The sequence below is a fragment of the Actinoplanes nipponensis genome (genome assembly GCF_016862275.1).
Taxonomy (GTDB): Bacteria; Actinomycetota; Actinomycetes; order Mycobacteriales; family Micromonosporaceae; genus Actinoplanes; species Actinoplanes nipponensis.
Genome location: NZ_BOMQ01000004.1, coordinates 57672 through 113207, shown reverse-complemented (window position 1 = coordinate 113207; position 55536 = coordinate 57672). Strand labels below are relative to the sequence as shown.

The window sequence follows — 55536 nt, the reverse complement described above, 5'->3', positions numbered from 1 at the left end:
CTCCTCGGGCAGCTTCTTGTACGTGCAGCTGACCCGGTCGGGGGTGCCGAGGATGTCGTCGCTGGTGATGGTGACGACGTCGCCGGTGTTCCACAGGTGCGGCCCGTTGGCGAACCGGCCCAGGCGGATCTTGGGGCCCTGCAGGTCGGCCAGGACGGCGACGGCGCGGCCGGTCTCGCGGGCGGCGTTGCGGACCATGTCGTAGATCTTGCGGTGGTCCTCGTGGCTGCCGTGGCTGAAGTTCAGCCGGGCCACGTCCATGCCGGCCTCGACCAGTCCGAGCATGCGCTCGGGGGAGGCGGTGGCAGGACCCATGGTGCAGACGATCTTTGCGCGGCGTGTCACAGCCATCAGGCTAGTCTCTCTTTCGGATCGGCCCGCTGGCCGACCCCCGTCATGGGGATGAACTGCAAGTAGCGACGCACCGTGTGTGTTTCCGGTCGGCGTCGGCGGGCTTCAGCGACCGCGATCAGCCCCAGCTTATCGGTCGCCGCTGTGCGGTCGCGGGCAGACGGGGTACGGCGGGGCCCGGCCCCGAACCGGAAATCATGAACCGCCCCACGGGTTGTCACGTGTTGACAGCAGCGGGTTATACAGCCGCAGTGGTCATGGGGGTGTGACGATGGCGTTGAGGCGGCAGGCGGGACGTTTCAGCTGGTCGGCGGCGAGGCGGCGGCGGGTCCTGGAACGGGCGGAGCGGGAGCAGGCGCGCGAGCGCGACGCAGCGCGGGAGCGGCTGCTGCACGACGCGGCCCGGGCCGGCGACCACGAACGGCGCCCGGCTCGGCCGCGGACGGCCGCCCCGGCGGTCCGGGTCGTCTGCCCGGTCTGAGCCCGGGAGACCGAGCGGTGAGCGGTACGCGCGGCCGGCCCGGCACGGGGCGGGACCGGCGGCGCGGGACCGGCCCGACCGGAGTGCTGCCGACCCGGCACGGGGCGGGGCCGGCAGCGCTCAATCGGCCAGCAGGAAGCGGCTGACGACGCGGCGCAGTTCCTGCGCGGTGCCGTTGACGGTGGTGGCCAGCTGCTGGGTGCTCGAGGCGCCCGAGGAGGCCGCCTGCGCCGTGTCGGCGACCTCGGCGATGCCGGCGGCGATGTCGTTGCTGCTCTGCGCCGTGTCGGTGACGCTGCGCGCGATCTCGCCGGTCACGCTGGTCTGCTCCTCGACCGCCGCGGCGATCGTGTTCTGCAGGCCGCTCACCTCGGTGATGATCTCGCCGATCCGGCTGATCGCCAGCACGGCGTCCCGGCTCTCCCCCTGAATGGCGGCGATCCGGCGGGTGATGTCCTCGGTCGCCTCGGCGGTCTGCTGGGCCAGCTGCTTCACCTCGCCGGCGACGACGGCGAAGCCCTTGCCCGACTCGCCGGCCCGGGCCGCCTCGATGGTGGCGTTGAGGGCGAGCAGGTTCGTCTGCGCGGCGATGGCGGTGATCGTCCGGACCACGTCCTCGATCGCCGCGGTGCTGTCGCCGAGCCGGCTGACCGTGGCGTTGGTCTCCTGAGCCACGGTGACGCCGTCACCGGCGACCCGGGCGGCGGCGGTGGCGCTCTGCGCGATCGAGGCGATGCTGGCGGTGAGCTCGTCGACGCCGGCGGCCACGGTCCGGATGTTGGCGCTGACCTGCTGGGCCGCCGTCGACACGACGGCTGCCTGCGCGGAGGTGTGCCGGGCGCTGCCGTCCAGCCGGGAGCTGACGTCGCCCAGTTCGGAGCCGGACCGCGACAGCCCGGTGGCGCTGGTGTTCATCCCGCCGATCGCCTCGGTCAGCACGTCGACCATGTCGTTGAGGCCGGCGCCGATCCGGCCGACCTCGTCGCGGCCGTCGACCTCCATGCGGGTGCTCAGGTCACGCTCGAGCAGCCGCTGAAGGAACGCGAGCGTCTGGCGCAGCGGCCGGGTCACGCTGACCGAGACCCAGTACACGACCAGCGACACCACGAGGATGCAGACCAGGCCGGTGATGATCTGGCTGCGCAGGAAGGACGCGGCCTCGGCCGCGCTGAGCCGGTCCCGGCTGAAGTACCAGGCCGCCACGGTCGTCACGAGGACCACGAGCGCGCTGAGACTGATCGCCAGGGTCATGAGCAGGGCGCGGAGGGTGGGGAAGAGCCGCCACAGCCGGTTGAGGCCGCGGGCACCGGTGGTCGAGGAAGAGGTCACGTCCCTCTATCGGCCGTTTGCGGCGCCGGGTGAGAGCCGGCGGCAGGACGGTCGGAACCGTCCCGCCGCCGGCGGTGTCAGCGGGCCGCGGCCAGCGGCTGCGACGACGGGCGTACCGGCGCCGGCAGCTCGCCGAACCCACCCAGGTAGGTGTGGATCGCGGCGGCGGCCGCCCGGCCCTCGGCGATGGCCCAGACGATCAGCGAGGCGCCGCGGTGCATGTCCCCCGCGACGAACACGCCCTCCACGCCGGTCTGCCAGTCGTCGCCGGCGTCGACCGCGCCGCGGCTGTTGCGGGTCACGCCGAACTGCTCCAGCAGCGGCTGCTGCTCGGTGCCCTCGAAGCCGATCGCCAGCAGCACCAGCTGGGCGGGCAGGTCGCGCTCGGTGCCCTCCTGGACGGTGACGGTACGGCGCCCGTCGACCCGTTCGACGACGACGTCCGCGACCCGGACCGCGGTCACGCTGCCGGTGCCGTCGTCCACGAACTCCTGCACGGCCACGCCGAAGACGCGTTCGCCGCCCTCCTCGTGGGCCGGGTAGTTGCGCAGGATCACCGGCCACGTCGGCCACGGGTGCAGCTCGCCGACCCGGATCTCCGGCGGCAGCGGGTACTGGTCGAGCTGGATCACGCCCGCGGCGCCCTGCCGGTGCGCGACGCCGAGGCAGTCCGCGCCGGTGTCACCGCCGCCGATGATCACCACATGCTTGCCGGCGGCGTCGATCGGGGTGCCCCCCTGCTGGCCGGACACCACCCGGTTGGCCGGGACGAGGTGCTCCATGGCCAGGTGCACGCCGTTCAGGTGCCGGCCGGGGGTGTCGGTGGCGTCCCGGCCGGCCAGCGCGCCGCAGGTGAGCAGCACCGCGTCGAAGCGTTCCCGCAGGTCGTCGGCGGTGACGTCGACGCCCACGTCGACCCCGGTCTCGAAGACCACACCCTCGGCGGCCATCTGGGCCAGCCGCTCGTCGATGCGGTTCTTCTCCAGCTTGAAGTCCGGGATGCCGTAGCGCAGCAGCCCGCCGATCCGGTCGTCGCGCTCGTAGACCGTCACGGCGTGGCCGGCCCGGGCCAGCTGCTGCGCGGCGGCGAGCCCGGCCGGGCCGGAACCGACGACGGCGACGCTGCGCCCGGACTGGCTCGGGGCCGGCTGCGGGCGCAGACCGGTGGCGAACGCGTGGTTGGCGATCTCCACCTCGACCTGCTTGATGGTCACCGGGTCGTCGGCGATGCCCAGCACGCAGGCGGCCTCGCAGGGCGCCGGGCAGAGCCGGCCGGTGAGCTCCGGGAAGTTGTTCGTCGCGTGCAGGCTCTCCGCCGCCGCGTCCCAGGCGCCGGTGCGGACCAGGTCGTTCCAGTCCGGGATGCGGTTGCCCAGCGGGCAGCCCTCGTGACAGAACGGGATGCCGCAGTCCATGCACCGGGTCGCCTGGTCACGGATGAGCGTCTCGCCCGCCGGCGGGTACACCTCGTGCCAGTCGCGGATGCGTACCGGCACCGGACGGCGCTTCGGCAGCTGCCGCTCGTACCGCAGGAAACCGTTGGGATCAGGCACGGGTAACCCCCATAACCGCCTCGTCGATGTTCCGACCGGCAGCTTCGGCGGTCCTGATCAGTTCCATCACGCGCTTGTAGTCGCGCGGCACGACGGCGGTGAACTCGCCCACCGCGGCCGGCCAGTCGCCGAGCAGGCGCCCCGCCACGGCGGAGCCCGTCTCGGCGTGGTGCTTGCGGACGAGGCTGTGCAGGAGCTCCTGCTCCTCGGCGGTGAGCGGGGTCAGGTCGACCAGCTCCGGGTTGACCCGGCTCGCGTCGAGCCGGTGCACGAACGCCGTGCCGCCGCTCATGCCCGCGGCGAAGTTGCGCCCGACCGTGCCGAGCACCACCACGGTGCCGCCGGTCATGTACTCGCAGCCGTGGTCGCCGACGCCCTCGACGACCGCCGCCGCACCCGAGTTGCGGACCGCGAAGCGTTCACCCGCGCGTCCCCGCAGGAACACCTCGCCGCCGGTGGCGCCGTACAGGATGGTGTTGCCCGCGATGATGTTGTCCTCCGCGACGAACGGCGCGGCCTCGTCCGGGCGCACGATCACCCGGCCGCCGGAGAGTCCCTTGGCGACGTAGTCGTTCGTGTCGCCGATCAGCCGCAGGGTCACGCCGCGCGGCAGGAACGCGCCGAACGACTGGCCGCCGGTGCCGCGCAGGGTGAACGCGATGGTGTCGTCGGGCAGGCCGTTGCCGCCGTAGCGGCGGGCGACCTCGCCGCCGAGCATCGCGCCGACGCTGCGGTGGTCGTTGCGCACGGTCAGCTCGGCGCGGACCTCGGTGCCCTCGCTCAGGGCCGGGGCGGCCAGCGCGATCAGCTCGTTGTCGAGCGCCTTCTCCAGCCCGTGGTCCTGGGCGACGACGCCGCGGCGGGCCGCGCCGGCGGGCAGCTCCGGCACGAACAGCACCGGCGCCAGGTCCAGGCCCTTGGCCTTCCAGTGGGTCACCGCCGGCGCCACGTCGAGGATCTCGGCGTGCCCGATCGCCTCGTCGATGCTGCGGAAGCCCAGCTGGGCCAGGTAGCCCCGGACCTCCTCGGCCAGGAACAGGAAGAAGTTCTCCACGAACTCCGGCTTGCCGGTGAACCGCTCGCGCAGCACCGGGTTCTGCGTGGCGATGCCGACCGGGCAGGTGTCCAGGTGGCAGACCCGCATCATGATGCAGCCCGAGACGATCAGCGGCGCGGTCGCGAAGCCGAACTCCTCGGCGCCCAGCAGCGCCGCGATGATCACGTCGCGGCCGGTCTTGAGCTGGCCGTCGACCTGCACGGTGACCCGGTCGCGCAGCTTGTTGAGCAGCAGCGTCTGCTGGGCCTCGGCCAGGCCGAGCTCCCACGGCGAGCCGGCGTGCTTGAGGGAGTTCAGCGGGGACGCGCCGGTGCCGCCGTCGTGGCCGGAGATCAGGATCACGTCGGCCTTGAGCTTGGCCACGCCCGCCGCGACGGTGCCGACCCCGATCTCGGAGACCAGCTTCACGTGTACGCGCGAAGCCGGGTTGACGTTCTTCAGGTCGTGGACGAGCTGGGCCAGGTCCTCGATGGAGTAGATGTCGTGGTGCGGCGGCGGCGAGATCAGCCCGACGCCCGGGGTGGCGTGGCGGGTCTTGGCGATCCACGGCCACACCTTGTTGCCGGGCAGCTGGCCGCCCTCGCCCGGCTTCGCCCCCTGCGCCATCTTGATCTGCAGGTCGTCGGCGTTGACCAGGTACTCGGTGGTGACGCCGAAGCGGCCGGAGGCGATCTGCTTGACCGACGAGCGGCGCTCGGGGTCGTACAGGCGCTCGACGTCCTCGCCGCCCTCGCCGGTGTTGGACTTGCCGCCGAGGCGGTTCATGGCGATCGCCAGGGTCTCGTGGGACTCCGCCGAGATGGAGCCGTAGCTCATCGCGCCGGTGGCGAACCGCTTGACGATCTCGCTCGCCGGCTCGACCTCGTCCAGCGGGACGGGCACCCGGTCCTTGAAGCGGAACAGCCCGCGCAGCGAGCCGGCCGCCTCGGCCAGACCGTCCACCTTGGCCGTGTACTGCTGGAAGACGTCGTACTGCTTGCTGCGGGTGGCGTGCTGCAGCAGGAAGACGGTCTCCGGGTTGAACAGGTGGACCTCGCCCTCGCGGCGCCACTGGTACTCGCCGCCGACCTCGAGGCGGCGGTGGCTGCGCTCGGCCGGGTTCTTCGGGTACGCCTTCGCGTGGCGCGCCGCGACCTCCGCGTGGATCTCGGCCAGCCCGGCGCCGCCGATGCGCCCGGAGGTGCCGGCGAAGTAACGCTGCAACAGCTTGTTGTCCAGGCCGACCGCCTCGAACACCTGCGCGCCGCAGTACGACGACACCGTCGAGATGCCCATCTTGGACATGATCTTCAGGACGCCCTTGCCGAGCGCCTTGACGTAGTTGCCGACCGCCTTCTTCGACTCCATGCCGGCCAGCGGGCCGGTGGCGATCAGGTCGTCCACGCTCTCGAAGGCCAGGTACGGGTTGACCGCCGCGGCGCCGTACCCGATCAGCACGGCCGCGTGGTGCACCTCCCGGCAGTCGCCGCTCTCCACGACCAGCGCCACCTGGGTGCGGGTCTGCTCCCGGACCAGGTGCTGGTGCACCGCGGCGGTGAGCAGCAGCGACGGGATCGGCGCCAGGTCGGCGTTGGAGTCGCGGTCGGACAGCACCAGGATGCGCACGCCGTCCTCGATCGCCTCCGACACGTGCCGGCAGATCTGGGTGAGCCGCGCCTTCATGCCCTCGGCGCCGTCGCGCAGCGGGTACAGGCCCGAGACCCGGACCGCCTTGAAGCCCGGCAGGTCGCCGTCCTCGTCGATGGAGAGCAGCTTGGCCAGGTCGTCGTTGTCGATGACCGGGTACGGCAGCACGATCTGCCGGCAGCTGGCCGGGCCCGGGTCGAGCAGGTTGCCCTCCGGCCCGATGGTGGTGGACAGGCTGGTCACCAGCTCCTCGCGGATGGCGTCCAGCGGCGGGTTGGTGACCTGGGCGAACAGCTGGTGGAAGTAGTCGAACAGCAGCCGCGGGCGGGTCGACAGCGGCGAGATCGGCGTGTCGGTGCCCATCGACCCCAGCGGCTCGGCGCCGCTGCGGGCCATCGGCGCGACCAGGATCTTGAGCTCCTCCTCGGAGTAGCCGAAGACCTGCTGGCGGCGCATGACCGAGTCGTGGGTGTAGATGACGTGCTCGCGGGCGGGCAGGTCACGCAGGTCGATCAGCCCGGCGTGCAGCCACTCGTCGTACGGCTGCGCGGCGGCCAGCTCGGCCTTGATCTCGTCGTCGTGCACGATCCGGCCGGCCTCGGTGTCGACCAGGAACATCCGGCCCGGCTGGAGCCGGCCCTTGGCGACCACGGTGGCCGGGTCGAGGTCGAGCACGCCGGCCTCGCTGCCCAGCACGACCAGCCCGTCGCTGGTGTGCCACCAGCGGCCGGGACGCAGGCCGTTGCGGTCGAGCACGGCGCCGATGATGCTGCCGTCGGTGAACGCCACGCTGGCCGGACCGTCCCACGGCTCCATCAGGCTGGCGTGGAAGCGGTAGAAGGCGCGCCGGGCCGGGTCCATGCCCGGGTCGTTCTCCCAGGCCTCCGGGATCATCATCAGCACCGCGTGCGGCAGGCTGCGCCCGGACAGGTGCAGCAGCTCCAGCACGGCGTCGAAGTTCGCCGAGTCGGACGCCTCGGGCGTGCAGATCGGGAACAGCCGCTTGATGGTGCCGGGCACGGTCGGCGAGGCCAGCAGCGCCTCGCGGGCGGCCATCCAGTTCCGGTTGCCGCGGATGGTGTTGATCTCGCCGTTGTGCGCGATGAACCTGTACGGGTGGGCCAGCGGCCACGACGGGAACGTGTTGGTGGAGAACCGCGAGTGCACCAGCGCGATCGCGCTGTCCACCCGCTCGTCGGTCAGGTCCGGGAAGAACGCCGGCAGCTGGTCGGGCGTCAGCATGCCCTTGTACGTGATGGTGCGCGCCGACAGCGACGGGAAGTACGCCGCGACGCCGCGCTGCGAGCTCTCCCGCTCGGCCTGCTTGCGGATGCAGAACGCGACCCGGTCGAGCTCCAGGCCCGACAGCGGCGCGCCGGCCGGCCCGGTCCTCGAGCCGGTGAGGCGGTGCGCGGCCAGGAACACCTGGCGGATCCGCGGGCGGGCCGCCTCGGCGGTCTCCCCCAGCCCGGCCGGGTTCACCGGCACGTCCCGCCAGCCCAGGATGTCGCCGCCCTCCACCAGGGCGTACTTCTCGAAGACGGCGACCGAACGGGCGGCCTCGTCGGGGTCGTTGGGCAGGAACACCAGGCCGGTCGCGTACGAGCCGGCGGGCGGCAGGTCGAAGTCGACCACGGCCCGCAGGAAGGCGTCCGGCACCTGGATCATGATGCCGGCGCCGTCGCCGGTGTTGTGCTCGGCGCCGCGGGCGCCGCGGTGGTCGAGCCGGATCAGCGCCGAGAGGCCCTTGGCGACCACGTCGTGGCAGCGGCGGCCGTGCAGATCGGCCACGAAGGCCACGCCGCACGCATCGTGCTCCTGCGCCGGATCGTACAAACCACGAGAGTCATGGTTGTCGCTTCGGGGGTGCGGAAGAGCCACCGGGCCTCCGATCGTCACTGGTGTTTCCGTTCAAGGTCGGGACGACGTCGGCCCTGCAAAAGTCTCTAGAGTCTACGTTAGTCGTCACCGATCTCCGCCAGGTGCGGATGGATCACACTTTTGCCCCACCGATTTGTCACCGTGGGCGGCCCGGAGGGCGGTATGTCGCTGCCGGGCGAGAGACAGAGGGTGGCCAACGGGTAGTCTCGCGCGGTGGCGCTAGAGGATACCGACGTCTTCACCCGGCTGGAACGCTTCTACGATGCCGTGCCCCGCGACGCCGCCGTCGCGGAGGAGATCGGCGGGTTCGTGCTCTTCGTCAACAACGGCGAGGGCTGGCCTTTCTACGCCCGCCCGCGCCTCGGCGGTGCCGGCACACCGTCCGCCGCCGATGTTACCGCCGTGCGGCAGCGCCAACGAGACCTCGGCGTGCCCGAGGCCTTCGAATGGGTGCACGAGACCACGCCGGACCTGCTGGCCGTGGCCCGCTCGGCCGGGCTGGACGTGCTGCTCGCCCCGCTGATGGTGCTGGAGAACGCCGCCCTGGTCCCGGACCTGCCGCTGCCCGGCGCCGCCATCCGCTTCCTCGACCCGGCCCGGCCCGGCTTCGCCGCCGACATCAACGCCAGCCGCGCGGTCGCCCGGCTCGGCTTCGGCGCCCCGGCCAACACCACCACGGTCCAGTCCGGCTCGCTGGTGGTGGAGGTGGCCGGCCCGGCCCAACGCGACGCGGTGCCGCCGCTGAGCGACGCCGCCGTGGTCGACCTGACCCGCCGGCACGCCGCCGGCCGGATGCTCAGCGCGGTGGTCGAGTCGCCGACCGCGGGCATCCTGGCCTGCGGCACGGTCCAGCGGGTGGGCGCGGTCGGCGAGGTCGCCGGGGTGGCGACACTGCCGTCGGCGCGGCGCCGCGGGTACGCGTCCCAGCTGACCGCCAGCCTGGCCCGGCGCACCCTGACCGACGGCACCGACCTGGTGTTCCTGTCCGCCGGCGACGACGACGTGGCCCGGCTGTACTCCAAGGTCGGCTTCCGCCGGATCGGCACGGCCTGCATCGCCGAACCGGCGGCCCTGTCGGCGTAGGGCGGTTTCGCATGGCCACAGCTGTCTTCGCGGTTCTGTCCACCCCGCGCCGCGTCATCGTGGCCGAGCGCCCTCCGCGCCGGTAGGACCTCGCTGCGGCGACGTCAGGCGGTGCAGCTCCTCGGGTTCGACGGACGAACTGAACGCCGATACGCGCTCGTGGACGGGCACTCGGCCGGAGCCGCCCGGCGGGTCGCGGAAGCGGCCGTCGCCGCTCGCCGGGCGCGGCCGCTGACCGCGCCCCCCGTCAGTCCGGGGGTCGCCACTCCGCGGTCAGGTCGTGGGCGTGGCCCAGGATCCGCGGCCGCAACGACCCCAGCGCCGCGTTGCGCGCCCGCAGCGCCAGCCGGCCACGGGCCTGCACCACCGCCGACATCCGCCGGGACTGGCGGACCACGCTGGCCGTGCGGGGGCGGCGGGCCCGGTCGTACTCCTCCACCGCGTCGCCCAGGGTGGCTCCCGGGCGGACGCCGGCGACCAGCGCCCGCAGCGTGGCCGCGTCCTCGAACGCCAGGCAGGCGCCCTGGCCGAGGTGGTGCGGCATCGCGTGGGCGGCGTCGCCGAGCAGCACCACGCCGCCCGGGCCGGCCCGGAAGCCGTACGCGCGGGGCAGCGGCCGCAGTTCGCGGACCTCCTGCGGGACCAGGTCCTCGGGGCGGGTCGCCGCCAGCAGCGCGCCGACCGGCGCGTGCCAGCCGGCGAACCAGCGCCGCAGCAGTGCCAGCTGGGTGGCCGGCGGCTCGGGGCGCGGGGCGCCGGCGGCCGTGGCCACCCAGTAGACGCCGCCGCGGCCCGCCGCGCGGCCGCCGAGCGGCATGGAGACGAAGCGGTAGCCCGCGCCGAGGGTCTCCCCGCCGGCCGCCTGGTCCGCGGGCAGGTCGGGCACGCGGTAGCCGGGAATGACCGCCTGCCAGGCGGCGAAGCCCGAGCCGACGGCGGCGGACTCCGGGGCCAGCGCGCGGCGGACCCGGCTGTCGATGCCGTCGGCGGCGACCAGCAGGTCGGCCTCGCAGCGGGTGCGGCCGTCGGAGACCGACGGGCGCTGGGTGCGGCCGGTGCGCACCCCGGTGACGGTGAAGCCGGTACGGATGTGCACCCGGTCGCCGAGCCCGGCCACCAGCGCGTCGTACAGGTCCTCCAGGTGCACGACCGCCGGGGCGGGGCCGGCGCCCAGCCGCGCGCGGGGCGCGGCGAGCCACTGGCCGTCCGGGCGGCGTACCCCGCCGTCCGGCAGCGGCGACGCGATCGCCGACCAGCCGCCGTCCGGGTCGAGAGCCTCCAGGGCGCGCCGGCCGTTGGGCCAGAGCACCAGGGCCGTCGGGGACGCCGCGATCCGCTCGGCCGCCTCCAGCAGGGTCACCTGCCAGCCGTCGCGGGCCAGCGCGCCGGCGGCGGCCAGCCCCGCGATGCCCGCTCCCACCACTACGGCCGTGCGCACGCCGCCGCCTTCCGCCGGGGCCGGGCCGTCAGTGTTCGTCGGCGGAGGCGGACGCGGACGGCTTGCCGTCGGGCTCCGCGGGCCGGGTGGCCGAGACCGCGCCGGGCTCGTCGTCGCCCGGCGTGCCGGTCGCGTCGGATCCGGCCGCCGGCCCGGCGGGCGGCAGCACCCCGGTGCGCTGGTACGCCCGGAAGCGTTCCTCGCTGACCACCTGGTACGCCGCCGGAGGCTTGCCGGCGGCGGCCCGGTCCCCGACGTCCACCTGGGAGACGTCGCTCTCGGCGTCCGGCTCCGGGGCGGTGTCGGGCGCGTCGATCGGCACCACGTACTCGCGGGGGCCCTTGACGAGCAGGAAGTAGACCAGCGCGCCGAGGAAGACCACGACGGAGGTGAAGACGTTGAGGCGGACGCCGAAGATGTGGTTGGCCTCGTCGACGCGCAGCATCTCGATCCAGAACCGGCCCGCGCAGTACGCCATCACGTAGAGCGCGAACGCCCGGCCGCGTCCGAACTTGTACCGGCGGTCCAGCCAGAACACCAGGCCCGCGACGCCGAGGTCCCAGATCAGCTCGTACAGGAACGTCGGGTGGTAGAGGTCGGGCAGGGTCACGGCCTTGCCGTCGATGACGGTCGCGTGGCCCGGGTTGGCCCGGTCCATGTCGTGCACGCGCAGGCCCCACGGCAGCGTCGTGACGCCGCCGTACAGCTCGTTGTTGAACCAGTTGCCGAGCCGGCCCACCGCCTGGGCCAGCGGCAGCGCGGGGGCCAGCGCGTCGGCGAAGACGCTCAGCGGCAGGCCCAGCTGGCGGGCGGCGAGCCAGGCGCCCAGCGCGCCACCGGCCACGGCGCCCCAGATGCCCAGGCCGCCCTCCCAGATCTGGAAGACGCGGATCGGGTCGCCGCCGGCGCCGAAGTAGTCGCCCGGCGAGGTGATGACGTGGTAGATCCGCGCGCCGACGATGCCGAACGGCACCGCCCACACCGCCATGTCCAGCGAGGCCCACGGGGCGACACCGCGGCGGCGCAACCGGTGCTCCATGACCAGCACGGCCACGACGATGCCGGCGACGATGCAGAGTGCGTACGCCCGGATCGGCAGGCCCAGCAGGTGCCAGACCGACGTCGTGGGGCTCGGGATAGCGGCGAAGTTCACGCGCGCACCCTACCGCCGATCGCCTCCGGCGCCATCAAGAGGGCTTGTTGGCCCGTACGCCCTCGGCGAGCTCCGCGCTGAGCGCCCGCAGCCGGTCCAGGCCGGTTCCCCGGTCGGGGGCGTCGAGCACGCAGCGGATCAGCGCGCTGCCGACGATGACGCCGTCGGCGAACGCGGCCACCTCGGCCGCCTGCGCCCCGGTGCCGACGCCCAGGCCCACCCCGACGGGCAGGTCCGGGTCGGCCCGGCGGATCCGGGCCACCAGCTCGGGCGCCTGCGACGACACCGCGGTGCGGGCGCCGGTGACGCCCATCAGCGCGGTCGCGTAGACGAAGCCGCGGCACTGGGCCACGGTCATCGCGATGCGCTCGTCGGTCGACGACGGCGAGACCAGGAAGGTGCGGTCGATCGCGTACCGGTCGGCGGCGGCGATCCACTCGCCGGCCTCGTCCGGGATCAGGTCCGGGGTGATCATCCCGGTCGCGCCGGCCGCGGCGAGGTCGCGGGCGAACGCGTCCACGCCGTAGCGCTCGACCGGGTTCCAGTACGTCATCAGCACCACGGTGGCCCCGGCGTTCGCGACCGCCTCGATGATCCGCAGCGTGTCCCGGGTGCGCACCCCGCCGGCCAGGGCAATGTCGCTGGCCTTCTGGATGACCGGCCCGTCCATCACCGGGTCCGAGTACGGCAGCTCGACCTCGATGACGTCGCAGCCCGACTCGGCCATCGCCACCATCGAGGCGATGCTCTCGTCGACGGTCGGGAAGCCGGCCGGCATGCAGCCGACCAGCACGGCCCGCCCCTCGGCCTTCGCCTTGCCGAAGGTGTCGGCGATGCTCACGAGTTCTCCCCCGGGACGATCGTCTCGACCTCGTCGAGGATGCCGAAGTAGGCGCCCGCGGTGTGCACGTCCTTGTCGCCGCGCCCGGACAGGTTGATCACGATCGTGGGGGTGCGACCCAGCTCCGCGGTCAGCGCCGGCACGATCCGCTGCGCGCCGGCCAGCGCGTGCGCGCTCTCGATGGCCGGGATGATGCCCTCGGTGCGGCACAGCAGCTGGAACGCCGCCATCGCCTCGGCGTCGGTGACCGGCTCGTAGCGGGCCCGGCCGGTGTCGTGCAGCCAGGCGTGCTCCGGCCCGACGCCGGGGTAGTCCAGCCCGGCCGAGATGGAGTGCGACTCGACGGTCTGGCCGTCGGAGTCCTGGAGCACGTACGTCCGGGCGCCGTGCAGCACGCCCGCCGAGCCGCCGGTGATCGACGCGGCGTGCCGGCCGGTCGCCACCCCGTCGCCGCCGGCCTCGAAGCCGTACAGGCGCACCTGCTCGTCGGGCACGAAGGCGTGGAAGATGCCGATCGCGTTCGAGCCGCCACCCACGCAGGCCGCGACCGCGTCGGGCAGCCGGCCCAGCTGCGTCAGGCACTGGGCCCGGGCCTCGGTGCCGATGCCGCCGACGAAGTCGCGCACGATCTCCGGGAACGGCGCCGGGCCGGCCGCCGTGCCCAGCAGGTAGTGGGTCGTGTCGACGCTGGAGACCCAGTCGCGCAGGGCCTCGTTGAGGGCGTCCTTGAGCGTGCGCGAGCCGTTGGTCACCGGCACGACGGTGGCCCCGAGCATGCGCATCCGGGCCACGTTGAGCGCCTGGCGCTCGGTGTCCATCGCGCCCATGTAGACGACGCACTCCAGGTCGAGCAGCGCCGCCGCGGTGGCGCTGGCCACGCCGTGCTGGCCGGCGCCGGTCTCGGCGATGACCCGCGGCTTGCCCATCCGCTTGGCCAGCAGGGCCTGCCCCAGCACGTTGCGCACCTTGTGCGCGCCGGTGTGGTTGAGGTCCTCGCGCTTGAGCAGCACCTCGGCGCCGATCGCGGCGGAGAACCGCTCCGCCCGGTAGAGCAGCGACGGGGTGCCGGCGTAGTCGCGCAGCAGCCCGGTGAACCGCTCCTGGAACACCGGGTCGACCTTGGCCGAGCGGTACGCCGCGTCCAGCTCGTCGAGCGCCCGGACCAGCGCCTCCGGCACGAACCGGCCGCCGTAGCGACCGAAGTGCCCGGCCAGGTCGGGGAAGGTGGGCGCGCTCATCGCACGGGCCGGGGCGTGGCCGGGTGGTTGCCGGCGTTCACCAGTTCGGCGACGGCGTCGCGCGGGCTCTTCTTGGTGACCAGGCCCTCGCCGACCAGCACGGCGTCCGCGCCGGCCGAGGCGTACCGGATCAGGTCGTGCGGCCCGCGCACGCCCGACTCGGCGATCTTGACCACGTTGTTCGGCAGGCCGGGCGCGATCCGCTCGAAGACCGACCGGTCCACCTCGAGGGTGCGCAGGTCGCGGGCGTTGACGCCGATGACCTGGGCCCCGGCGTCCAGGGCCCGGTCGGCCTCCTCCTCGTTGTGCACCTCGACGAGCGCCGTCATGCCCAGCGACTCGATGCGCTCCAGCAGGCCGGTGAGCACGTTCTGCTCGAGCGCGGCCACGATGAGCAGGACGAGGTCGGCGCCGTGGGCCCGCGCCTCGTGCACCTGATAGCTGGAGACGACGAAGTCCTTGCGCAGCACCGGCACGCCGACCGCGGCCCGCACCGCGGCCAGGTCGGCCAGCGAGCCGCCGAACCAGCGGCCCTCGGTGAGCACGCTGATGCACCGTGCGCCGCCCGCCGCGTATTCGCCCGCCAGCTCGGCCGGGTCGGGGATGTCGGCCAGCGCGCCCTTGGACGGCGACGACCGCTTGACCTCCGCGATCACCGCCACCCCGGGCTTGCGCAGGGCCGCGTACGCGTCGATCGCCGGCGGTGCCGCCGCGGCGAGGTCGCGCACCTGCTCCAGCGAGAGTTGCTGCTGGCGGGCCGCGACGTCCTCGCGCACCCCGGCCAGGATCTCCTCGAGCACGTTCTGCGGTCCCGCACCACGCTCCGCGGGTCCGCCACTGCCCGCCGCCTGATCGGATGTCACCTAATGACTCCCCTCTCCGGGTGTCCTCGGCCCGATGCTAGGTGGCCGCCGACATGTCCGGGCCCCCGGGGTATGGCGCGCCTCACGAGATGGGCTGCGCCATAATGCGCACCCGGGCGGCACGCTGTCTCATCGGTCACATCCTCCTCGCCCGCACCACGGCGCTAGCTGGGACCCCCTGGATGATCGGCTGATCCCCCGCAGCGGTGACGGTGGTGTCACCGATCGGAAATACGACTACGGCATCATCGGTCTCGGGCAGACTGGTCGGCGGCGTCAGCAAAGCCGGCCCCCGGCACGAGTCTCGTGAGGTTGACCATGGCTACTGCAGAGGTTGGTTTCGTCGCCGTCTCCCGGGCCGTCGTCGCGGCGGCCGCGGATCTCGCCGCCGGGCTCGAGCGCCGCGTGGTGGGGGACGAGAACGTGCGCACCGCCCAGGGCAACGCCTGGGCGGCCATCTGCGCCGACCGGGCCCGGGCCCAGGCCCGCGCCGACATGGACGCGATGGTGGCGGCGCTGGCCGCCGCGAACTCGCGGCGGGCCGCGGCCCGCGGCAATCAGCGCGCGGTGGGGTCCTCGCCGCGGTCGAGCGCCTCCCACGCCGCCCTGGTGTCCACCCGCTGATCGGTGTCCACCCGCTGATCGGTGTCCACCCGCTGATCGGTGCCCGGCCGGCGCGCGGTGTCCGTCCGCTGATCGGTGCCCGGGCCGGCGGCGCCCCGCGCGGAGCCGGTGGCGGCGGTCACACCCGGGCGTTCGTAGCGGGCGCCCATGGCGGGCCATTGGTGGCCGGCGCGGGCCGCCGAGAGCCCCCCGAGCATGATCAGCAGGCCGCCCAGCACGCAGACCACCGGCCCGAAGGTGGCGCCGCTGCCGGCGGCGCCCACGTCCAGCCCGGCCCGGCCGGCGACCGCCCCGGCCGCCACGCCCAGACCGACCAGGGCCAGCAGCCCGCCCAGCAGCCGGCGGACCACACCCCCGGTCGCCAGCAGCGCCCCCGCCCCGGCCAGCGCCACCAGGGCCAGGCCGATCACCCACGGTTCCAGGTCCGCGCCGGTGCGGGCGTCCCGCAGCGACGACAGGCCCGGGCGGGCGGTGACGGTCTCCGACCAGGTGCGGGTGACGCCGTACACGGCGAGGCCGGCGCCGGCCGCGCAGAGCAGCACCGCGGTCGCCAACCGGCGGGCCGGCGTCATCAGCGGGCCGCGCGCAACGTCTCGGCGGCCGCGATGGCCGCCAGCACGGCCGCCGCCTTGTTGCGGGTCTCCTGCTCCTCGGCGGCCGGATCCGAGTCCGCCACGATGCCCGCGCCGGCGCCCACGTACGCCGTACCGCCGTGCATCAACGCCGTGCGGATCGCGATCGCCATGTCCATGTCGCCGGCGAAGCCGAAGTAGCCCACCGTGCCGCCGTACAGGCCGCGCCGGGTCGGCTCCAGGCTCTCGATGATCTCCATGGCCCGGACCTTCGGCGCGCCCGACAGGGTGCCGGCCGGGAACGTCGCGGCCAGCGCGTCGAAGGCGCTGCGGTCGGCCCGCAGCTCGCCGACGACCGTCGAGACGATGTGCATGACGTGGCTGTAGCGCTCGATGCGCGCGAAGTCCGGCACCTCGACCGTGCCCGCCCGGCACACCCGGCCCAGGTCGTTGCGGCCCAGGTCGACCAGCATGACGTGCTCGGCGCGCTCCTTGGGGTCGGCCAGCAGCTCCGCCGCGAGCGCGTTGTCCTGCTCGGGGGTGGCGCCGCGCCACCGGGTGCCGGCGATCGGGTGCAGCAGCGCCCGGCGCACCCCGCCCTGTTCGGCGCTGACCTTGAGGTGGGCCTCCGGCGACGAGCCGACGATGTCCACGTCGTCGAAGCGCAGGAGGTACATGTACGGGCTCGGGTTGGTCGCCCGCAGCACCCGGTAGACGTCGAGCGGGTCGGCGTCGGTGGCCCGCTCGAAGCGCTGGGCGACCACGATCTGGAAGCACTCGCCGGCCCGGATCGCCTCCTTGGCCGTCTCCACCGCCTTCTGGTAGTCGCCCGGCGCGGTGCGGCTGACCACGTCGCCCGCCGGCACCCGCTCGACCGTGGAGATCATCGGCGGGGTGGGGCGGGACAGCGCGGTGGTCATCGCGTCGAGCCGGCCGACCGCCTGGTGGTAGGCGGCGCGGGCCGCGGCGGCGCCGGCCCCGGGGTCGAGCACCGCGTTGGCGACCAGGATGGCCGAGCCGTCGTAGTGGTCGAGCACGACCAGGTCGGTGGCCAGCATCATGCCCAGCTCGGGCAGGGGCACGTCGTCGGTGGCGGTGGCCGGCAGCCGCTCGAAGCGCCGGACCAGGTCGTAGCTGAGATAGCCGACCATGCCCCCGGTCAGCGGCGGCAGGTCGTCGCCCGTACCGGGCTCCTCGGGGGCGGCCAGGGCCGCGACGGTCTCGCGCAGGGCGACCACCGGGTCGCCCGTCAGCGGTACGCCCGCCGGCGGGTGGCCGAGCCAGGCGGCCTCGCCGTCGCGTTCCACCAGGGTGGCGACGCTGCGTACGCCGATGAACGAGTAGCGCGACCAGGCGGCGGAGCCGGCGCCCTGCTCGGCCGACTCGAGCAGGAAGGTGCCGGGGCCGCCGGCCAGCTTGCGGTAGACGCCGATCGGGGTCTCGCCGTCGGCCAGCAGCCGCCGGACGACCGGCACCACCCGGCGCCGGGCCGCCTGGGCGACGAAGCCGTCCTCGTCGGGGGTGACCGAGCCGGTGGTCATGCGGTCTCCCCGGGCACGGCGGGCAGCTCGTCGGAGAAGCAGGTGTGCGTGCCGGTGTGACAGGCCGCGCCGACCTGCTCGACCGTGACCAGCAGCGCGTCGCCGTCGCAGTCCAGCGCCACCGAGCGCACGTACTGGTGGTGGCCGGAGGTGGCGCCCTTGACCCAGTACTCCCGGCGGCTGCGCGACCAGTAGGTGGCGCGGCCGGTGGTCAGCGTGCGGTGCAGGGCCTCGTCGTCCATCCAGGCCAGCATCAGCACGTCGCGCGTGCCGGCCTCCTGCACGATCGCGGCCACCAGGCCGTCGGGGCTACGGCGCAGGCGGGCGGCGATCGCCGGGTCCAGCGCGGAGACAGGTCCGTTCACAAGGTCAGTCGCGGGCACAGTGTCACATTCTCCCGCACGGGGTACCGGCGTCCACCGGCCGTACCGGTAGCCCACGATCCGGTCACGACCCGCACTGGGGGTGTGACCGGGAGGCCGGGGACGGTACCGTCGTCGTGCGCCGCACCCGAGAGGGGGCTGCGCCCGCCGTCCGACCGGCTCGCCGGAGCGGGCGGCGCCGCCACTGGAACGGGAGTCTTGACCGATGGAGCCGACGTCCGAGCCCGAGAACCGGCAATCGCGCGGGCTGGCCCGCTTCTGGCCGGCGCACGGGATGTCCACGCCGGCCGCCGGTAGGTCCCAAGAGGACCCGGACGCGCCACCGGCCGACGCCACGGCACACGCGTCCGACCAGCAAGCCGGCGCGGCCGGCCCGACCGGGGAGCACCCGCAGGTGAGCGATCAGCAGTCCCAGCCGCACGACGACCAGCCGGAGCCCGGCGAGCCGCAGCCGAACCCGTTCGCGCCGCGGCCCCACCCGGCGCTGACCGGCGACACCGAGATGGTGGCCCTGGGCTCCCGGCGCCCGGCGGACGCGCTGCTCGGCGGCACCAACGGCACCCGGTGGACCAGCCCGGGCGGCTTCCCGCCGGTGGAGACCAACGGGCACCGCAACGGCGACGCGGGCCCCCGGCACGGCGGCGGGCCGGTCCCCAACGGGCAGGCGCCGGTGGGCGGGTCGCCGCCCGGCTCGCGGTCGCCGTTCGCGCCGTCCGGCGACGGTCCGCCCCCCTCGCCCTTCCCGCCGGCCGGCGACTCGATCTTCGCCCCGCGCGGGGACTCGATCTTCGGCCCGGCCGGGGACTCCGGCTTCGCGCCCCCCGGCGAGCCCGCCTTCCCGCCGCCCGTCTTCCCGCCGCCCGGCGACCACGAGGCCGGCGACGAGCCGTCTGCGCTGCCGGTCTTCGGCGTGCCGGGCGACGACGCGCCGCCCGGGCCGAGGGGCCCGGTCGCGCCCCCCAACGGTGACGGTGGGCGCGGTTCGCGGTCGCCGTTCGCGCCGGCCGACAGCGAGGAGGGGCCCGGGACACGGTCGCCGTTCGGGCCCGACGACAACGACGGCGGGCACGAGCCGCGGTCGCCGTTCGCGCCCGGCCATGACGACGGTGAGCGCGGCTCGCGGTCGCCGTTCGCGCCCGACGACGACGGACCGGCCGGGCCGCCTTTCTCGCCCTCGCCGTTCGCCGCGCACGGCTCCGCCTCCGCACCCGGCGGCGGTGGCGGTCGGGCGACTGGACCCGCCGCCGACGAGCAGCACCCGGGTCCAGCCGGCGGGCAACACACCGGTCCCGCCGCGAAGCAGGCCGGGGGCGTTGCGCCGGTGCCGATGGGTGGCCGCCCGGCCGGCGCCCCACCGGCAGCGACCGGGTCGGCCCAGGTGCCGGTGCCGGTGCCGGGTCGCCCGGTGAGCCCGCCGTCGGCTTCCGCACGGCCGGCTTCCGCACCACCTACTTCCGCACCTACTTCCGCACGGCCCGCTTCCGCGCGGCCCACTTCCGCTCCACCGGCCTCCGCGCGGCCCGGCGGAGACCGCTCCGGCGCAGACTCGTCAGGTGGGGACCGGCCCCGCCGCGACCAGCCCGGCGAGAACTGGCCCAGCGGCAACCGGTCCGGCGGGGATCGTCCCGTCTCCGCGCTGCCCGCGGCCGCCGCGCCGACCATCCCCCAGGCCACGAAGGACGACCCCGGCATGCAGACCCGACTCGAACCGACCCGCCTCGAACCCACCGGCTGGGCCACCGCGAGCCCGCGGGCGGGAGCGTCCGGCAGCGCCACCGTCCCCGGCGGCGCCGCCGTCCCGGCCAGCGCCGCGGTGCCGGTCAGCGGGGCCGGCGGCCGGCTCACCCGCGACGACGAGGCCACCCACGAGCCGGTGGCGCCCGCCCCCCGGCGATCGACCACCCTGAACGACGCGCCCGGCCGCAACGACGCCCCCGGCAGCAACGACGCCGGCCGCCACGACGGCCCGGGCAGCCAGGACACCCCGGCGGGCCGGCGGGCGGCGCCGGCCGGGGCCGGCGAGGCGCCGCTGCGCCCCGGCGACGTGAACGACATCGCGATCACCTTCTGGGCCGAGTCCGCCAGCGAGCAGTTCCGCGCCGACTGGCACGAGGTCAAGGCCCAGTTCGTCGACGACCCGGTGGCCGCCCTGACCCGCGCCCACGACCTGCTCACCGAGGCCGTGCACGAGCTCACCGAGTCGATGCTGGCCGAGCGCGACGAGCTGGACCCGCTGCGCGGCACGGCGACGCCCGACACCGAGAGCATGCGCATGGCGATGCGCGGCTACCGGGAGTTCCTCGACCGCATCCTGGCCCTGTAGCGCCCGACAGCCGACAAGCCGCGATCCCCGCTGGGGATCGCGGCTTTTGTCATGGTCGTGTGCCACCTTGGCGGCGCGTGATTGCCCCGCCCACGGAATTCATCTAGCGTTGAACTCAACACATGATGAGTTCGAGGGGGATGCGATGAACGATGCCATCGAGGTCACGGACCTCGTGGTCGACCGCGGTGGCCGCCGCGTGTTGCACGGGATCACCTGCGGGGTCGCGGCCGGCAGCGTCACGGGCCTGCTCGGCCCCAGCGGCAGCGGCAAGACCACGCTCATCCGGGCGATCGTCGGGGTGCAGGTGGTGCGCTCCGGCTCGGTCACGGTGCTGGGCCGGCCGGCCGGGGCGGCCGAGCTGCGGCGTACGGTCGGCTACGTCACCCAGGCCCCCAGCATCTACGCCGACCTCTCCGTCCGGGAGAACGCCCGCTACTTCGCCTCGCTGTACGGCCTGGGAGCGGCCGAGGCCGACCGGGCGATCGCCGACGTCGGCCTGGCCGACGCGGCCGGTCAGCTGGTCGGCAACCTCTCCGGCGGCCAGCGCAGCCGGGCCTCGCTGGGCTGCGCGATGATCGGCACGCCGCGGCTGCTGGTGCTGGACGAGCCCACCGTCGGGCAGGACCCGGTGCTGCGCGCGGACCTGTGGGCCAAGTTCCACGCCCTGGCCGCCGCCGGCACCACGCTGCTGGTCTCGAGCCACGTGATGGACGAGGCCGGCCGCTGCGACCGGCTGCTGCTGATCCGCGAGGGACGCCTGATCGGCGACGACTCCCCCGCGGCCATCCGTACGGCCGCCGGCACCGAGGACCTGGAGGAGGCGTTCCTGCGCCTCATCCGCGACAGCGAGCGGGTGACGGCATGAGTCTGCGGATCACTCTGTCCACCGCGGCGCGCATCCTGCGGCAGTTGCGGCACGACCGGCGTACCGTCGCGCTGCTCGCCGTCGTCCCGGCGGTGCTGCTCACGTTGCTGTTCTTCATGTACGAGAACGCGGGCCCGACCTTCGACCGGATCGCCCTGATCATGCTCGGGATCTTCCCGTTCGTGATCATGTTCCTGGTGACCAGCATCGCGATGCTGCGGGAACGCACCACCGGCACCCTGGAACGGCTGCTCACCACCCCGCTCGGCAAGCTCGACCTGCTCTTCGGCTACGGCCTGGCGTTCGGGCTGGCCGCGACGATGCAGGCCGGCATCGCGGTCGCCGCGGCGTACCTGCTGCTGGATCTGGACACCGTCGGCGGCGCCGGGCTGGTCGTGGTGATCGCCGTGGTCAACGCGGTGCTCGGGGTGGCGCTGGGGCTGTTCTGCAGCGCCTTCGCGCGCACCGAGTTCCAGGCCGTACAGTTCCTACCGGTGGTGGTCATCCCCCAGCTGCTGCTGTGCGGGCTGTTCGTGCCCCGCGCGCAGATGGCCGGCTGGTTGCAGGCGGTCTCGGACGCGCTGCCGCTGTCGTACGCGGTGGAGGCGCTGATGCAGGTGGGCGCGCACGCCGACCCCACCACCACGATGTGGCGCGACCTCGTCGTGGTGGCCGGCGCGGCGCTGGTCGCCCTGGTCCTGGCCGCCGCGACGCTGCGTCGTCGCACACCCTGACGAGGAGTTGCTCTTGGTACGGCGGAGCGGGCGGCGCCCGGGCAACCAGGACACCAAGCAGTCCATCCTGGAGGCCGCCCGCACCATGTTCGCCGAGGCCGGCTACGACAAGGCCTCGATCCGCGCCATCGCCGCCGCGGCCCAGGTCGACCCGGCCCTGGTCCACCACTACTTCGGCACCAAGGAGAAGCTTTTCCTGGCGGCCATGAACGCCCCGATCGACCCGGCCGAGCTGATCCCGAAGGCGATGGCCGGCCCCCGGGAGCAGGCCGGCGAGCGGCTCGTGGCGACGGTGCTGGGCGTCTGGGACTCCCCGGCCGGGTCCGCGGCGGTGGCGCTGGCGCGCTCGGCGATGAGCAACGAGTGGACCGCGCGGCTGATGCGGGAGTTCGTGGTGACCCAGGTGCTGCGCCGGGCGATCGCGGCGCTGGACATCGACGAGAAGGAGGCGCCGGTCCGGGCGGCGCTGGTCGCCACCCAGATCGCCGGGCTGCTGGTCGTCCGCTACGTGCTCAAGGTCGAGCCGGTGGCCTCGGCCCCGGCCGAGCGGCTGGTGGCCGCGATCGGGCCGACCGTGCAGCGCTACCTGGTGGACGAGCTGCCGGGCTTTCTCGACGGCTAGCTAGGCCGCCGCCTCGCGCTCGCTCGTGCAGCGGTGGCAGAGCACCGGGTGCAGCAGGTGGGCCAGGTCGTGGCGGTCGGTGACCGGGCGCGGGAAGGCCAGCCGGGCGAAGCGGTCACCCAGGCGGACCACGAAGCCGTACCGGTCCAGGCGGACCACCTCGGGCCGGTCGCCGGGGCGGGCGGCCGGGCCCAGCTGGCGGCGCACGTAGCCGGCCATCTCGTCGAGGTGGTGGTCGGCCAGGTCGGCGATCAGGTCGAACTCGATGGTCCGCAGCGGATCCGGGGCGGCCAGCGCGTAGTCGTCGGGGTCGACGTCGACCAGCACGCCGTTGCGCTCGTAGCGCACCTCGGCGACCTCCATCCGGTGCAGCACCTGGCTGTCGCCGACGTCGAGCAGGTCCGGCGCCGGGTCGGTGTCGGCGTAGTCCAGGGCGGCCTCGCGGGCCTGCTCGCCGGTGAGCGCGACGGCCCAGCCCGCCACCCACACCCGGCCCAGCGACGGCGCGCCGGCCACCGGCGGCACGTCGCTGATGTCGAGCACCAGCGCGGTGTCGTCGTTGCCGGGACCCGGGCGCAGCGCGGTGGTGAGCGCGCCGTTGCGCGGGGCCAGCAGGAGCACGCGGCCCTGGCTGTCGGTCACGTGCCGCACCGGGTACGGACCCTGGCGGCACGCGATGTGCGCGTCGGCGGGCAGGTGACCGGCGGCCAGGGTACGGGCGACCTCGGCGGGCGTGGGCTGCATGTCAGGTACCTCCGGTGCACCGGTTAGGATTGCCTTAGTAAGGTTAGCCTAACCGTACAACACCCTTCAGTCGAAGTGAGATCGCCCGTGAACAACTCCCGTCCCAAGGCCCGGCTCTCGCGGGCCCTCGGCATTCCGCTCACCCGCAAGTGCGTCAAGTACTTCGAGCGGCGGCCGTTCCCGCCCGGCATGCACGGCCGGGGGCGGCGCAAGGCGTCGGACTACCAGGTCCGGCTGCTGGAGAAGCAGCGCCTGCGGCACCAGTACAACATCAGCGAGGCCCAGATGCGCCGGGCGTACGACGACGCGCACCGCAGCCAGGGCAAGACCGGCGAGACCATGGTCGCCCTGCTGGAGAGCCGCCTCGACGCCACCGTGCAGCGCGCCGGTCTGGCCCGCACCATCTATCAGGCCCGCCAGCTCGTCGCGCACGGCCACTTCCTGGTCGACGGCAAGAAGGTCGACCGGCCGTCGTACCGGCTCAGGCCGGGGCAGGTCGTCGAGGTCCGCGAGAGCAGCCGGCAGAAGCCGCCGTTCCAGATCGCGGCCACCGGCGCGCACCTCGACGGCCCGGCCGCGCCGTATCTGTCCACGGTGGTCGAGGAGCTGCGCACCATCGTGATCCGCAAGCCGCTGCGCGCCGAGGTGCCGGTGGTCTGCGACGAGCAGCTGGTCGTCGAGTTCTACGCGCGGTAGCCGTCAGCGGGTCTGTTCCAGCCAGGACGCGTAGAGCTTGGCGTAGATCGACTCGGGGTCCCGCAGCAGGGTGGCGTGCGGGCCGCGTTGCACCACGCGGCCCGCGTCCACCACGATCACCTCGTCGGCGGACTGCGCGGTGGACAGCCGGTGGGCGATCGCCACGGTGGTGCGGCCACGGGTGACGGTGTCGAGGGCGCGCTGCAGGCGTACCTCGGTGGCCGGGTCGACCGCGCTGGTCGCCTCGTCCAGCACCAGCAGGTCGGGGTCCGCCACGTACGCCCGGACCAGCGCGACCAGCTGCCGCTCGCCCACGCTGAGCGCCTCGCCGCGCTCGCCCACCGGCGTCTGCAGCCCGAGCGGGAGCCCGGCCAGCCAGTCGCCCAGGCCCAGCTCGAGGAACGCCAGCTCGAGGTCCTCGTCGGTCATCTCGGGCACCGCGAAGCGGATGTTCTCCGCCACCGTGGCGTCGAACAGGAAGCCGTCCTGCGGCACCATCACCACCCGCGAGCGCAGCGAGGTGAAACGCACCGAGGTCAGCGGCGTGCCGGAGAGCAGCACCTGGCCGCCGGCCGGGTCCATCAGCCGGGTGAGCAGCTTGGCGAAGGTGGTCTTGCCGCTGCCGGTCTCGCCCACGACGGCCACCCGGGTCTTCGGGGCGATCTTTAGATCCACGTCCGCCAGGACGACCGGTCCGCCGGGGTAGCGGTAGGACACGTCGGCGAAGCGGATCGACAACGGGCCGGGCGGCAGCTCGACGCCCTCGGCCTCCGGGTCCGCCACGTCCGGCTCGATGTCGAGCACGTCGAGCACCCGCCGCCAGCCGGCGACGGCGTTCTGCGCCTCGTTGAGCACCTCGGTGGCGATCTGCACCGGCTGGATGAACAGGGTGACCAGGAACAGGAACGCGGTCAGCTTGCCGACGCTCAGCCCGCCCCCGGCGCCGAGCAGCACGCCGACCACGACCACCGCGGCCAGCGCCACCCCGGCCGCGATCTCCCCGGTGGAGAAGCTGATCACGCTGGTCCGCAGGGCCTTCTGCTGCGCCACCCGCAGGCTGTCGATCGAGGTGTCCAGCCGCTTGCCGGTGCGACCGGCCACGCCGTACGCGCGGATGACGGTCGCGCCGACGACGCTCTCGGCGACCGCGCCGAGCATCGTGCCGGTGCGCTCGCGCACGATCCGGTAGACGCCGGCCAGCCGCTTCTGGAACAGCCGAATGATCACCACGGCCGGCAGGAACGCGGCGAACACCACCAGGGTCAGCTGCCAGGAGTAGATCAGCATGACGATCGTGGTGACCACCAGCTGGCCGGAGGTGAGCAGCAGCATCACGCCACCGGTCTGCAGGAACTGGGTGATCTGGTCGACGTCGCCGGTGACCCGGGAGACCAGCGAGCCGCGCCGCTCCGACTGCTGGTGCAGCATCGACAGGTCGTGGATGTGCCGGAAGGTGCGCGAGCGCAGGGCGCCCAGCGCGGTCTCGCTCACCGTGAACAGCCGGCGGGTCATCAGGTAACCGCAGGCGGTGGAGATGATCAGCGCGGACAGGGTCAGGCCGACGATCAGCGCGACCACGCTCAGGCGCGGCCCGCCCGGCGCCCGGATGCCCTTGTCGATGCCCTGCTGGATGGCGATCGGCACGGCGACCCGGCCGGACATCGAGACCAGCGCGAGCCCCAGCGTGCCGAGCAGGCCGGGGCGCAGTTCCGGCGACAGCGCGATGCCGCGCCGGACGGTGGCGAGGGTGCCCTCCTCGGGCTTGTCCAGGACGGCGGTGCTCACGCGATGATCCTGCTGTCCTCTTCGCGAGCGGCCTCGGCCTGCTCGTAGGCGGTGACCAGGTCGACGTAGCCCGGCTCGGTGGCGAGCAGCTCGGCGTGGGTGCCGGTGGCCACCACCCGGCCGTCGGCCAGGAACACGACCTGGTCGGCGAGCGCGATGGTGGCCCGCCGGTACGCCACCACCAGGATCGACGCCCCGGAGTCGTGCCCGCGCAGCGAGGCCAGGATGGCCGCCTCCACCCGCGGGTCGACGGCGCTGGTGGCGTCGTCCAGCACCAGCAGCCGCGGCCGCCCGGCCAGGGCGCGGGCCAGGGTGAGCCGCTGGCGCTGGCCGCCGGACAGCGACGTGCCGCGTTCGCCGACGGCGGTGTCGAGCCCGGCGGGGAGCGCGGCGATGAAGCCCTCGGCCTGGGCCTGGCGCAGCGCGGACCAGGCGTCGGCGTCGCTGAGCCCGTCGCGCTCCAGCGTCACGTTGCCGCGCACGGTGTCGTCGAAGACGAACGGCACCTGCGGCACGAGCGCCGCCGCCGAGGCCAGGGCGGGCACGCTCAGCTCGGGCAGCGGGACCCCGTCGACGCTGACGGCGCCCCGGTCGGGATCCACCAGCCGCACGGCCAGCGAGGCGATGGTCGACTTGCCCGAGCCGGTGGCGCCGACCAGCGCGACGGTCCGGCCGGCCGGGACGGTGAACGAGACGTCGTGCAGCACCTCGGCGCCGTCGCCGTACGAGAAGTGCACGTGATCGAAGGTCAGCTCCGCGGGGCCGGTACGCGCCGGCGCGGTGGCGCCGTACGTGAGGTCGCCGTCGGCGCCGAGCACCGCCTGGACCCGCTCCCAGCCGGCCACGCTGCGCGGCAGCTCGGCGACCACCCAGCCGATCGCGCGCACCGGGAACGCCAGCACGGTGAACAGGAAGGAGACGCTGACCAGCTCGGCGACGGTGATCGCGCCGGATTCCAGCCGCCACGCGCCGAGCAGCAGCACGGCCAGCGTGCCGACGCTGGGCAGGCTGTCCATCACCGGGTCGAACAGCCCGCGCAGCCGGCCCACCGAGATGAGCGCGTCGCGCAGCTCGCTGACGTGCACGGCGAAGCGCTGCGACTCGTCCGCCTCGCGGCCCATGGTCTTGACCACCAGCGCGCCGTCGAAGCTCTCGTGGGCGACCGCGCTGACCTTGCCGCGCAGCTGCTGGGCGCGGATCTGCCGCGGCGACATCCGGCGCGAGTAGACCAGGTTGAGCCCGAACAGGGCCGGGAAGAGGCAGACACCGACCATGGCGAGCACCCAGTCGGTGAGGAAGAGCGAGACCAGGGCGGCGGCGATCATCACGATCGTGCCGACCGCGAACGGCAGCGGCGCGATCGGCACGAAGGCGGCCTCGACGTCGGAGTTGGCGTTCGACAGCAGCGTGCCGGTGGCGTGCCGCTGGTGCCAGGCCGGCGGCAGGGCCAGGTAGCGGCGGGTCACCGCGCGCCTGTACCGGGCCTGGAGCCGGAACTGCATGAAGCCGGCGCCCAGGCGGCGGCCGAAGATGCTGGCCACCCGCAGCAGGGCGATGCCGATGAACACGGCGGCGATGAGGGCGAGCTCGCCGGCGCCGGCGCGGCGCTCGGCGAAGGCGGGCACCACGACGTTGCCGATCACCCAGCCCACCACGTACGAGTTCGCGATGACGAGCAGGCCGAACAGGCTGCTGCCGATCGTGCCGATGATGAAGAGCCGGGGTTCGGTCCGGATCGCCTGGCCGAGCACGCGCAGGCCCCGGCCGAGCACGTCGCGGCTGGCCTTCCTGGTCAAAGATCCCCGCCCAGACGTAAGTCCTCGCCGGCTGATCCGGCCTTACCGATCCATCCTGCCGAACCACCGGTGAAACGCCACCGGTTTACATTGTGTCAACGAGCACACCTGTTCGCAGCCCCGCCGCCGCCGGGCGGAACGACCAGCGCGCGCCTACCATCGGCGCATGACCGACTACGCGCGCGTGGAGCGCCGGCAGCTCGCGGACCTGCTGCTGCAGGTCGGCCCGGACCGGCCCACGGTGAACGAGGGCTGGACCACCCGCGACCTCGCGGCCCACCTGGTGGTCCGGGACCGGCGGCCGGACGCCATGATCGGCGTGCTGATCCCGCCGCTGGCCGGCCACGGCGAGCACGTGCGCCGGGCCAAGGCGGCGCAGCCGTACCCGCAGGTCGTCCAGGAGGTGCGCACGCCGCCCTGGTGGAGCCCGGTCAGCAACCCGCTGGTCGACGCGCTGAGCAACACCGTGGAGTTCTTCATCCACCACGAGGACGTCCGCCGGGCCACCCCCGGCTTCACCCGGCGGGAGCTCGAGCCGGGCGAGCAGCGGGCGCTGTGGAGCGCCACCAAGCTCACCGCCCGGCTGGCCCTGCGCCGGGCCGGCCTGCCGGTCCGCATCGAGGCGCCCGGCTTCGGCACGCTGCGGGTCGGCGCCGGCGAGCCCGTGGTCACGCTCACCGGCGAGCCGGGCGAGCTGGCCCTGTTCGTCTCGGGCCGGCAACGCGTGGCCCAGGTCGAGGTGACCGGCGCGCCGGCCGCGGTCGAGCGGCTGAACACGGCCCGGATCGGCCTCTGATTGGCTCCTCCGGATAGCCCCGAATTGGCCCGGGCGTGAGGCCAATCGCCTGCCTACGGTGATCTCATGAGCACCTCCGGCGGGCTGTCCCGCGCACAAGGCACCGCACTCTGCGTCGGCGCGGTCCTGGGCACCGGCGTCATCTCGATGCCGGCGCTGGCCGCCGGGCTGGCCGGGCCCGCCTCGCTGCTGGCCTGGCTCGCCCTCATCCTGCTGTCCGCGCCGCTGGCCTGGACCTTCGCCGCGCTCGGCGGGCGCTACCCGGACGGCGGCGGCGTGTCCACGTACGTCCGGCTGGCCTTCGGCGCCCGCGCCGCCGCGGCCGTGGGCTGGTGCTTCTACTTCGCCGTGCCGCTGGGCGCCCCGCCGGCGGCCGCGTTCGCCGGCGGCTACGTCGCCGACGTGCTGGGCGGCGGGCGGGTCACGGTCGTCGCCACCTTCGTCTTCGTCATGGCGGTCGTCTTCACCATGAACTGGTTCGGCCTGCGGATCTCCGGCCGGGTGCAGCTCTACCTGGCCGCGACGCTCGCCGCCCTGCTGGTGATCACGGTGGCGGCCGCGCTGCCGCACGCCCGGCTGGCCAACCTGACGCCGTTCGCGCCGCACGGCTGGGCCGGCGTCGGCGCCGCCGCGGCCATCCTGGTCTGGGGCTTCGCCGGCTGGGAGGCGGTGTCCTCGCTGTCCGGCGCCTACCGGCACCCGAGCCGGGACGTGCCCCGGGCCACCGCCGCCGCCGTCGTCATCGTCGGTGTCCTCTACCTCGGCGTGGCGGCGGCGAGCGTGCTGGTGCTGGGACCGGCCGCGGGCGACAGCCCGGCGCCGCTGGCCGACCTGCTGGCCGTCGGGATCGGCGGCCCGGTGCGCCCACTCACCGCCGTGGTCGCCGTGCTGCTCACCATCGGGGCGGTCAACGCCTACCTGGCCGGGGCGTCCGCCCTCGGCGTGGCCCTGGCCCGCGACGGCGCGCTGCCGGCCCGGGCCGTCGGCACCCCGCGCAAGTCGCTGGCGTTCGTCACCGTCGGCGGCCTGTGCGCGGTGGCCCTGCCGCTCAGCCTGCACACGGCGATGCTGCTGGTCACCGGCTGCTTCACGCTGGTCTACGTGCTCGGCACGGCGGCGGCGCTCAAGCTGCTGCCGGCGGGCTGGTCCCGGCGCGGGGCCGGCGTCGCCTTCGTCGCGGTGCTCGGCCTGCTCGTGCTCAACGGCCCGCCCGCGCTGCTCAGCCTGGTGGTGGCGGCCGGCGCCGTGCTCTACGTCTCGCTCAGGACCGCGCCGAAGATCGCCAGCCCCTCGTCCAGCAGCGCCGGGTCGATCGCGCCGAAGCCGAACACGAACCCCGTCGAATCCCTGCCGTAGCTGCCGAGGTCGTCCAGCGCCACGCCCCGGCGGGCGGCCGCGGCCACCACCGGCGCGGACCGGGCGGCCAGCGCGGTGACGTGCAGCCCGGCCGCCGACGGGACGACCTCCAGCTGCTCGTACGACCCCAGGGCGGCGACGATGCGCGCGTGCCGCTCCGCGTACACCCGGCCGGCCCGGCGCACGTGCCGGGCGAGCTGCCCCTCGTCGATGAACCGGGCCAGCGCCGCCTGCACGGCGACCTGCCCGTAACCGTCACCGAGCTGCCGCGCCGCGGTCAGCGCCGGGTACAGCGCGGCCGGGGCCAGCACGAACCCGATCCGCACGCTGGGCAGCATGCTCTTGGAGAAGGTGCCCACGTAGAGCACCCGCCCGGCGGAGTCCAGGCTGTGCAGCGGCTCCAGCGGGCGGGCGGAGTAGCGGAACTCGCTGTCGTAGTCGTCCTCCACGATCGCCACCGGCCGCCGCCGCGCCCACTCCAGCAGGGCGTGCCGCCGGGCCAGGCTCATCGGCCGGCCGAGCGGGAACTGGTGCGACGGCGTCGCATAGACCACCCGCGCGGCGCCGGGCAGGGCGTCGACCACCAGGCCGTGCTCGTCCACGGGTACGCCGACCACGCGCGCGCCAAGCGACTCCAGCAACCGCCGCGCGGGCGGGTAGCCCGGCTCCTCGACGACCGCCACGTCCCCGGGCCGCAGCAGCACGCGGCCGATCAGGTCCAGGGCGTGCTGGGTGCCGTTGGTGACGAGCACGTCGTCCGCGCCGGCCCGCACCGACCGGGAGTAGCCGAGGTAGCGGGCGATCGCCGCCCGCAGCGCGGGGTGACCGGCCGGGTCGGCGTACCCGCCGGGCTGGTTGGCCCCCAGCCGCAGCTCGGCGGCGACCAGCCGGCGCCACGTGTCGAAGGGGAACAGCCGGGCGTCGGGCACCCCGGGGCGGAAGTCGTAGCGCGGGGCGGGCCCGGCGGCGCCGGTCGGCAGCGGCGCGAAGGTCCAGCCGGCGCGCGGGCGCAGCGGGTCCGCCGGGGCCTGGCGCGGCGCGGGCGTCTCGGCCACGGGCGCCACGTACGTGCCCGATCCGACCCGCGACACCAGATAGCCCTCGGCCACCAGCCGCTCGTACGCGGTGGCGACGCTGTTGCGCGCCACCCCCAGATCGGCCGCCAGCACCCGGGTGGCGGGCAGCCGGTGCCCCGCGGGCAGCCGGCCGTCCACGATGGCTTCCCGCAGCGCCCGGTACACCCCGGCCGTCTTCGCGCCGGCGCCGTCGAGGCCGATGAGCAGGTCCACGTCAGTCGTCCGCGACCAGCACGGGCCGGCCGGCGCGGCAGACGATCTCGAACTTGACCCGGTCCCGGCCGTCGCTCTGGCTGCGGAACTCGCCCTCGGCGTCGTCGTCCTGCCACCCCCGGTCCTGCTCGTGCAGCTCGTAGCCCTGCCGCGGCGACATGCTGACCACCTCCGGACGCGAGCCGGCGCAGCGGCCCACCACCGTGCCCGCCCGGGTGGGGAAGGTGACGGTGGGCGCGGCGGGCGAGGAGGTCGGCGCCGGCCGGCTCCCGGCGCCCACCGCGGCCGACGGCGACACCGTGACCTGCCGGGCCAGCTCGTCGGCCACCTCGGCGGCGCTCAGCGGGCGGGTCTCCGGCTGGGTGAGGCCGTTGCCGATGACGCTGATCGCGGCCAGGCCGACCAGCACGGCGAGCCCGGCCGCGCCGAGCCAGCCGACGGCCACCAGCAGATTGCGACGATTCACCCGACCGACTATGCCCCGCGGGAGGCTAAGGCGGGACCCGGAGCACGCTAAGGGACGGTTAAGAGCGCCGTCGCGGGGCCGCCGCCGGGCTACCGTGCAGCAGTGGCCCACCTGCTGTTGATCGAGGACGACGCGGCGATCCGTACCACCCTGCTGCGCGCCCTGCGCGAGCGTGGCCATGCCGTGGCGGCCGCGCACACCGCGATGGCCGGCCTGCAGACCGCCCTGGCCGAGCGGCCCGACCTGGTGGTGCTCGACCTCGGCCTGCCCGACCTGGACGGCCGGGAGCTGCTGCGGATGCTGCGCGCGGTGAGCACGACGCCGGTCATCGTGGCGACCGCGCGCGACGACGAGCCGGAGATCGTCCGGGTGCTGGACGCGGGCGCCGACGACTACATCGTCAAGCCGTTCACCGCCGCGCAGCTCGACGCCCGGATCCGGGCGGTGCTGCGCCGCGGCCCGGGCGCGGGGGCCGAGCCGGCGGCGCTGACCGTCGGCGGGCTGCGCATCGACGCGGGCGCGCGCACGGCCACCCTGGACGGCGCCGGCCTCGACCTGACGCCGCGCGAGTTCGACCTGCTGCACCACCTGGCCACCCGGGCCGGGCAGGTGGTGAGCAAGCGCGAGCTGCTCACCGAGGTGTGGCAGGTCCCGTACGGCGGCGCCGACAAGACCGTGGACGTGCACCTGTCCTGGTTGCGCCGCAAGCTCGGGGAGACCGCCCAGCAGCCGCGCTACCTGCACACGGTCCGCGGGGTGGGAGTCCGGCTGAGCGGACCGGCATGAGACGGCGGCTGAGTCTGCTGGTCGCCTCGACCACCTGCCTGGTGCTGATCGCCTTCCTGGTGCCGCTGGCCCTGCTGATCCGCCAGGTCACCGAGGACCGGGCGATCGGCCGGGCCAACGACGTGCTGCAGACGATCGTGCCGCAGATCGGCACCAGCGACCCCGCGTCGCTCGCCCTGACCGTGCAGGGGCTGCCGCTGCCGGTCAGCGTGTTCCCGCCGGACGGGCCGGCGCTGGGCGCGGCCGCCGAACGCACGCCGGCGGTCCGGCTGGCCCAGGCCAACGGCCGCTCCTTCACCGTGGACACCGTGGCCGGCCGGGAGATCGTGGTGCCGGTGCTCAGCGGCGGCGGGACGTACGTGCTGCGCACCGTGGTGCCGGCCGGGCAGCTCACCGCCGGGGTCACCCGGTCCTGGCTGGTGCTGGCCGGGCTGGGGCTGGCCCTGGTCGTGCTCGGGCTGGCGGTGGCCGACCGGCTGGCCCGCGCGATCGTGGCGCCCATCGCCGACCTGTCCGCGGTCTCGCACCGGCTGGCCCGCGCCGAGCTGACCGCCCGGGCCGGCCCGTCCGGCCCGCCGGAGGTCCGCGAGGTGGCGCTCGCCCTGAACCACCTCGCCGGCCGCATCCAGGAACTGCTGCGCGAGGAACGCGAACAGGTCGCCGACCTGTCGCACCGGCTGCGCACGCCGCTGACCGCGCTGCGGCTGGAGGCCGAGGCGCTGCGCGACGAGGACGAGGCGGCCCGGGTCTCCGCCGCCGCGGACAGCATCGAGCGGGCCGTCACGGCCGTGATCCGGCAGGCCCGCCGGCGCGGCGGCGACCGCGCGGCCGGGGCCGACGCGACGGCGGTGGTCGCGGACCGGGTGGCCTTCTGGGCCGTGCTGGCCGAGGACACCGACCGGGAGGTACGCCGGGAGCTCCCGGCGGCGCCGCTGCCCGTGGCCCTGCCCGCCGACGACCTGGCCGCGGCCCTGGACGCGCTGCTGGGCAACGTCTTCGCGCACACCCCGGACGGCACGGCGCTGGCCGTCTCGCTGGTGCCGCGGCCGGGCGGCGGCGCGGTGCTGACCGTCTCGGACTCCGGGCCCGGCTTCCCGGCGGAGGCGCTGCGCCGGGGCGCGTCGGGCACCGGCTCCACCGGGCTGGGGTTGGACATCGCCCGCCGGGCGGCCGAGTCCGGGGGCGGCTCGCTGCGGGTACGGGCCGCCGCGGGCGGTGGCGCCGAGGTGCGGCTGGAACTCGCCGGGGCGCGGCCGGTGTCCCCCGGCTGAACCGTCAGTCGACGACGGTGTCGTGCCCGCCGCCGGCGGTGAGTGTGTCGGGGCCGGCCAGGCCGTAGAGCTTGTCGTCGCCGGCGAGGCTGTTTAACCCGGCCTTAGCGGTCACACAGCGCGGCCATAGCCCGCCGGGCGCGAACCTGACGGTGTTCCGTTCCCGACACCGGAGGTTTCCATGATCAGGCTCCGCACCGCTTCCGCCCTCGCCGCCGGCGCCGTCGCCGCGCTCGCCGTCGGTGGCACCGCACTGGCGGCCGGCAGCGACGACCCCGCGCGGCCGGCGGTGGCTTCGCCCTCGTCCTCCGCTTCCCCCTCCTCCTCGGCTTCCTCCTCCTCGGCGTCGTCGGCGTCGTCGGCGTCGTCGGCGTCGTCGGCTTCGTCGGCGTCGTCGGCTTCGTCGGCTTCGTCGGCGTCGTCGGCGGATGCCATCGGGCTGGAGGATGCGAAGGCCATCGCGATCCGGGCCGCCGGGGGTGGCCGGGTGACCGACGTCGAGCGGGAGGCCGAGCACGGCCGCGCGGTCTGGGACGTCGAGGTCCGCTCCGGCGCAACCGAGCATGAGATCGACGTGGACCGGGCCACCGGCGCGGTGCTGCGGCACGAGAGCGGGGCCGACGACGACGCCACCGACGGCCACGACGACCACGACGACCACGGCTCGGACGACTGAGGTCCGGACGAGGCGGTGCCCCGGACCTGGTGGTCCGGGGCACCGTCGCGGGTGGCCGGGCTCAGCCGACGAAGAGCAGGCGGTTCGGCGAACCGGTGCCCGGGTTGGTCACCTTGTTGGCGGTGGCCCGGCCGACGAGGTTGTCGCGCACCTGGGCCGGGGTGAAGGACGGGTTGGCCGACAGCACCAGCGCGGCGGCGCCCGCCACGTGCGGGGACGCCATCGACGTGCCGCTGATCGTGTTGGTGGCGGTGTTGCTGGAGTACCAGTCCGACTTGATGGACGAGCCGGGCGCGAAGATGTCCAGGCAGGTGCCGTAGTTGGAGTACGACGCCCGGGCGTCGGTGCTCGTGGTGGCGCCCACCGTGATGGCCGAGGCGACCCGCGACGGCGAGGAGTTGCAGGCGTTCGCGGACGAGTTGCCGGCGGCCAGCGCGTACGTGACCCCCGAGCTGATCGAGCCGGCCACGGCGTTGTCCAGCGCGGTGCTGACGCCGCCGCCGAGGCTCATGTTGGCCACGGCCGGCTTGCGGGCGTTCTGGGTGACCCAGTTGACGCCGGCGATGACCCCGGCGTTGGTGCCGCTGCCGGAGCAGTTGAGCACCCGGACGCCGACGAGCCTGACCGCCTTGGCCACGCCGTACGTGGTGCCGCCGACCGTGCCCGCGACGTGCGTGCCGTGGCCGTTGCAGTCCACGCCGCCCGAGCCGACCGCGTCGTAGCCGTACGTGGCCCGGCCCCCGAAGTCGCTGTGGGTGTACTTGATGCCGGTGTCGATGATGTACGCCGTCACGTTGCTCGCCGTGGTGTTGTACGTGTACGTCGTGCTCAGCGGCAGGCTCGTCTGGTCGATGCGGTCGAGGCCCCAGGTGGCGCCGGTCTGCGTGGCGAGCAGCGAGACCCGCTGGTTCTGCTCGACGTAGGCCACGCTCGGGTCGGCCGCGAGCCGCTTCGCCGCGGCCTCGCTCATCCCGGCCTCGAAGCCGTTGAGGGCGGCGCCGAACGTCCGGCGGACCTGCGCGCCGTAGCCGCGGGCCAGGCTGGACGACTTGTCGCCGACGGCCGCGACGCGGTTGCCCTTGGCGGCGACCGCACTGTCCTTCAGGACGACGATGTAGCTGCCGTCCACCGCGTCGGCGGTGCCGGCGAGCCGGATCTGTCCGGTGGCGGGAGCGGCCGTCGCCGGGTTCACCGTCGCGACCGTCGTCGTGGCCACGACGAGCACACTCACGGCCAGCAACCGGCCGTTGCGGGGGCGTCGAATCGTCATGCTGTTCCTCTCTCGCGCCTGCGAACCCGGGTCCCGGGCTGGTGGCCCGGCTCGGTCCGTGAGCTGAGATTAGAGCCAGGGCGTCGACGAACCTCTATATCGATTGGGCCATATCGCCGGGAGCGCCGGTCCGTGACCTGGGCGTCCGGCCCGCCGGCGGGCCGCCGCGGCGGCGCGCGGCGCGGGCCCGGGAGGCCGCCTTGGATAGGATCGGAGCGCAGGTCAACCCGGCGATGATCAAAGATCGGCGCGGACCGCTCTGGCCCTCGCGCGCGCCGGGCAATACTCTGCGGTAACACAGCTGTCACGTAATCCCCCCATAGACGCAAAGAGGCGGCGCCCGATGGCTCTCGAGGTTCCCTACCGGTCGATCCCGGACATGTTCCTGCAGCGTGTGCGGGCGACCCCGAACGGTCAGGCATTCGCCGCACCGACCGCGGACGACACCGGGATGACGTGGCTGACCTGGTCCCAGGTCGGCGAGCGGGCCACCGCGATCGCCGCCGGCCTGGCGGGACTGGGTGTGGGCCTGGAGGACCGGGTGTCGATCCTGTCCGGCACCCGTCTCGAGTGGGTGCTCGTCGACCTCGGCATCAACTGCGCCGGCGCGGCGACCACCACGGTCTATCCCACCACCGAGCCCGAGGACGCGGCCTACATCGTGGCCGACTCCGGCTCAAAGGTGCTGGTGGCCGAGAACCCGCAGCAGGCCCTCAAGCTGGCCGGCGCGGACACCTCGATCACCCACGTGGTGCTCATCGACGGCCTGGCCGACGCGTCCGCCTCGCCGCCGCAGCTCACCCTGGCCGAGCTCGAGGAGCGCGGCCGCGCCGCCCTGGCCGGGCAGCCCGACCTGGTCGAGAAGATCGTCGAGACCGTCGGCCCCGACCACGTGGCCACGCTGATCTACACCTCCGGCACGACCGGCCGGCCCAAGGGCGTGCAGCTGCTGCACCGCGGCTGGACCTGGGAGGGCGTGGCGCAGGCCGACCTGGGCCTGTTCGAGTCCACCGACCTGCAGTACCTCTGGCTGCCGCTGTCGCACTCGTTCGGCAAGACCCTGCTCTGCGGCATCCTGCACGTGGGGGTGCCGACCTACGTCGACGGCCGGGTCGACAAGCTCGTCGACATGCTCTCGGTGGTGCGGCCCACGCTGATGTGCGCGGCGCCGCGCATCTTCGAGAAGGTCTACAACAAGACGGTCACCACCGCGCTCGGCGCCGGCGGCGCGAAGGCGAAGATCTTCGCCTGGGCGGTCGGGGTGGGCAAGCAGAAGGTCGCGCTGGAGCAGGCCGGCAAGCCGGTCGGCGGCGTGCTGAAGGCCAAGTACGCGGTGGCCGAGAAGCTGGTCTTCAGCAAGCTGCAGCAGCGCCTCGGCGGCCGGCTGCGCGTGCTGGTCTCCGGCTCCGCGCCGCTGAGCCGCGACATCGCCGAGTTCTTCGCCGCGGCCAACCTGCCGATCATGGAGGGCTACGGCCTGACCGAGTCGAGCGCGGCCAACTTCGTCAACCGGATGGGCAAGCTCAAGATCGGTACGGTCGGCCAGCCGCTGGGCGACCTGGAGTGCCGCATCGACACCGACGGCGAGATCCTGCTGCGCGGCGCCCCGGTCATGCGCGGCTACCACAACCTGCCCAAGGAGACCGAGGAGTCGTTCACCGAGGACGGCTTCTTCCGTACCGGTGACATCGGCGAGCTCGACGCCGACGGCTACCTGCGGATCACCGACCGCAAGAAGGACCTGGTCAAGACCTCCGGCGGCAAGTACATCGCGCCCTCGGCGATCGAGGGCATGTTCAAGGCGGTCTGCCCGTACACCTCGCAGGCGGTGGTCGTGGGCCAGGCCCGCAACTACGTGACCATGCTGATCTCGCTGGACGAGGACGCGATCGCCGGCTGGGCCGTGGGCGGTCCGCTGGAGGGCAAGAGCTACCCGGAGATCGTGGCCGCGGAGGAGACCCAGAAGCTGGTCGCCGGCTACATCGAGGAGCTCAACGGCAAGCTGAACCGGTGGGAGACGATCAAGAAGTTCGCCATCCTGCCTCGCGACCTGAGCATCGAGCAGGGCGAGATCACGCCGTCGATGAAGATCAAGCGGCGCAGCGTGGAGACCAACTTCGCCGCCCAGATCGACGAGATGTACGCGGGTTCGCTCGTCCAGATGTAGCGCGCCGGGCGCCGCGATCGGCCGATCGCGGCGCCCGCCGGGTGGTCACACGAGCCAGGCGCCGTCCCGCATCATCGTGCGGCCCTTGAGCTCGTTCTCCTCGCGCCAGGCCTGCACCCGCTGCGGGCGCAGCACCAGGTAGACGAGGGTGCCGCCGGAGGCGCGGGGATCCCAGTCCGCGGTGGCCGCGTAGCCCTCCCCGACCCAGGGCGGCGCCGCCGCCACCGGATGGGTCGCCTCCAGCACCGCATCGATCATCACCACGTCGCGGGTCCCGCCCAGGGCCAGCCGGGCCGTGCCGGTCGCCGCGAGGTTCGCCGCCGTACGGGACCGGCCGTCGGTGGCCAGCAGGATCCGTTCCCGCACCCAGGCCAGCGTCAACGGCACCAGGTACGGCACGCCGCCGGCCGCGGTCGCCACCCAGACGTCGGCGACGGGCGCGGTCAGTGCGGCCAGGACACCGGCCTTGCGGACGGCCGCGGGGCGCGGAGCCGGGGCCGTCATGCCGGCTGGAGGAGGCCCAGGGTGGCGCCGTCCTTGTCGCGTACCGTCGCGATCAGTTTGCCGCCACCCACGTCCTTGACCCCCTGCACTTCCTCGGCCCCCGCCACCAGCAGGGCGGCCAGGGCCGGCTTGATGTCGTCCACGTGCCAGTACATCACCGGGCCGGTCAGGCCCTGCGCGCGGCCGTTCGGGTCGAGGCCGACGTGCTGGCCGCCGACGGTGTAACCGACGTAGTACGGCTGATCCACGTCCGGCGCCACGCCGAGCAGGGCGCCGTAGAGCGCCTTGGCCGCGGTGAGGTCGCTGACCGGGATGACGATGGTGCCGATGCCGGATGTCGTCATGAGCGTGTCCCCTGCCTGTCACACCGGGCCGCCGTGGCCCGTCAAGGTGGTGACGGATGCCGACCCGGAGGTGTGACAGGTGAGCGAGACGGATCAGCTGGCCCGGCGCTTCGAGGCCGACCGGCCGCACCTGCGGGCGGTGGCCCACCGGATGCTCGGCTCCGCCGCGGAGGCCGAGGACGCGGTGCAGGAGGCCTGGTTGCGGCTCAGCCGCAGCGACACGTCGGCGGTGGCCAACCTGACCGGCTGGCTCACCACCGTGGTGTCGCGGGTGTGCCTCGACATGCTGCGCGCGCGGGCCGCCCGCCGCGAGGACGGCGCGGGCCTGCCCGAGACGCCGGCCGGCGAGCAGACCCATCCGGAGAGCGAGGCGCTGCTGGCCGACGCGATCGGCCCGGCCCTGCTGGTCGTGCTGGACACCCTGACGCCGGGGGAACGGCTGGCCTTCGTCCTGCACGACCTGTTCGCCGTGCCGTTCCCGGAGATCGCCGAGATCGCCGGGTGCTCACCGGCCGCGGCCCGGCAACTGGCCAGCCGGGCGCGGCGCAAGGTGCAGGGACGCGAGGCGGAGGAGGACCGCGTGCGCAGCCGTACGGTGGTCGAGGCTTTTCTGGCCGCCTCCCGCGGAGGCGACTTCGCCGCGCTGCTCGCCCTGCTCGACCCGGAAGTCGTGCTGCGCGCGGACGCGGCGGCGGTCCGCTTCGGGGCGAGCGAGCTGCTGCGCGGGGCGGACGCGGTGGCCGGGACGTTCTCGGGACGAGCCCGGCACGCGCGGCCGGCCCTGCTGGACGGCGAGCCCGGGCTGGTGTGGGCGCCGGGCGGCACGCCGCGGGTGGCGTTCGCGTTCACCGTCGCCGGGGGGCGGATCACCGGCATCGAGCAGATCGCGGAGCCGGCGGAGCTGGGCGCTATGGCGGTGATCCTGCTCGGGGACTGAGGCGATCTCTTCGCGGCCGCGCGGTCTCTTCACGGCCATGCGGTCTTCGCGGCCATGCGGTCTTCGCGGCCATGCGGTCTTCGCGGCCATGCGGTCTTCGCGGCCATGCGGTCTTCGCGGCCATGCGGTCTTCGCGGCCGTGCGGCGGCACGGACCGGGATCCGGCGCCGGCCGGGCGGCGCAGCACCGGGCGGCGCGGGACCGGGCTCTCGCGCGGCCCGACAAGCGGCGCAGGACCGGGCGGCGCCGGACCGGGCGGTGCGGACCGGGCTCGCGCGGCCCGGCAGGCAGCGCGGGACCGGGCGGCGCAGCACCGGACGGCCACGCCTCGGTTCAGGCGATGACGGCGGGGGTGCGCCAGGCCGGGCGGGCGGCGCGGTCGAGGTCGTGGCGGACCGAGGCGATCCGGCGGATGGCCTCGGTGAGCTCGTCGGCCGGCAGCGCGAACGGCAGCCGGATGAACCGTTCCAGGGTGCCGTCCAGGCCGAAGCGCGGGCCGGGCGCCAGCCGCACCCCGACGTCCTCCGCGGCCCGGGCCAGGGCGCTGGAGATCGGGCCGTCCAGCTCGGCCCAGAGCATGACCCCGCCGGCCGGCACGGTGAAGCGCCACTCCGGCAGGTGCTCCCCCAGCGCCGCGACCAGCGCGTCGCGCCGGCCGGACAGTTCCGCGCGGCGCAGGGCGACGATGGACTCGGCGTCACGCAGCAGGTGGCAGGCGACCAGCTGCTCGAGGACGGGGCTGGCCATGTCGACGCCGACCCGCAGGGCGGCCAGGCGCTGCACCAGCGGGGCCGAGGCGCGGACCCAGCCGATCCGCAGGCCGCCCCAGTAGGCCTTGCTCATGCCGCCGATCGACACGACCCGCGAGTGCCGGTCGAAGACCGCGACCGGCGGCGGCACCTCGGTGCCGTCCAGCGGGAGATCCACGAAGGACTCGTCGACCACCAGCTCGGTGCCGGCGGCGTGGGCCGCGGCGACGAGGCGCTCGCGCAGCTCGGCCGGCATCAGGTGCCCGGTGGGATTCTGGAACTCGGGGATCACGTACGCCAGCCGCGGCCGGGTCTGCCGCAGCGCGCTGAGCAGCATCTCGCCGTCCCAGCCGGCGGCCGCGTCCAGGCCGTGGGTGTTGATCCGGGCCCGGCGCGCGGCGAGCGCGGCGAGCGCGTTCGGATAGGTCGGCGATTCCACCAGCACGGCGGCGCCGGCCGGGACCGACAGCCGCAGCACCAGGTCGAGGGCGTGCTGGGTGCCGCTGGTGATGAGGATCTGCTCGGCGCTGGTCGGCACGCCCCGGGCGGTGTAGCCGGCCGCGACCGCCTCGCGCAGCTCCATCAGCCCGGTCGGGTGGTAGCCGGCGCTGCCCAGGAAGCGGGGCAGGTCCTCGGCGGCGGCCCGGGCGGCCGGCACCAGCTCGACGGGCGCGGCCGACGCGGCCACACCCAGGTCGATCATGTCCATGTCGTCGTCCGGGGTCCACAGCCCGGAGGTGGCCACCCGGTGGCCGTTCGGCAGGGTGGTCCAGCTGCCGGCGCCGCGCCGGCTGGTCAGGTGGCCGGTCTCGCGCAGCGAGCGGTACGCGGCGGTGACGGTGGTCCGGCTGATGCCCAGCGCCTCGGCCAGTTCCCGCTCGGCGGGCAGGCGCACGCCCAGCGGCAGCCGGCTGTCGGTCAGCAGACCCCGGATCGCCCCGGCCAGCGCCGCATAATCCGGACTGCGGTGACGCCCCGGCAACGAGTGCCACTGACCGAGCAAACGCGCCAATTGGCCCCCGCGAACCGACGTCGTCATGGCCACCTCCGCCGAATTGGCTCTTTGATCGCGAGTAATTGGCCTTCAGAGTGGCATTTATGAGTCGCCTGAGCAACCTCGTTCCCCCCGGCGCCCGGCTCCCCCGGCGCACCAGCCAGCTCTTCACCGGCCTGGTGCTGTACGGCGTGAGCATGGCCTTCATGGTGGAGAGCGACCTGGGCCTCAACCCGTGGGACGTGTTCCACCAGGGTGTGTCGAAGGCCACCGGGGTCAGCTTCGGCTGGGTGGTGCTGCTGACCGGCGTACCGGTGCTGCTGCTGTGGATCCCGTTGCGGCAACGGCCCGGCTTCGGCACGATCGCCAACCTGCTGGTGATCGGCTTCGTGGCGGACGGGGCGCTGGCGGTGCTGACCCCGGGCGAGTCGATGGCCATGCGGATCACGTACCTGGTGGTGGGCATCGCGCTCAACGGCGTGGCCACCGCGATGTACATCGGCGCCCGGTTCGGCCCGGGCCCGCGGGACGGGCTGATGACCGGGATCGTGCGCCGCTGGCCGCGGCTGTCGATCCGGCTGGTGCGGACCAGCATCGAGGTGCTGGTGCTGGGGATCGGCGTCCTGCTGGGCGGGACGATCGGCCTGGGGACGATCGCGTACGCGCTGGGCATCGGGCCGCTGGTGCAGTTGTTCATGCCGGCCTTCGCGGTGCCGGAGGGGGTGGCGGCGGCGGAAGCGGAGCCAGTGGTGAGCGGGCACCCCGGGGCGGCGCAGCTCGAGCCGGCCCCGGCCTGCTGACGACGGCGAGTCGCGCGGGCCGGGTCGGGGCGGGCCGGCGCCCCGCCACCCGGCGTTCAGCACCGCGGCGAGCCCCTGGCCCAGCCCCGGGCCGGGCCGAAGGGCGGCCGGCAGGCGGCGGATGAACGGTCGGGTCGAAGGGCGGCCGGCCGTTGGCGGGCGACCGGCAGGCGGCGGGTGCCTGGCGGAGGGCGGCCGACGACTGGGCCGAAGGGCGGCCGGCGCGGGGCAGCCGGCAGCGGCAGCGGCAGCGCGAGGCAGCCGGCAGCGGCGGCGCGCTGCCCGGGGACGCCGAGGATCGTGCTGTTGATCACAGTGGTCGGGGCGGCCGCTCTGCCGCCGCGCAGCACAACGGCAGGGCGGCCGGTGCGCGCGGCCCGGCCGGGGGCGATATGTCCGGGCGGCCGGACACAGCTTGGTGATCATCCCGACACAATCGCTTTCCGGTTCGGCGGGCGCACGGCATCATGGCGACATGGGGGCTGGCGATTGGCATTGGAACGACGCTTGGATCTTCGTGTCCGCGGTCATCGCCGAGCGCCTGGAGCGCGACCGGGCCCTGCACGCGGCCCTGCCGGTGACCGGCGCCAGCCTGGCTGACGTGCTGGCCGCCGCCGACTTCCTGCACCACAGCGTGCCCAGCCGGACCGAGCTGGAGGAGTCCGTGCGCCGCCTGGCCGGGGCCGGCCTGATCACGGTGGACGACGACCTGGTCGAGGTCGCGCCGGCGGGCGAGCAGCTGTGGCGCACCCGGCCGTTCAGTGGCCTGTCGTCGGCGGTGGTGACGCTGCAGACGCAGCTGAACCGGGCGGCCACGCCGGGCGAGTCGGACTGGAAGCTCGACGAGCGCACCTACAACGCGGCCGTCCGCGAGTACTCCCTGCGCCTGGCCGACGGACGCTGACCCCGGACCGGCCGGGCGGTCCCCCGCGGCCGCGACCGCGACCACGGCCCGGCGGCCGGCCGTGCCCCGGCGCTCAGCGGACCGGGTTGCCCGCCTCGCGGAGGCTTTCCTTCACCTGACCGATCGTCAGCTCTCCGAAGTGGAACACGCTCGCCGCCAGCACCGCGTCGGCGCCGGCCGCGACCGCCGGCGGGAAGTGCGCCACCGCGCCCGCCCCGCCGCTGGCGATCACCGGGATGTCGACGACCGCGCGGACCGCCGCGATCAGGTCCAGGTCGAAGCCGGCCTTGGTGCCGTCGGCGTCCATCGAGTTGAGCAGGATCTCGCCCGCGCCCAGCTCGGCCACCCGGCGGGCCCACTCGACCGCGTCCAGGCCGGCGCTGCGGCGGCCGCCGTGGGTGGTGACCTCCCAGCCGCTCGGGTGCTCCGGGGTGGGGCCGGACGGCAGCCTGCGCACGTCGAGGGAGAGCACGAGCACCTGGTTGCCGAAGCGGTCGGCGATCTCCGCGATCAGCTCCGGGCGGTGGATCGCGGCGGTGTTGACGCCGACCTTGTCCGCGCCGGCCCGCAGCAGGGTGTCGACGTTGTCGACCGACCGGACGCCGCCGCCCACGGTCAGCGGGATGAACACCGACTCCGCCGTGCGCCGGACCACGTCCAGCATCGTGCCGCGGTCGTCGGAGGAGGCCGTCACGTCGAGGAACGTCAGCTCGTCGGCCCCGGCGGCGTCGTACGCCGCGGCCAGCTCGACCGGATCGCCGGCGTCGCGCAGGTCGACGAAGTTGACCCCCTTGACCACCCGCCCCGCGTCCACGTCGAGACAGGGAATCACGCGCACCGCCACCGTCATGCCTCAACCCTATCGAGCGCCCGGCCGGCCGGTGCCGGCGTATCCACAGGCCGCGCGGTATCCACAGGCCGCGCACCGCCGAGCACCCCGGCCAGGACGCCGCCGGCCACGAGCACTCCCCCGGCGATGTCCGTGGCGTGGACCGCCTCGCCCAGCAGCAGCGCGGCCGACGCGATGCCGAACACCGGCACCAGCATCGAGAACGAGGCGACCGCCGAGGCGCCGTACCGCCGGATCAGCGCGCCCCACGCGCCGAAGCCGGCCAGCGTCGAGATCAGCGCGACGTACAGCAGCGCGCCGATCGCCGGCAGGTCGATCGCGCGCAGCGCGGCCAGGTCCGTGGCCGGGCCCTCGACCAGCAGCGAGAGGGCGGCCAGGGGCAGCGTGGCCACCGCGCTGACCCAGATCATGAAGCGCAGCGTGTCGGTCGGCGCCGCCCGCCGGGTCGCCACGTTGGATACGCCCCAGGCCACCGCCGCCCCCAGGACCAGGCCGAACGCGCCGGCGGGGAGGCCGTCCGCGCCGACCCGGGACGCGACCACGCCGATGCCGAGGACCGCCACCGCGAGGCCGGCGATCCGGCGCCGGCCGGGGCGTTCGCCCAGCAGCAGCACCGCGAACAGCGTCGTGAAGACCGCCTGGCTCTGCAGCACCAGCGAGCTCAGGCCGGCCGGCATCCCGGCGGCCATCCCGGCGAAGAGCAGGGAGAACTTCACCACGCCGAGGGCCAGCGCGACCGCGATCACCCACCGCCAGCGGGCCGGCGGGCGGCCGGCGATCAGGACCGCGGGGAACGCGGCCAGCAGGAACCGCAACGCCGAGAACAACAGCGGCGGGAAGTGGCCGAGGCCGATGTCGATCACGACGAAGTTGACGCCCCACACGGCGGCCACGGCCACGGCGAGCGCGATGTCCCGAGGTTTCACCCGTTCAGCCTGGCTGCCACCGACGGTGAAGCACCAGCGAATAGTGCTACCGCGACGTTGTAGCGTGACTACATGATTGATCTGGGCCGGCTCCGCGCGCTGCACGCCGTGGCCAGCTACGGGACGGTGCTGGCGGCCGGCGAGGCGCTGCACTGCACCCCGTCGGCCGTGTCGCAGCAACTGGCCAAGCTGGAACGCGAGACGGGCGCCACGCTGATCGAGAAGGACGGCCGCCGGCTGCGGCTGACCGAGGCGGGCCGGGTGCTGGCCGGGCACGCCGAACGGGTGCTGGCCAGCGTGGACGAGGCCGAGGCGGCGCTGGCGGCGCACCGCGACACGGTGGTGGGCCGGCTGACCGTGGCCGCCTTCGCGACGGCGTGCCGGGCGCTGCTGCCGTACGCGCTGCACCGGCTGGCCACCGAACACCCGCAGCTGTCGACGGGCCTGGTGGAGGTCAATCCGCACGAGGGTGTCGAGATGCTGCGGCGCGGCCACGTGGATCTGGCGGTGCTCGACGACTGGCCGGAGGTCGCGCTGCGCTACCCGCCGGGGATCACGCACCGGGAGATCGGCCGCGACGTGGCCGACCTGGTGGTCCCGGACGGGCACCGCTTCGCCGCCGGCCGGGAGGTACGGCTGGCACAGGCGCGCGACGAGCGGTGGATCTCGGCGAAGTCCGGGGACGTCTGTCACGAGTGGCTGTTGCGGGTGCTGCCGGGGGTGCGGCCGGATTTTCACGTGGGCGAGTTCGAGACGCAGCTGACGTTGATCGCGGCGGGGCTGGGCATCGCGATGATCCCGCGGCTGGCCCGGCCGCCGCTGCCCGCCGGGGTGCGCGTGGTGCCGGTGCGGCCGGTGCCGGTCCGGCGGGTGGTGCTGGCCTGGCGGGAGGCGTCGGGGGCCCGGCCGGCGGTGTCGGCGGCGGCCGCGGCGCTGCGGGAGGCGTGGCGCCGGCACGAGACGCCGGGCGGGTGAGGCGCCGGCCCGACGCCTTGCAGACGCAAGAACGGACCAGGGAAGGGCGAAGCCCCGCCAAGGCCCGCCAAGGCCGCAGCGCGGAGGCCCGGGAGGGCGGGAGATCCGCGGAAGCCGGGGAGGACCGGAGATCCGCGGAAGCCCGGGAAGGGCCGGAGATCCGCGGAGGCCGCAGGCTAGGTCAAAGGCAGGGCACGGATCCGGTCGGCCTCGGCGAGTTGCAGCTCGACGCCCCGGCGCAGAAAGCCCGCGATCAACCTGAGCTCCGCCTCCGAGTAGCCCGCCAGCACGCGGCGCCCGGCCGCCGCGACCGGCCCGTAGACCCGGTCCAGCAGTTCCCCGGCCGCCGGGGTCAGCGCCACCACCGCACGCCGCCGGTCGTTCTCGTCCACTGTGCGGGTCAGGTAGCCCGCCGCGCCCAGCCGGTGGATCGCCGTGGTCGTCGCGGCCGGGCTGAGCTTCGCCGCCCCGGCCAGCGCCGTGGCGGACAGCGTCCCGGCCGCGTGGACCAGGCCGAGGATGCGCAGGTCGGTGCGGTTGATGCCGAGGGTGGCGGCGGCGGCCTCGTCCACCGCGTCGGCGGCCGCGCCGAAGTCGGCCGCGGCTCCGGCCGCCTCGTCGTGCAGGGGTTCGGGACCGCCGGCGGGTGGCCGGATGTCCGCGCGCTGTTGCTTCGACACTCGAAGGAGTCTACCGTCGAACCCGAAGCTTCGATGATCGAAGGGATTGTCATGGCCGCGCCCACCGGCAGCCTGCCTGCCTGGCTCCCGTTCGCCAACCGGGTCGTCCGGCTGCTCGCCCGGCTGGGCCTGCCGCTGGGCACCGTCCGGGTGCTCGTCGTGCCCGGGCGGCGTACCGGCGAGCCGCGCCCCACCCCGGTCTCGCCGCTGACCGTCGACGGCCGCCGCTACGTGATCTCGGCCCTGCCGCAGAGCGACTGGGCCCGCAACATCCGGGCCGCCGGCCGGGGTGAGGTGGTCGAGGGACGCCGCCGCGTGCCGGTGACGCTCACCGAGGTCACCGACCCGGCCGAGGCCCGGGCGGCGCTGCGCGCCTTCCCCCGGGAGGTGCCGGCCGGGGTGACCTTCTACCAGCGGCTCGGGCTGGTCGACCGGGCCGACCCGGACCAGTTCGAGGCGCTGGCCGGCCGGGTCGCCGTCTTCCGGATGGAGTGACCGGGCTCAGCCGTACGCCTCGACCTCGACCTCGACCAGGTGCCGCGGGTCCAGCAGCCCCGCCACCACGACCAGCGTCGCCACCGGCCGCACCGCCGCGAACAGCTCGCCGTGCACGCCGGCCACCGCGTCCGCGTACGCCGCGTCGGTAACGTACATCCGGGTGCGGATCACGTCCCCGATCGTCGCGCCCGCCCCGGCCAGCGCGGCCAGCGCGATCCCGAACGCCGTCCGTGCCTGCGCCGCCGGATCGCCGAGCCCGGTCACCTCGCCGTCCACCGTCGCCGTGCAGCCCGCGGTGAGCAGCAGGTGACCGGCGCGCACCACGCGGGAGTAGCCGTAGCGCTGCTCCCACGGGCCGCCCGAGCCGAAGCGTTCGATCACGCCGCGGCCAGGGCCTCGAGCGCCTCGGCGACCGTGAACGCGCCCGCGTAGAGCGCCTTGCCCGCGATCACGCCCTCGACCCCGGCCGGCTCCAGCGTGGCCAGGGCGCGCAGGTCGTCCAGCGTGGACACCCCGCCGCTGGCGATCACCGGCTTGTCCGTCACGGCGCACACCTCGCGCAGCAGGTCCAGGTTCGGGCCGCGCATCGTGCCGTCCTTGGTGATGTCGGTGACCACGTACCGGGCCGCGCCGGCCTTGTCGAGCCGCTCCAGGATCTCGAAGAGGTCGCCGCCCTCGCGGGTCCAGCCGCGCGCCGCCAGCGTCCGGCCGCGCACGTCCAGGCCGATCGCCACGCGGTCGCCGTACTCGCCGCAGATCCGGTCGCACCACTGCGGGTCCTCCAGCGCGGCCGTGCCGATGTTGACCCGGGCCGCGCCGGTCGCCAGGGCCGCCCGCAGCGACGCGTCGTCGCGGATGCCGCCGGAGAGCTCGACCTTGACGTCGAGGCGCGCGACCACCGCGGCCAGCTGGGCGGCGTTCGAGCCCCGGCCGAAGGCGGCGTCCAGGTCGACCAGGTGCACCCACTCCGCGCCGTCGTTCTGCCAGGCCAGCGCCGCCTCCAGCGGGTCGCCGTAGCTCGTCTCCGAGCCCGCGGCGCCCTGGACGAGGCGCACCGCCTGGCCGTCGGCGACGTCGACGGCGGGCAGCAGGGTGAGGGTCACAGCGGATCTCCGATCGGGAAACGGGTCAGGAACGGCGGCCGAGCACGACGACCACCAGGGCCGGCAGCACCAGGACGATCATGGCGATGAGCACGAGGCGCAGGGCCAGCTCGGGCACGAGGAACCACACCGCCAGCGCGGCGATCAGCGGGACGACCGCGATGCCGGTGCGCTGGGCGCGGCTGCGCTTGTACAGCGTGCCCGAGCTCGGCCGCCGCTTGGGCTTCAGCGCGTTCAGCAGCGCACGGCGGCGCTGGCGCAGCGCCGAGCGACGGGCCCGGGCGGCCTTCTCCTTCGCCAGGACGGCGAGCCGTTCGGCCCGCCGCCGGGCCCGCTCCTTGCTCACCGGCCGGCGGTGGTGGGCAGGCCCGACACCCAGTTGCTCAGCAGCGCGTAGCCGGCGTCGGCGGACTTCTCCGGGTGGAACTGCGCGGCCGACAGCGCGCCGTGCTCCACGACCGCGGCGAACGGCTGGTCGTGCGCGGCGGTCGTGACCGTGGCGCCGACCTCGGCGAGCGCCGCGAGGTCGGAGGCGGCGTACGAGTGGACGAAGTAGAACCGCGTCTCCGGCGCCAACCCGTCGAGCAGCACCGAGCCGTCCGGCACGGACACCGTATTCCAGCCCATGTGCGGGATCCGCCGGGCGGCCAGCCGGGTCACCGCGCCCGGCAGCAGCCCCAGCCCCCGGGTCTCGACGCCGTGCTCGACGCCGGAGGAGAACAGGATCTGCATCCCCACGCAGATGCCCAGCACCGGGCGGCCGGCCGCGACCCGCTCGGCGATGACCGGGCCGGCGCCGAGCTTCTCGATGCCCGCCATGCAGGCCGCGTACGCGCCGACCCCGGGCACCACCAGGCCGTCGGCGGCGGCCGCGGCGGCCAGGTCGTCGGTCACGGTCACGTCCGCGCCGGTGCGCGCGACCGCCCGCTCGGCCGAGCGCAGGTTGCCGGAGCCGTAGTCCAGGATCACGACGGTGCTCATCAGGAATCCCCCGGGATCAGCCAGGCCACCCCGGCGGCCAGCGAGAGCAGGGCCAGGGCGGCGACCAGGCCGATGCTGAACCGGGTGGCGCCCTGCCGGACCAGCGAGATCACCCCGCCGACGAGCATGCCGCCCAGCCCGAGCAGCAGGATCGGGACCAGGCTCACAGCACGCCCTTCGTCGACGGCAGCGCGCCGGCGTTGCGCGGGTCGATCTCGACGGCCTCGCGCAGCGCCCGCGAGAACGCCTTGAACTGCGTCTCGACCACGTGGTGGGCGTCGGCCTTGCCGCCGTCGCGGGCGGCGCGCAGCACGCTGACGTGCAGGGTCACCTTGGCGGCGTGGCCGAAAGACTCGAAGATGTGCCGGGTCATGCTGGTCGGGTAGACCGGCCCGATGTACGGCGCCAGCTCCGGCTCCTCGTGCACCACGTACGGCCGGCCGGACAGGTCGACCGCCGCGCGGACCAGCACCTCGTCCATCGGGATGGTCGCCGAGCCGTACCGGCGGATCCCGGCCTTGTCGCCCAGCGCCCGGGCGAACGCCTCGCCCAGCGCGATGGCCGTGTCCTCCATGGTGTGGTGCGCGTCGATCTCGAGGTCGCCCTCGGTGCGCACGGTCAGGTCGAAGCCGCCGTGCTTGGCGAGCTGGTTGAGCATGTGGTCGTAGAAACCCACGCCGGTGGCCAGGTCGCCCCGGCCCGTGCCGTCGAGGTCGATCTCGACGAGCACCTTGGTCTCTTTGGTGACGCGCTCGATGCGCGCGGTGCGAGTCACTGAAGGGCTCCCAGGAAGGCGTCGGTCTCGGATTCGGTGCCCGCGGTCACGCGCAGCCAGCCGGCCAGGCCGACGTCGCGCACCAGCACGCCGCGGTCGAGCAGGCGCTGCCAGGCCGCGTGCTGGTCGCCGCCGACCTCGAACAGCACGAAGTTGGCGTCGCTGTCGGCGACCCGGACGCCGCGCGAGCGCAGCGTGGTGACGATCCGGTCGCGCTGCTCCTTGATCGCGTCGACCGTGACCAGCAGGGCGGCGCGGTGCGCGAGCGCGGCCCGCGCGGCGGCCTGGGTCAGCGCGGACAGGTGGTACGGCAGGCGGACGAGCTGGACGGCGTCGACCACGGCCGGGTCGGCGGCGAGGTAGCCGAGCCGCCCGCCGGCGAAGCCGAACGCCTTGCTCATCGTGCGGGTGACGACCAGTCGCGGGTGCCCGGGCAGCGCGGCCAGCGCGCTGGGTGTGCCGGGCCGGGCGAACTCCGCGTACGCCTCGTCGACGACGACCATGCCCGGGGCCGACGCCAGCACCGCCTCGACCACCGACGGGTCCAGGGCCGTGCCCGTCGGGTTGTTGGGCGAGCACAGGAACACCAGGTCGGGCGCGTGCCGGTCGATCTGCTCGACCGCCGACTCCGGGGTGAGGCCGAAGTCCGGGTCGCGCAGCGCGCCGATCCAGCGGGTGCCGGTGCCGGCGGCCAGCAGCGGGTGCATGGAATACGACGGGCCGAAGCCGAGCGCCGAGCGGCCGGGCCCGGCGAACGCCTGCAACAGCTGCTGCTGGACCTCGTTGGAGCCGTTGGCCGCCCACACGTGCGCCGCGGTCAGCCCGTGGCCGAGGTAGCCGGCGAGGTCGGTGCGCAGCGCGACCGCGTCCCGGTCCGGGTAGCGGTTGAGGTCGCGCAGCTCGGCCTGCACGGCCTTGGCGATGGCCTCAACCACGGCGTCGGGCACCGGGTACGAGTTCTCGTTGGTGTTCAACCGCACGGCCACGTCGAGCTGCGGCGCGCCGTACGGCGTGCGGCCCCGCAGGTCGTCGCGGATCGGCAGCTGGTCGAGCGTGGTCATGCGCCGAACCTCGCCGTGACCGCCTGACCGTGCGCGGGCAGGTCCTCGGCGTTGGCCAGCGCGACCACGTGCGGCGCGACGTCGCGCAGCGCGGCCTCGTCGTACTCGACCACGTGGATGCCGCGCAGGAACGACTGCACGGACAGGCCCGAGGAGTGCCGGGCGCAGCCCGCGGTGGGCAGCACGTGGTTGGAGCCCGCGGCATAGTCGCCGAGCGAGACCGGCGAGTAGGCGCCGACGAAGATGGCGCCGGCGTTGCGCACCCGCATCGCCCAGGCGCGCGCGTCGCGGGTCTGGATCTCGAGGTGCTCGGCCGCGTACGCGTCCACCACCCGCAGGCCCTGCTCGAGGTCGTCGACCAGCACGATGCCGGACTGCCGGCCGCCGAGCGCCTCGCGCACCCGGGCCTCGTGCTTGGTGGCCGGCACCTGCACGGCCAGTTGCGCCTCGACCGCCTCGGCCAGCTCCGGCGAGTCGGTGACCAGCACGCTGGCCGCGACCGGGTCGTGCTCGGCCTGGCTGATCAGGTCGGCCGCGACGTGCGCGGGCGAGGCCGTCTCGTCGGCCAGGATGGCGATCTCGGTGGGGCCGGCCTCGGCGTCGATGCCGACCGTGCCCTGCAGCAGGCGCTTGGCCGCGGTGACCCAGATGTTGCCCGGCCCGGTGATCACGTCGACCGGCTCGCACCGGTCGGCCGGGTCCACGCCGTCGCTGCCGTAGCCCAGCATCGCGACGGCCTGGGCGCCGCCGACCGCGTAGACCTCCTCGACGCCGAGCAGGGCGCAGGCGGCGAGCACCCGGGCGTCGGGCAGGCCGCCGTTCTCCGGCTGCGGCGGGCTGGCCACCACCAGCGACTCGACGCCGGCGACCTGGGCCGGCACCACGTTCATCACCACGGTGGACGGGTAGACGGCCAGGCCGCCGGGGACGTAGAGGCCGACCCGGGACACCGGGACGTGCCGCTCGGTGACGCTGCCGCCGGGCACCACCTGGGTGGTGACGTCGGTGCGGCGCTGGTCGCCGTGCACCTTGCGGGCGCGCTCGATGGCCACCAGCAGCGCGGCCCGGACCTCGGGGTCGAGCTGCTCGGCGGCCGTGGCGATGGCGGCCGCCGGCACCCGCAGGCGCTCCAGCACGACGCCGTCGAAGCGCTCGGTCGCCTCCCGGATCGCCGGGAACCCATGCTCGCGGACCGCCGCCACGACGGGACGAATCTTCTCGACGGCAGCGGACACGTCGAGCTGGGCACGGGGCAGCAGACCGCGGGGGTCCCGACGGGAGCCGCGCAGGTCGATCCGGTTCAGCACGGGTCAAGTCTAGGCGGCGCCTCCGACAGCTTTTCCGCGCCGTTCCCGCCACCGGGAAGAAGGCCTTTGCCGGGTTTGCGCCGGGCGGAAACGAAGATCACCGGTCCGGGGCGCGCGCGGACAGCGACCGGGCCGATACGCTCGCACCGTGGGCGCGATTATCCCGGTCTTCCCGCTGGGCACGGTGCTCTTTCCCGGCCTGGTGCTGCCCTTGCACATCTTCGAGGAGCGGTACCGCACGCTCGTGCGCGACCTGGTCGCCACGACGGACGACGAACCGCACGAGTTCGGTGTCGTCACCCTGCGGTACGGCTGGGAGGTCGCCACCGGCGAGGACGACACCGGGCGCACGGCCGACGAGGCGCCGATCACCCCCGAGCAGCTCTACGCGGTCGGCTGCACCGCCGAGCTGCGTCAGGTCACCGAGCTGCCGGACGGGCGCTTCGACGTGGTCACGGTGGGCCGCCGGCGCTTCCGGGTGGTGGCGATCGGCGCGGACACCCATCCGTACCTGACCGCCGAGGTGGAGTGGCTGCCCGACGAGGAGAGCGGCGACCCGGTGTCGGCGCTGCTGGCCCCGCGCGTGCTGACCGCCTTCCGCACCTACCTGGACCTGCTGCGGCCCGACTCCGAGGTGCTCGACCAGGTGCCCGACGACCCCACCGTGCTGTCGCACCTGGTGGCGGCGACCGCCCAGCTCACCACCGAGGAGCGGCAGGAGCTGCTGGGCGCGCCCGACACGGCCACCCGGCTGCGCACCGAGCTGCGGCTGCTCAACCGCGAGGCGGGTCTGCTGGCCAAGGTGCGGGCGGTGCCGGTGCCGCTGTCGGATCTGGCCCGGCCGGTGAGCCCGAACTGAGCCCCCCGGGCCGGTCCCGCCCGTCGCCCGGGTGGGACAGGACGGCCGGATCGACCGGGTCGGGCGGATAGGGCAGGTCGTGGCCGTAGCCGGGCCGGGCGCCCGGCAGCTCCAGGTCGGGATCGTTGGACCAGCCGGCCAGCAGTGTGGTCACGATCACCGCGGCGAAGCCGGCGACCAGCAGCGCGCCGTGCGCGTGCAGGTCCGGCGGCCGGTCGTAGGTCTGCCCGGCGGTGGAGCTGTCCTGCCAGTCGTTCCAGGCGCTCAGCCCGACCAGCCGGCCCACCTGCCACATCACCACCGCGGCGGCCAGGCCGCCCAGGGTCACCCCGGTCAGCAGGCCGGGGCCCCGGTCACGGCGGCGCAGCAGCCAGATCAGCACGGCGGCGAGCAGGCCGAAGACGAAGGCGATCATGGTGAACCAGGCGTCCGCCGCGATGTACTCCTCCGGCGACGGGTCGTTGACCACGATGCCGTTCTGCCCGGCGTTGATCACCGGGACGGTCGGCGCGAGCCAGGACCAGAGCAGGCCGAGCGGCGCGCCGGCGACGGCCATCGCGGCCGTGACCGACACCGCGACCAGCACGGTACGGCCCAGCGGCCGCCGCCGCGGTCGCGGCGGCGCCCAGCCCAGCGCGTCGACCGGACCGCCGTACGGATAGGCCGGCGGCGGATCGTACGGCTGGGCCTGCTCGTAGTGCTGCGGGCCCGGCTCCTGACTGGGGTTCACTCCCCGATCCTGCCAGGTCCGCCTGTGCGCCCGGCGTCCCGCGTCGCCACGGGCATCAGAGCACCGCCGACGGACCGAGGATCATCTTCAGGTCGGCCCGCAGCGCCGGCGTCGGCGCGACCCGCACCGCGCCCAGCCGGAACTTGGTGATCCGGCTGCCGTTCTGCAGGTGGACGTGCACCTCGGCGTCGCCCGGATGGCTGACCAGGATCTCCTTGAGCTCGTCGACCAGCGGCGGGGTGCACCGGGTGATCGGCATGGTCAGGGTGATCGGCTTGCTGTCCGGGTTGTGGGTCACGTCGGGCATCGACATGTCCATCGCCATGATCCGCGGGGTGTCGTCGCGGCGGTCGACCCGGCCCTTGACGATGACGATGGCGTCCTCGGCGATGTACTGGCCGATCACCTCGTAGGTGTTCGGGAAGAACAGCGCCTCGACCCCGCCGGCCAGATCCTCCAGCGTGGCCGAGGCCCAGGCCCGGCCCTGCTTGGTGATCCGGCGCTGCACCCCGGTGAGGATGCCGGCCAGCGTGACGACCTGCCCGTCCGGGACCGAGCCGTCCTCGTTGAGCGCGGCGATGGTCGTGTCGGCCGAGTTGTGCAGCAGCTGCTCGAGGCCGGCCAGGGGGTGGTCGGAGACGTACAGGCCGAGCATCTCACGCTCGAAGGCCAGCTTGTCGCGCTTGTCCCACTCGCTGTCGGTGATCGTGGGCATCGCCACGGTGGCCGCGCTGCCCGCGCCGGAGTCCTCGCCGAACGAGGCGAACAGGTCGAACTGGCCGGCCGCCTCGTTCTTCTTCACGTCCGCGTACGCGTCGATGGCCTCGGCGTGCACGGCCAGCAGGCCCTTGCGGGTGTGCCCCATCGAGTCGAAGGCGCCGGCCTTGATCAGTGATTCCACGGTCTTCTTGTTGCAGGCGACCGCGTCCACCTTGGACAGGAACTCGTAGAAGTCCCCGTAATCACCTTTCTCCTTGCGACAGCGCACGATCGCCTCGACCACGTTGGTGCCGACGTTGCGGACCGCGGCCAGGCCGAAGCGGATGTTCTTGCCGACCGGGGTGAACGGGCCGGCCGACTGGTTGACGTCCGGCGGCAGCACCTGGATGCCCATCCGCCGGCAGTCGGCCAGGTACATCGCCATCTTGTCCTTGTCGTCACCGACGCTGGTGAGCAGGCCGGCCATGTACTCGGCCGGGTAGTTGGCCTTGAGGTAGCCGGTCCAGTAGGACACCAGGCCGTACCCGGCGGTGTGGGCCTTGTTGAAGGCGTAGTCGGCGAACGGGACCAGGACGTCCCAGAGGGCCTTGATCGCGGCGTCGGAGTAGTTGCGCTGCTTCATGCCGTCGCGGAAGGAGACGTACTCCTTGTCCAGGACCTCGCGCTTCTTCTTGCCCATGGCCCGGCGCAGCAGGTCGGCCTGGCCCAGCGAGTAGCCGGCCAGCTTCTGCGCGGCGCGCTGCACCTGCTCCTGGTAGACGATCAGGCCGTACGTCGGGCCGAGGATCTCCTCGAGCGGCTCCTCCAGCTCGGGGTGGATCGGGGTGATCTCCTGCAGCTTGTTCTTGCGCAGCGCGTAGTTGGTGTGCGAGTCGGCGCCCATCGGGCCGGGCCGGTAGAGCGCCAGCACCGCGGAGATGTCCTCGAAGTTGTCCGGCTTCATCAGCCGCAGCAGCGAGCGCATCGGGCCGCCGTCGAGCTGGAACACCCCCAGCGTGTCGCCCCGGGCCAGCAGGTCGTACGTCGGCTTGTCGTCCAGCGGCAGGGCCAGCAGGTCGATCTTCTTGCCGTGGTTGAGCTCGATGTTCTTGACCGCGTCGTCGATGATCGTCAGGTTCCGCAGGCCCAGGAAGTCCATCTTGAGCAGGCCGAGGGTCTCGCAGGTCGGGTAGTCGAACTG

56 protein-coding genes (2 of these 56 running past the window's edge) are annotated in these 55536 nt (G+C 74.3%); 20 read left to right on the top strand and 36 right to left on the bottom strand.

The annotated features are described in order from the left end of the window. Positions 1–351: the 5' end (the start) of a pyruvate kinase gene (gene pyk, locus Ani05nite_RS00745; RefSeq protein ID WP_203762770.1), read on the bottom strand. The gene continues 1098 nt to the left of window position 1, outside the view; 351 of the gene's 1449 nt are visible here — the first part of the coding sequence; the start codon lies at positions 349–351; the stop codon falls past the left edge of the window. 271 nt (positions 352–622) lie between these two features. Between pyk and Ani05nite_RS00740 the strand changes: the two genes are divergently transcribed. Next, positions 623–832: a hypothetical protein gene (locus Ani05nite_RS00740; RefSeq protein WP_203762767.1), complete on the top strand. Its 210-nt coding sequence runs from the start codon at positions 623–625 to the stop codon at positions 830–832. Between the two features lie 120 nt (positions 833–952). On the opposite strand, the gene Ani05nite_RS00735 is transcribed toward Ani05nite_RS00740, so the two are convergent. From Ani05nite_RS00735 to gltB, 3 genes are all read right to left on the bottom strand, one after another. After that, a complete protein-coding gene (locus Ani05nite_RS00735) occupies positions 953–2161 on the bottom strand; it encodes a methyl-accepting chemotaxis protein (RefSeq protein ID WP_203762765.1) in 1209 nt (402 codons plus the stop codon). 77 nt (positions 2162–2238) lie between these two features. Then, positions 2239–3714 (bottom strand): glutamate synthase subunit beta, encoded by a 1476-nt coding sequence (locus Ani05nite_RS00730; RefSeq protein WP_203762762.1) that lies wholly within the window; start codon positions 3712–3714, stop codon positions 2239–2241. After that, a complete protein-coding gene (gene gltB, locus Ani05nite_RS00725; protein ID WP_446678605.1) occupies positions 3707–8278 on the bottom strand; it encodes a glutamate synthase large subunit in 4572 nt (1523 codons plus the stop codon). Before gltB ends, Ani05nite_RS00730 begins: the two co-directional genes overlap by 8 nt. 213 nt (positions 8279–8491) lie before the next feature. Here gltB and Ani05nite_RS00720 point away from each other — a divergent pair, with 213 nt between their 5' ends. After that, positions 8492–9361 carry a GNAT family N-acetyltransferase gene (locus Ani05nite_RS00720; protein WP_203762756.1) on the top strand — a complete coding sequence of 290 codons (870 nt, stop codon included), beginning with the start codon at positions 8492–8494 and terminating at the stop codon, positions 9359–9361. A gap of 247 nt (positions 9362–9608) precedes the next feature. Here the strand turns inward: Ani05nite_RS00720 and Ani05nite_RS00715 are convergent, their stop codons facing one another. Genes Ani05nite_RS00715 through trpC form a run of 5 tightly spaced genes read right to left on the bottom strand, consistent with a single transcriptional unit; the run spans position 9609 to position 14831 of the window. Next, complete coding sequence (locus tag Ani05nite_RS00715) at positions 9609–10799, bottom strand: FAD-dependent oxidoreductase (RefSeq protein WP_203762753.1); 1191 nt, start codon at positions 10797–10799, stop codon at positions 9609–9611. Between the two features lie 28 nt (positions 10800–10827). Beyond that, positions 10828–11952 carry a prolipoprotein diacylglyceryl transferase gene (lgt, locus tag Ani05nite_RS00710; RefSeq protein ID WP_203762750.1) on the bottom strand — a complete coding sequence of 375 codons (1125 nt, stop codon included), beginning with the start codon at positions 11950–11952 and terminating at the stop codon, positions 10828–10830. Between the two features lie 34 nt (positions 11953–11986). After that, complete coding sequence (gene trpA, locus Ani05nite_RS00705; RefSeq protein ID WP_203762747.1) at positions 11987–12793, bottom strand: tryptophan synthase subunit alpha; 807 nt, start codon at positions 12791–12793, stop codon at positions 11987–11989. Further along, positions 12790–14031, bottom strand: coding sequence for a tryptophan synthase subunit beta (gene trpB / locus Ani05nite_RS00700; protein WP_203762744.1), 1242 nt, complete (start codon positions 14029–14031; stop codon positions 12790–12792). The genes trpA and trpB overlap by 4 nt, the downstream gene beginning before the upstream one ends. After that, positions 14028–14831, bottom strand: coding sequence for an indole-3-glycerol phosphate synthase TrpC (gene trpC / locus Ani05nite_RS00695; RefSeq protein WP_203762960.1), 804 nt, complete (start codon positions 14829–14831; stop codon positions 14028–14030). The genes trpB and trpC overlap by 4 nt, the downstream gene beginning before the upstream one ends. Positions 14832–15212: 381 nt before the next feature. Here trpC and Ani05nite_RS00690 point away from each other — a divergent pair, with 381 nt between their 5' ends. Next, the gene (locus Ani05nite_RS00690; RefSeq protein WP_239129053.1) at positions 15213–15518 is read left to right on the top strand and encodes a hypothetical protein; all 306 of its coding nucleotides are present in this window, start codon (positions 15213–15215) and stop codon (positions 15516–15518) included. Here Ani05nite_RS00690 and Ani05nite_RS00685 read toward each other — a convergent pair. Genes Ani05nite_RS00685 through hisI form a run of 3 tightly spaced genes read right to left on the bottom strand, consistent with a single transcriptional unit; the run spans position 15452 to position 17996 of the window. Next, a complete protein-coding gene (locus tag Ani05nite_RS00685; RefSeq protein ID WP_203762741.1) occupies positions 15452–16090 on the bottom strand; it encodes a Trp biosynthesis-associated membrane protein in 639 nt (212 codons plus the stop codon). The two genes, Ani05nite_RS00690 and Ani05nite_RS00685, sit on opposite strands and share 67 nt — an antisense overlap. Then, a complete protein-coding gene (locus tag Ani05nite_RS00680) occupies positions 16090–17631 on the bottom strand; it encodes an anthranilate synthase component I (protein WP_203762738.1) in 1542 nt (513 codons plus the stop codon). The genes Ani05nite_RS00685 and Ani05nite_RS00680 overlap by 1 nt, the downstream gene beginning before the upstream one ends. Then, on the bottom strand, positions 17628–17996 hold the full coding sequence (gene hisI, locus Ani05nite_RS00675) for a phosphoribosyl-AMP cyclohydrolase (protein ID WP_239129052.1): 369 nt from the start codon (positions 17994–17996) through the stop codon (positions 17628–17630). Before hisI ends, Ani05nite_RS00680 begins: the two co-directional genes overlap by 4 nt. Positions 17997–18219: 223 nt before the next feature. Here hisI and Ani05nite_RS00670 point away from each other — a divergent pair, with 223 nt between their 5' ends. The 4 genes from Ani05nite_RS00670 to Ani05nite_RS00655 all read left to right on the top strand — a co-directional run bounded on the left by Ani05nite_RS00670 (position 18220) and on the right by Ani05nite_RS00655 (position 22561). Beyond that, a complete protein-coding gene (locus Ani05nite_RS00670; protein WP_203762732.1) occupies positions 18220–20337 on the top strand; it encodes a hypothetical protein in 2118 nt (705 codons plus the stop codon). Positions 20338–20482: 145 nt separating this feature from the next. Beyond that, positions 20483–21205: an ABC transporter ATP-binding protein gene (locus tag Ani05nite_RS00665; protein WP_203762729.1), complete on the top strand. Its 723-nt coding sequence runs from the start codon at positions 20483–20485 to the stop codon at positions 21203–21205. Then, the gene (locus Ani05nite_RS00660; RefSeq protein ID WP_203762726.1) at positions 21202–21939 is read left to right on the top strand and encodes an ABC transporter permease; all 738 of its coding nucleotides are present in this window, start codon (positions 21202–21204) and stop codon (positions 21937–21939) included. Before Ani05nite_RS00665 ends, Ani05nite_RS00660 begins: the two co-directional genes overlap by 4 nt. Before the next feature lie 13 nt (positions 21940–21952). Further along, complete coding sequence (locus tag Ani05nite_RS00655; RefSeq protein ID WP_203762723.1) at positions 21953–22561, top strand: TetR/AcrR family transcriptional regulator; 609 nt, start codon at positions 21953–21955, stop codon at positions 22559–22561. Here Ani05nite_RS00655 and Ani05nite_RS00650 read toward each other — a convergent pair whose 3' ends face one another. Next, positions 22562–23305: a DUF2470 domain-containing protein gene (locus tag Ani05nite_RS00650; RefSeq protein ID WP_203762720.1), complete on the bottom strand. Its 744-nt coding sequence runs from the start codon at positions 23303–23305 to the stop codon at positions 22562–22564. An 87-nt stretch (positions 23306–23392) separates the two neighbouring features. Here Ani05nite_RS00650 and rpsD point away from each other — a divergent pair, with 87 nt between their 5' ends. Next, a complete protein-coding gene (rpsD, locus tag Ani05nite_RS00645) occupies positions 23393–24001 on the top strand; it encodes a 30S ribosomal protein S4 (protein WP_203762717.1) in 609 nt (202 codons plus the stop codon). Between the two features lie 3 nt (positions 24002–24004). On the opposite strand, the gene Ani05nite_RS00640 is transcribed toward rpsD, so the two are convergent. Both Ani05nite_RS00640 and Ani05nite_RS00635 read right to left on the bottom strand, forming a co-directional pair. After that, a complete protein-coding gene (locus Ani05nite_RS00640) occupies positions 24005–25786 on the bottom strand; it encodes an ABC transporter ATP-binding protein (protein WP_203762714.1) in 1782 nt (593 codons plus the stop codon). After that, positions 25783–27582, bottom strand: coding sequence for an ABC transporter ATP-binding protein (locus Ani05nite_RS00635; RefSeq protein ID WP_239129050.1), 1800 nt, complete (start codon positions 27580–27582; stop codon positions 25783–25785). Before Ani05nite_RS00635 ends, Ani05nite_RS00640 begins: the two co-directional genes overlap by 4 nt. 166 nt (positions 27583–27748) lie before the next feature. On the opposite strand from Ani05nite_RS00635, the gene Ani05nite_RS00630 reads away from it, so the two are divergent. Both Ani05nite_RS00630 and Ani05nite_RS00625 read left to right on the top strand, forming a co-directional pair. Further along, complete coding sequence (locus tag Ani05nite_RS00630) at positions 27749–28378, top strand: TIGR03085 family metal-binding protein (protein ID WP_203762711.1); 630 nt, start codon at positions 27749–27751, stop codon at positions 28376–28378. Between the two features lie 66 nt (positions 28379–28444). Next, positions 28445–29734 carry an APC family permease gene (locus Ani05nite_RS00625; RefSeq protein WP_203762708.1) on the top strand — a complete coding sequence of 430 codons (1290 nt, stop codon included), beginning with the start codon at positions 28445–28447 and terminating at the stop codon, positions 29732–29734. Here the strand turns inward: Ani05nite_RS00625 and pdxR are convergent. Together pdxR and Ani05nite_RS00615 are read right to left on the bottom strand one after the other, a co-directional pair. Then, positions 29629–31023, bottom strand: a complete 1395-nt coding sequence (gene pdxR, locus Ani05nite_RS00620; protein WP_203762705.1) for a MocR-like pyridoxine biosynthesis transcription factor PdxR — start codon at positions 31021–31023, stop codon at positions 29629–29631. The genes Ani05nite_RS00625 and pdxR overlap by 106 nt on opposite strands. Position 31024: 1 nt before the next feature. Further along, positions 31025–31489: a hypothetical protein gene (locus tag Ani05nite_RS00615; protein ID WP_203762702.1), complete on the bottom strand. Its 465-nt coding sequence runs from the start codon at positions 31487–31489 to the stop codon at positions 31025–31027. A gap of 102 nt (positions 31490–31591) precedes the next feature. On the opposite strand from Ani05nite_RS00615, the gene Ani05nite_RS00610 reads away from it, so the two are divergent. Together Ani05nite_RS00610 and Ani05nite_RS00605 are read left to right on the top strand one after the other, a co-directional pair. Beyond that, positions 31592–32275, top strand: a complete 684-nt coding sequence (locus Ani05nite_RS00610; RefSeq protein ID WP_203762699.1) for a response regulator transcription factor — start codon at positions 31592–31594, stop codon at positions 32273–32275. After that, on the top strand, positions 32272–33546 hold the full coding sequence (locus Ani05nite_RS00605) for a sensor histidine kinase (RefSeq protein WP_203762696.1): 1275 nt from the start codon (positions 32272–32274) through the stop codon (positions 33544–33546). Before Ani05nite_RS00610 ends, Ani05nite_RS00605 begins: the two co-directional genes overlap by 4 nt. A gap of 4 nt (positions 33547–33550) precedes the next feature. On the opposite strand, the gene Ani05nite_RS00600 is transcribed toward Ani05nite_RS00605, so the two are convergent. Both Ani05nite_RS00600 and Ani05nite_RS40755 read right to left on the bottom strand, forming a co-directional pair. Further along, positions 33551–33661: a hypothetical protein gene (locus Ani05nite_RS00600; RefSeq protein WP_203762693.1), complete on the bottom strand. Its 111-nt coding sequence runs from the start codon at positions 33659–33661 to the stop codon at positions 33551–33553. Continuing rightward, on the bottom strand, positions 33658–33981 hold the full coding sequence (locus Ani05nite_RS40755; RefSeq protein ID WP_239129048.1) for a hypothetical protein: 324 nt from the start codon (positions 33979–33981) through the stop codon (positions 33658–33660). Before Ani05nite_RS40755 ends, Ani05nite_RS00600 begins: the two co-directional genes overlap by 4 nt. Positions 33982–34033: 52 nt before the next feature. Between Ani05nite_RS40755 and Ani05nite_RS40750 the strand changes: the two genes are divergently transcribed. Next, positions 34034–34222 carry a PepSY domain-containing protein gene (locus Ani05nite_RS40750; RefSeq protein WP_239129046.1) on the top strand — a complete coding sequence of 63 codons (189 nt, stop codon included), beginning with the start codon at positions 34034–34036 and terminating at the stop codon, positions 34220–34222. A 61-nt stretch (positions 34223–34283) separates the two neighbouring features. Here the strand turns inward: Ani05nite_RS40750 and Ani05nite_RS00590 are convergent, their stop codons facing one another. Continuing rightward, on the bottom strand, positions 34284–35492 hold the full coding sequence (locus Ani05nite_RS00590; RefSeq protein WP_203762687.1) for a S8 family peptidase: 1209 nt from the start codon (positions 35490–35492) through the stop codon (positions 34284–34286). A 343-nt stretch (positions 35493–35835) separates the two neighbouring features. Here Ani05nite_RS00590 and Ani05nite_RS00585 point away from each other — a divergent pair, with 343 nt between their 5' ends. Further along, complete coding sequence (locus Ani05nite_RS00585) at positions 35836–37659, top strand: AMP-dependent synthetase/ligase (protein ID WP_203762684.1); 1824 nt, start codon at positions 35836–35838, stop codon at positions 37657–37659. 45 nt (positions 37660–37704) lie between these two features. Here Ani05nite_RS00585 and Ani05nite_RS00580 read toward each other — a convergent pair whose 3' ends face one another. After that, positions 37705–38163, bottom strand: coding sequence for a pyridoxamine 5'-phosphate oxidase family protein (locus Ani05nite_RS00580; RefSeq protein WP_203762681.1), 459 nt, complete (start codon positions 38161–38163; stop codon positions 37705–37707). After that, complete coding sequence (locus tag Ani05nite_RS00575; protein WP_203762678.1) at positions 38160–38507, bottom strand: VOC family protein; 348 nt, start codon at positions 38505–38507, stop codon at positions 38160–38162. The genes Ani05nite_RS00580 and Ani05nite_RS00575 overlap by 4 nt, the downstream gene beginning before the upstream one ends. Positions 38508–38586: 79 nt before the next feature. Here Ani05nite_RS00575 and Ani05nite_RS00570 point away from each other — a divergent pair, with 79 nt between their 5' ends. Beyond that, on the top strand, positions 38587–39444 hold the full coding sequence (locus Ani05nite_RS00570) for a sigma-70 family RNA polymerase sigma factor (protein WP_203762675.1): 858 nt from the start codon (positions 38587–38589) through the stop codon (positions 39442–39444). Positions 39445–39777: 333 nt separating this feature from the next. Here the strand turns inward: Ani05nite_RS00570 and yczR are convergent, their stop codons facing one another. Continuing rightward, the gene (gene yczR, locus Ani05nite_RS00565) at positions 39778–41232 is read right to left on the bottom strand and encodes a MocR-like transcription factor YczR (protein WP_203762672.1); all 1455 of its coding nucleotides are present in this window, start codon (positions 41230–41232) and stop codon (positions 39778–39780) included. Positions 41233–41291: 59 nt separating this feature from the next. On the opposite strand from yczR, the gene yczE reads away from it, so the two are divergent. Together yczE and Ani05nite_RS00555 are read left to right on the top strand one after the other, a co-directional pair. Continuing rightward, complete coding sequence (yczE, locus tag Ani05nite_RS00560) at positions 41292–41987, top strand: membrane protein YczE (protein ID WP_239129044.1); 696 nt, start codon at positions 41292–41294, stop codon at positions 41985–41987. Between the two features lie 475 nt (positions 41988–42462). Next, the gene (locus Ani05nite_RS00555; protein WP_203762669.1) at positions 42463–42891 is read left to right on the top strand and encodes a hypothetical protein; all 429 of its coding nucleotides are present in this window, start codon (positions 42463–42465) and stop codon (positions 42889–42891) included. Positions 42892–42964: 73 nt separating this feature from the next. Here Ani05nite_RS00555 and hisF read toward each other — a convergent pair whose 3' ends face one another. Further along, a complete protein-coding gene (gene hisF / locus Ani05nite_RS00550) occupies positions 42965–43741 on the bottom strand; it encodes an imidazole glycerol phosphate synthase subunit HisF (RefSeq protein WP_203762666.1) in 777 nt (258 codons plus the stop codon). After that, complete coding sequence (locus tag Ani05nite_RS00545; protein WP_203762663.1) at positions 43738–44667, bottom strand: EamA family transporter; 930 nt, start codon at positions 44665–44667, stop codon at positions 43738–43740. Before Ani05nite_RS00545 ends, hisF begins: the two co-directional genes overlap by 4 nt. A gap of 72 nt (positions 44668–44739) precedes the next feature. Here Ani05nite_RS00545 and Ani05nite_RS00540 point away from each other — a divergent pair, with 72 nt between their 5' ends. Further along, the gene (locus Ani05nite_RS00540; protein ID WP_203762660.1) at positions 44740–45642 is read left to right on the top strand and encodes a LysR family transcriptional regulator; all 903 of its coding nucleotides are present in this window, start codon (positions 44740–44742) and stop codon (positions 45640–45642) included. 176 nt (positions 45643–45818) lie between these two features. Here Ani05nite_RS00540 and Ani05nite_RS00535 read toward each other — a convergent pair whose 3' ends face one another. Beyond that, positions 45819–46322, bottom strand: a complete 504-nt coding sequence (locus tag Ani05nite_RS00535) for a MarR family winged helix-turn-helix transcriptional regulator (RefSeq protein WP_203762657.1) — start codon at positions 46320–46322, stop codon at positions 45819–45821. 51 nt (positions 46323–46373) lie between these two features. Between Ani05nite_RS00535 and Ani05nite_RS00530 the strand changes: the two genes are divergently transcribed. Then, positions 46374–46817, top strand: a complete 444-nt coding sequence (locus tag Ani05nite_RS00530; RefSeq protein ID WP_203762654.1) for a nitroreductase family deazaflavin-dependent oxidoreductase — start codon at positions 46374–46376, stop codon at positions 46815–46817. 6 nt (positions 46818–46823) lie between these two features. Here the strand turns inward: Ani05nite_RS00530 and Ani05nite_RS00525 are convergent, their stop codons facing one another. The 8 genes from Ani05nite_RS00525 to hisD are packed head-to-tail and all read right to left on the bottom strand — an operon-like array spanning position 46824 to position 52047. Further along, positions 46824–47201 (bottom strand): Rid family hydrolase, encoded by a 378-nt coding sequence (locus tag Ani05nite_RS00525; RefSeq protein ID WP_203762651.1) that lies wholly within the window; start codon positions 47199–47201, stop codon positions 46824–46826. Beyond that, a complete protein-coding gene (gene priA, locus Ani05nite_RS00520; protein ID WP_203762648.1) occupies positions 47198–47923 on the bottom strand; it encodes a bifunctional 1-(5-phosphoribosyl)-5-((5-phosphoribosylamino)methylideneamino)imidazole-4-carboxamide isomerase/phosphoribosylanthranilate isomerase PriA in 726 nt (241 codons plus the stop codon). The genes Ani05nite_RS00525 and priA overlap by 4 nt, the downstream gene beginning before the upstream one ends. Positions 47924–47948: 25 nt before the next feature. Beyond that, entirely contained in the window at positions 47949–48269 is a 321-nt protein-coding gene (locus tag Ani05nite_RS00515; protein ID WP_203762645.1) for a hypothetical protein, read from the bottom strand. Further along, the gene (gene hisH / locus Ani05nite_RS00510) at positions 48266–48904 is read right to left on the bottom strand and encodes an imidazole glycerol phosphate synthase subunit HisH (protein ID WP_203762642.1); all 639 of its coding nucleotides are present in this window, start codon (positions 48902–48904) and stop codon (positions 48266–48268) included. The genes Ani05nite_RS00515 and hisH overlap by 4 nt, the downstream gene beginning before the upstream one ends. Next, positions 48904–49071 (bottom strand): CG2302 family histidine operon protein, encoded by a 168-nt coding sequence (locus Ani05nite_RS00505; protein WP_203762987.1) that lies wholly within the window; start codon positions 49069–49071, stop codon positions 48904–48906. The genes hisH and Ani05nite_RS00505 overlap by 1 nt, the downstream gene beginning before the upstream one ends. Next, positions 49068–49679 (bottom strand): imidazoleglycerol-phosphate dehydratase HisB, encoded by a 612-nt coding sequence (gene hisB / locus Ani05nite_RS00500; protein ID WP_203762639.1) that lies wholly within the window; start codon positions 49677–49679, stop codon positions 49068–49070. Before hisB ends, Ani05nite_RS00505 begins: the two co-directional genes overlap by 4 nt. Next, positions 49676–50740, bottom strand: coding sequence for a histidinol-phosphate transaminase (locus Ani05nite_RS00495; protein WP_203762636.1), 1065 nt, complete (start codon positions 50738–50740; stop codon positions 49676–49678). Before Ani05nite_RS00495 ends, hisB begins: the two co-directional genes overlap by 4 nt. Further along, entirely contained in the window at positions 50737–52047 is a 1311-nt protein-coding gene (gene hisD / locus Ani05nite_RS00490) for a histidinol dehydrogenase (protein ID WP_203762633.1), read from the bottom strand. Before hisD ends, Ani05nite_RS00495 begins: the two co-directional genes overlap by 4 nt. A 148-nt stretch (positions 52048–52195) precedes the next feature. Between hisD and Ani05nite_RS00485 the strand changes: the two genes are divergently transcribed. After that, positions 52196–52906, top strand: coding sequence for an LON peptidase substrate-binding domain-containing protein (locus tag Ani05nite_RS00485; protein ID WP_203762630.1), 711 nt, complete (start codon positions 52196–52198; stop codon positions 52904–52906). Here the strand turns inward: Ani05nite_RS00485 and Ani05nite_RS00480 are convergent. Together Ani05nite_RS00480 and dnaE are read right to left on the bottom strand one after the other, a co-directional pair. Continuing rightward, entirely contained in the window at positions 52821–53636 is an 816-nt protein-coding gene (locus Ani05nite_RS00480; protein ID WP_203762627.1) for a DUF2567 domain-containing protein, read from the bottom strand. The two genes, Ani05nite_RS00485 and Ani05nite_RS00480, sit on opposite strands and share 86 nt — an antisense overlap. 55 nt (positions 53637–53691) lie before the next feature. Next, positions 53692–55536, bottom strand: partial view of a DNA polymerase III subunit alpha gene (gene dnaE / locus Ani05nite_RS00475; RefSeq protein WP_203762624.1) — the 3' portion only. It continues 1692 nt past the right edge of the window; 1845 of the gene's 3537 nt are visible here — the last part of the coding sequence; the start codon falls outside the window, past its right edge; its stop codon occupies positions 53692–53694.

Bases quoted from the DNA above. Each gene is read 5' to 3' on its own strand.
- Ani05nite_RS00740 (WP_203762767.1), top strand. From the start codon at position 623: ATGGCGTTGAGGCGGCAGGCGGGACGTTTCAGCTGGTCGGCGGCGAGG.
- trpB (WP_203762744.1), bottom strand. From the start codon at position 14,031: ATGAGCGCGCCCACCTTCCCCGACCTGGCCGGGCACTTCGGTCGCTAC.
- Ani05nite_RS00690 (WP_239129053.1), top strand. From the start codon at position 15,213: ATGGCTACTGCAGAGGTTGGTTTCGTCGCCGTCTCCCGGGCCGTCGTC.
- Ani05nite_RS00685 (WP_203762741.1), bottom strand. From the start codon at position 16,090: ATGACGCCGGCCCGCCGGTTGGCGACCGCGGTGCTGCTCTGCGCGGCC.
- Ani05nite_RS00680 (WP_203762738.1), bottom strand. From the start codon at position 17,631: ATGACCACCGGCTCGGTCACCCCCGACGAGGACGGCTTCGTCGCCCAG.
- Ani05nite_RS00670 (WP_203762732.1), top strand. From the start codon at position 18,220: ATGGAGCCGACGTCCGAGCCCGAGAACCGGCAATCGCGCGGGCTGGCC.
- Ani05nite_RS00665 (WP_203762729.1), top strand. From the start codon at position 20,483: ATGAACGATGCCATCGAGGTCACGGACCTCGTGGTCGACCGCGGTGGC.
- Ani05nite_RS00660 (WP_203762726.1), top strand. From the start codon at position 21,202: ATGAGTCTGCGGATCACTCTGTCCACCGCGGCGCGCATCCTGCGGCAG.
- Ani05nite_RS00650 (WP_203762720.1), bottom strand. From the start codon at position 23,305: ATGCAGCCCACGCCCGCCGAGGTCGCCCGTACCCTGGCCGCCGGTCAC.
- Ani05nite_RS00630 (WP_203762711.1), top strand. From the start codon at position 27,749: ATGACCGACTACGCGCGCGTGGAGCGCCGGCAGCTCGCGGACCTGCTG.
- Ani05nite_RS00625 (WP_203762708.1), top strand. From the start codon at position 28,445: ATGAGCACCTCCGGCGGGCTGTCCCGCGCACAAGGCACCGCACTCTGC.
- Ani05nite_RS00605 (WP_203762696.1), top strand. From the start codon at position 32,272: ATGAGACGGCGGCTGAGTCTGCTGGTCGCCTCGACCACCTGCCTGGTG.
- Ani05nite_RS40755 (WP_239129048.1), bottom strand. From the start codon at position 33,981: ATGGCATCCGCCGACGACGCCGACGAAGCCGACGAAGCCGACGACGCC.
- Ani05nite_RS00590 (WP_203762687.1), bottom strand. From the start codon at position 35,492: ATGACGATTCGACGCCCCCGCAACGGCCGGTTGCTGGCCGTGAGTGTG.
- Ani05nite_RS00585 (WP_203762684.1), top strand. From the start codon at position 35,836: ATGGCTCTCGAGGTTCCCTACCGGTCGATCCCGGACATGTTCCTGCAG.
- Ani05nite_RS00580 (WP_203762681.1), bottom strand. From the start codon at position 38,163: ATGACGGCCCCGGCTCCGCGCCCCGCGGCCGTCCGCAAGGCCGGTGTC.
- Ani05nite_RS00575 (WP_203762678.1), bottom strand. From the start codon at position 38,507: ATGACGACATCCGGCATCGGCACCATCGTCATCCCGGTCAGCGACCTC.
- yczR (WP_203762672.1), bottom strand. From the start codon at position 41,232: ATGACGACGTCGGTTCGCGGGGGCCAATTGGCGCGTTTGCTCGGTCAG.
- yczE (WP_239129044.1), top strand. From the start codon at position 41,292: ATGAGTCGCCTGAGCAACCTCGTTCCCCCCGGCGCCCGGCTCCCCCGG.
- Ani05nite_RS00555 (WP_203762669.1), top strand. From the start codon at position 42,463: ATGGGGGCTGGCGATTGGCATTGGAACGACGCTTGGATCTTCGTGTCC.
- hisF (WP_203762666.1), bottom strand. From the start codon at position 43,741: ATGACGGTGGCGGTGCGCGTGATTCCCTGTCTCGACGTGGACGCGGGG.
- Ani05nite_RS00540 (WP_203762660.1), top strand. From the start codon at position 44,740: ATGATTGATCTGGGCCGGCTCCGCGCGCTGCACGCCGTGGCCAGCTAC.
- Ani05nite_RS00530 (WP_203762654.1), top strand. From the start codon at position 46,374: ATGGCCGCGCCCACCGGCAGCCTGCCTGCCTGGCTCCCGTTCGCCAAC.
- hisH (WP_203762642.1), bottom strand. From the start codon at position 48,904: ATGAGCACCGTCGTGATCCTGGACTACGGCTCCGGCAACCTGCGCTCG.
- Ani05nite_RS00495 (WP_203762636.1), bottom strand. From the start codon at position 50,740: ATGACCACGCTCGACCAGCTGCCGATCCGCGACGACCTGCGGGGCCGC.